This is a genomic window from Streptomyces sp. NPDC016851 (assembly GCF_055562795.1).
Window position 1 is genome coordinate 1 of sequence record NZ_JBVHEP010000036.1, and the last position, 56174, is coordinate 56174.

The 56174-nt window shown below is 71.9% G+C and carries 53 protein-coding genes (1 of these 53 running past the window's edge); 30 read left to right on the forward strand and 23 right to left on the reverse strand.

Features of this window, described 5'->3' with window-relative positions; genetic code table 11:
- The 5 genes from ACZ3I3_RS38095 to ACZ3I3_RS38115 all read right to left on the reverse strand — a co-directional run.
- A partial coding sequence (locus ACZ3I3_RS38095) for a hypothetical protein (protein WP_467372424.1) occupies window positions 1-144 on the reverse strand: 144 nt, incomplete at its 3' end.
- 118 nt (window positions 145-262) lie between these two features.
- Complete coding sequence (locus ACZ3I3_RS38100) at window positions 263-1417, reverse strand: substrate-binding domain-containing protein (protein ID WP_467372359.1); 1155 nt, start codon at window positions 1415-1417, stop codon at window positions 263-265.
- Between the two features lie 119 nt (window positions 1418-1536).
- Window positions 1537-2739 (reverse strand): ABC transporter permease, encoded by a 1203-nt coding sequence (locus ACZ3I3_RS38105; protein WP_467372360.1) that lies wholly within the window; start codon window positions 2737-2739, stop codon window positions 1537-1539.
- Window positions 2739-4307 (reverse strand): sugar ABC transporter ATP-binding protein, encoded by a 1569-nt coding sequence (locus ACZ3I3_RS38110; RefSeq protein WP_467372361.1) that lies wholly within the window; start codon window positions 4305-4307, stop codon window positions 2739-2741. Before ACZ3I3_RS38110 ends, ACZ3I3_RS38105 begins: the two co-directional genes overlap by 1 nt.
- A 202-nt stretch (window positions 4308-4509) precedes the next feature.
- The gene (locus ACZ3I3_RS38115; RefSeq protein WP_467372362.1) at window positions 4510-5304 is read right to left on the reverse strand and encodes an IclR family transcriptional regulator; all 795 of its coding nucleotides are present in this window, start codon (window positions 5302-5304) and stop codon (window positions 4510-4512) included.
- A 178-nt stretch (window positions 5305-5482) separates the two neighbouring features.
- On the opposite strand from ACZ3I3_RS38115, the gene ACZ3I3_RS38120 reads away from it, so the two are divergent.
- From ACZ3I3_RS38120 to ACZ3I3_RS38145, 6 genes are all read left to right on the forward strand, one after another.
- Complete coding sequence (locus ACZ3I3_RS38120) at window positions 5483-6436, forward strand: cyclase family protein (RefSeq protein WP_467372363.1); 954 nt, start codon at window positions 5483-5485, stop codon at window positions 6434-6436.
- A complete protein-coding gene (locus ACZ3I3_RS38125) occupies window positions 6436-7503 on the forward strand; it encodes an NAD(P)-dependent oxidoreductase (protein WP_467372364.1) in 1068 nt (355 codons plus the stop codon). The genes ACZ3I3_RS38120 and ACZ3I3_RS38125 overlap by 1 nt, the downstream gene beginning before the upstream one ends.
- Window positions 7500-8441 carry an NAD(P)-dependent oxidoreductase gene (locus ACZ3I3_RS38130; RefSeq protein ID WP_467372365.1) on the forward strand — a complete coding sequence of 314 codons (942 nt, stop codon included), beginning with the start codon at window positions 7500-7502 and terminating at the stop codon, window positions 8439-8441. Before ACZ3I3_RS38125 ends, ACZ3I3_RS38130 begins: the two co-directional genes overlap by 4 nt.
- A gap of 3 nt (window positions 8442-8444) precedes the next feature.
- Window positions 8445-9332, forward strand: a complete 888-nt coding sequence (gene gnd / locus ACZ3I3_RS38135) for a phosphogluconate dehydrogenase (NAD(+)-dependent, decarboxylating) (protein ID WP_467372366.1) — start codon at window positions 8445-8447, stop codon at window positions 9330-9332.
- 77 nt (window positions 9333-9409) lie between these two features.
- Window positions 9410-10858, forward strand: coding sequence for an MFS transporter (locus ACZ3I3_RS38140; protein ID WP_467372367.1), 1449 nt, complete (start codon window positions 9410-9412; stop codon window positions 10856-10858).
- 420 nt (window positions 10859-11278) lie between these two features.
- Complete coding sequence (locus ACZ3I3_RS38145) at window positions 11279-13033, forward strand: multicopper oxidase family protein (RefSeq protein WP_467372368.1); 1755 nt, start codon at window positions 11279-11281, stop codon at window positions 13031-13033.
- 181 nt (window positions 13034-13214) lie between these two features.
- Here the strand turns inward: ACZ3I3_RS38145 and ACZ3I3_RS38150 are convergent, their stop codons facing one another.
- Together ACZ3I3_RS38150 and ACZ3I3_RS38155 are read right to left on the reverse strand one after the other, a co-directional pair.
- Window positions 13215-14696 carry a gluconokinase gene (locus ACZ3I3_RS38150; RefSeq protein ID WP_467372369.1) on the reverse strand — a complete coding sequence of 494 codons (1482 nt, stop codon included), beginning with the start codon at window positions 14694-14696 and terminating at the stop codon, window positions 13215-13217.
- A gap of 186 nt (window positions 14697-14882) precedes the next feature.
- Window positions 14883-16226 carry an MFS transporter gene (locus ACZ3I3_RS38155; protein ID WP_467372370.1) on the reverse strand — a complete coding sequence of 448 codons (1344 nt, stop codon included), beginning with the start codon at window positions 16224-16226 and terminating at the stop codon, window positions 14883-14885.
- Between the two features lie 201 nt (window positions 16227-16427).
- Here ACZ3I3_RS38155 and ACZ3I3_RS38160 point away from each other — a divergent pair, with 201 nt between their 5' ends.
- The 4 genes from ACZ3I3_RS38160 (at window position 16428) to ACZ3I3_RS38175 (ending at window position 20318) form a co-directional block, all read left to right on the forward strand.
- Window positions 16428-17312, forward strand: a complete 885-nt coding sequence (locus ACZ3I3_RS38160; RefSeq protein WP_467372371.1) for an NAD(P)-dependent oxidoreductase — start codon at window positions 16428-16430, stop codon at window positions 17310-17312.
- Window positions 17309-18082, forward strand: a complete 774-nt coding sequence (locus tag ACZ3I3_RS38165; RefSeq protein WP_467372372.1) for an SDR family oxidoreductase — start codon at window positions 17309-17311, stop codon at window positions 18080-18082. Before ACZ3I3_RS38160 ends, ACZ3I3_RS38165 begins: the two co-directional genes overlap by 4 nt.
- Window positions 18083-18153: 71 nt before the next feature.
- A complete protein-coding gene (locus tag ACZ3I3_RS38170) occupies window positions 18154-19215 on the forward strand; it encodes an L-idonate 5-dehydrogenase (RefSeq protein WP_467372373.1) in 1062 nt (353 codons plus the stop codon).
- Window positions 19216-19316: 101 nt separating this feature from the next.
- Window positions 19317-20318: a 2-hydroxyacid dehydrogenase gene (locus ACZ3I3_RS38175; protein ID WP_467372374.1), complete on the forward strand. Its 1002-nt coding sequence runs from the start codon at window positions 19317-19319 to the stop codon at window positions 20316-20318.
- A 382-nt stretch (window positions 20319-20700) separates the two neighbouring features.
- Here ACZ3I3_RS38175 and ACZ3I3_RS38180 read toward each other — a convergent pair whose 3' ends face one another.
- Complete coding sequence (locus tag ACZ3I3_RS38180; RefSeq protein WP_467372375.1) at window positions 20701-22089, reverse strand: glycoside hydrolase family 43 protein; 1389 nt, start codon at window positions 22087-22089, stop codon at window positions 20701-20703.
- 239 nt (window positions 22090-22328) lie between these two features.
- Here ACZ3I3_RS38180 and ACZ3I3_RS38185 point away from each other — a divergent pair, with 239 nt between their 5' ends.
- Both ACZ3I3_RS38185 and ACZ3I3_RS38190 read left to right on the forward strand, forming a co-directional pair.
- Window positions 22329-23753, forward strand: a complete 1425-nt coding sequence (locus ACZ3I3_RS38185) for an amidase (protein WP_467372376.1) — start codon at window positions 22329-22331, stop codon at window positions 23751-23753.
- A 73-nt stretch (window positions 23754-23826) separates the two neighbouring features.
- Window positions 23827-24273 (forward strand): type II toxin-antitoxin system PemK/MazF family toxin, encoded by a 447-nt coding sequence (locus ACZ3I3_RS38190; protein ID WP_467372377.1) that lies wholly within the window; start codon window positions 23827-23829, stop codon window positions 24271-24273.
- On the opposite strand, the gene ACZ3I3_RS38195 is transcribed toward ACZ3I3_RS38190, so the two are convergent.
- Window positions 24236-25084 carry a TIGR02452 family protein gene (locus ACZ3I3_RS38195; protein ID WP_467372378.1) on the reverse strand — a complete coding sequence of 283 codons (849 nt, stop codon included), beginning with the start codon at window positions 25082-25084 and terminating at the stop codon, window positions 24236-24238. The two genes, ACZ3I3_RS38190 and ACZ3I3_RS38195, sit on opposite strands and share 38 nt — an antisense overlap.
- A gap of 291 nt (window positions 25085-25375) precedes the next feature.
- Between ACZ3I3_RS38195 and egtA the strand changes: the two genes are divergently transcribed.
- From egtA to ACZ3I3_RS38220, 5 genes are all read left to right on the forward strand, one after another.
- The gene (gene egtA / locus ACZ3I3_RS38200; RefSeq protein ID WP_467372379.1) at window positions 25376-26689 is read left to right on the forward strand and encodes an ergothioneine biosynthesis glutamate--cysteine ligase EgtA; all 1314 of its coding nucleotides are present in this window, start codon (window positions 25376-25378) and stop codon (window positions 26687-26689) included.
- The gene (egtB, locus tag ACZ3I3_RS38205) at window positions 26686-28041 is read left to right on the forward strand and encodes an ergothioneine biosynthesis protein EgtB (RefSeq protein ID WP_467372380.1); all 1356 of its coding nucleotides are present in this window, start codon (window positions 26686-26688) and stop codon (window positions 28039-28041) included. Before egtA ends, egtB begins: the two co-directional genes overlap by 4 nt.
- Complete coding sequence (egtC, locus tag ACZ3I3_RS38210) at window positions 28041-28832, forward strand: ergothioneine biosynthesis protein EgtC (RefSeq protein WP_467372381.1); 792 nt, start codon at window positions 28041-28043, stop codon at window positions 28830-28832. Before egtB ends, egtC begins: the two co-directional genes overlap by 1 nt.
- Window positions 28829-29791, forward strand: a complete 963-nt coding sequence (gene egtD, locus ACZ3I3_RS38215; RefSeq protein WP_467372382.1) for an L-histidine N(alpha)-methyltransferase — start codon at window positions 28829-28831, stop codon at window positions 29789-29791. Before egtC ends, egtD begins: the two co-directional genes overlap by 4 nt.
- A 115-nt stretch (window positions 29792-29906) precedes the next feature.
- Window positions 29907-30122, forward strand: a complete 216-nt coding sequence (locus ACZ3I3_RS38220; RefSeq protein ID WP_467372383.1) for a dodecin — start codon at window positions 29907-29909, stop codon at window positions 30120-30122.
- Between the two features lie 24 nt (window positions 30123-30146).
- On the opposite strand, the gene ACZ3I3_RS38225 is transcribed toward ACZ3I3_RS38220, so the two are convergent.
- Both ACZ3I3_RS38225 and ACZ3I3_RS38230 read right to left on the reverse strand, forming a co-directional pair.
- Complete coding sequence (locus tag ACZ3I3_RS38225) at window positions 30147-30392, reverse strand: hypothetical protein (RefSeq protein WP_467372384.1); 246 nt, start codon at window positions 30390-30392, stop codon at window positions 30147-30149.
- 82 nt (window positions 30393-30474) lie between these two features.
- Window positions 30475-30969, reverse strand: coding sequence for a phosphatase domain-containing protein (locus ACZ3I3_RS38230; RefSeq protein ID WP_467372385.1), 495 nt, complete (start codon window positions 30967-30969; stop codon window positions 30475-30477).
- 410 nt (window positions 30970-31379) lie between these two features.
- Between ACZ3I3_RS38230 and ACZ3I3_RS38235 the strand changes: the two genes are divergently transcribed.
- From ACZ3I3_RS38235 to ACZ3I3_RS38265, 7 genes are all read left to right on the forward strand, one after another.
- The gene (locus ACZ3I3_RS38235) at window positions 31380-32588 is read left to right on the forward strand and encodes a right-handed parallel beta-helix repeat-containing protein (RefSeq protein WP_467372386.1); all 1209 of its coding nucleotides are present in this window, start codon (window positions 31380-31382) and stop codon (window positions 32586-32588) included.
- 535 nt (window positions 32589-33123) lie between these two features.
- On the forward strand, window positions 33124-33429 hold the full coding sequence (locus ACZ3I3_RS38240; RefSeq protein WP_467372425.1) for a DUF485 domain-containing protein: 306 nt from the start codon (window positions 33124-33126) through the stop codon (window positions 33427-33429).
- Window positions 33423-35018 (forward strand): solute symporter family protein, encoded by a 1596-nt coding sequence (locus tag ACZ3I3_RS38245; protein ID WP_467372387.1) that lies wholly within the window; start codon window positions 33423-33425, stop codon window positions 35016-35018. The genes ACZ3I3_RS38240 and ACZ3I3_RS38245 overlap by 7 nt, the downstream gene beginning before the upstream one ends.
- 104 nt (window positions 35019-35122) lie before the next feature.
- Window positions 35123-35293 carry a 50S ribosomal protein L32 gene (gene rpmF / locus ACZ3I3_RS38250; RefSeq protein WP_086854406.1) on the forward strand — a complete coding sequence of 57 codons (171 nt, stop codon included), beginning with the start codon at window positions 35123-35125 and terminating at the stop codon, window positions 35291-35293.
- A gap of 4 nt (window positions 35294-35297) precedes the next feature.
- Window positions 35298-36458, forward strand: coding sequence for a GTP-binding protein (locus ACZ3I3_RS38255; RefSeq protein ID WP_467372388.1), 1161 nt, complete (start codon window positions 35298-35300; stop codon window positions 36456-36458).
- Between the two features lie 51 nt (window positions 36459-36509).
- Complete coding sequence (locus tag ACZ3I3_RS38260; protein WP_467372389.1) at window positions 36510-37508, forward strand: LLM class flavin-dependent oxidoreductase; 999 nt, start codon at window positions 36510-36512, stop codon at window positions 37506-37508.
- 11 nt (window positions 37509-37519) lie between these two features.
- Window positions 37520-39886 (forward strand): ATP-binding cassette domain-containing protein, encoded by a 2367-nt coding sequence (locus ACZ3I3_RS38265; RefSeq protein ID WP_467372390.1) that lies wholly within the window; start codon window positions 37520-37522, stop codon window positions 39884-39886.
- Between the two features lie 15 nt (window positions 39887-39901).
- On the opposite strand, the gene ACZ3I3_RS38270 is transcribed toward ACZ3I3_RS38265, so the two are convergent.
- The 5 genes from ACZ3I3_RS38270 to ACZ3I3_RS38290 all read right to left on the reverse strand — a co-directional run bounded on the left by ACZ3I3_RS38270 (window position 39902) and on the right by ACZ3I3_RS38290 (window position 45040).
- Window positions 39902-40717, reverse strand: coding sequence for a lysophospholipid acyltransferase family protein (locus ACZ3I3_RS38270; RefSeq protein WP_467372391.1), 816 nt, complete (start codon window positions 40715-40717; stop codon window positions 39902-39904).
- A complete protein-coding gene (locus tag ACZ3I3_RS38275; protein ID WP_467372392.1) occupies window positions 40717-41484 on the reverse strand; it encodes a GNAT family N-acetyltransferase in 768 nt (255 codons plus the stop codon). The genes ACZ3I3_RS38270 and ACZ3I3_RS38275 overlap by 1 nt, the downstream gene beginning before the upstream one ends.
- Window positions 41485-41673: 189 nt before the next feature.
- Window positions 41674-42423, reverse strand: a complete 750-nt coding sequence (locus ACZ3I3_RS38280; RefSeq protein WP_467372393.1) for a succinate dehydrogenase/fumarate reductase iron-sulfur subunit — start codon at window positions 42421-42423, stop codon at window positions 41674-41676.
- The gene (locus ACZ3I3_RS38285; protein ID WP_467372394.1) at window positions 42420-44369 is read right to left on the reverse strand and encodes a fumarate reductase/succinate dehydrogenase flavoprotein subunit; all 1950 of its coding nucleotides are present in this window, start codon (window positions 44367-44369) and stop codon (window positions 42420-42422) included. Before ACZ3I3_RS38285 ends, ACZ3I3_RS38280 begins: the two co-directional genes overlap by 4 nt.
- Before the next feature lie 2 nt (window positions 44370-44371).
- Complete coding sequence (locus ACZ3I3_RS38290) at window positions 44372-45040, reverse strand: succinate dehydrogenase (protein WP_467372395.1); 669 nt, start codon at window positions 45038-45040, stop codon at window positions 44372-44374.
- Between the two features lie 119 nt (window positions 45041-45159).
- Here ACZ3I3_RS38290 and ACZ3I3_RS38295 point away from each other — a divergent pair, with 119 nt between their 5' ends.
- Complete coding sequence (locus ACZ3I3_RS38295; RefSeq protein ID WP_467372396.1) at window positions 45160-46044, forward strand: LysR family transcriptional regulator; 885 nt, start codon at window positions 45160-45162, stop codon at window positions 46042-46044.
- A 19-nt stretch (window positions 46045-46063) separates the two neighbouring features.
- On the opposite strand, the gene ACZ3I3_RS38300 is transcribed toward ACZ3I3_RS38295, so the two are convergent.
- Entirely contained in the window at window positions 46064-46681 is a 618-nt protein-coding gene (locus tag ACZ3I3_RS38300) for a peroxiredoxin-like family protein (RefSeq protein WP_467372397.1), read from the reverse strand.
- A gap of 97 nt (window positions 46682-46778) precedes the next feature.
- Between ACZ3I3_RS38300 and ACZ3I3_RS38305 the strand changes: the two genes are divergently transcribed.
- Window positions 46779-47393, forward strand: coding sequence for a TetR/AcrR family transcriptional regulator (locus tag ACZ3I3_RS38305; RefSeq protein WP_467372398.1), 615 nt, complete (start codon window positions 46779-46781; stop codon window positions 47391-47393).
- A gap of 31 nt (window positions 47394-47424) precedes the next feature.
- On the opposite strand, the gene ACZ3I3_RS38310 is transcribed toward ACZ3I3_RS38305, so the two are convergent.
- The 4 genes from ACZ3I3_RS38310 to ACZ3I3_RS38325 form a co-directional block, all read right to left on the reverse strand.
- Window positions 47425-49569 carry a putative bifunctional diguanylate cyclase/phosphodiesterase gene (locus ACZ3I3_RS38310; protein WP_467372399.1) on the reverse strand — a complete coding sequence of 715 codons (2145 nt, stop codon included), beginning with the start codon at window positions 49567-49569 and terminating at the stop codon, window positions 47425-47427.
- Window positions 49566-50378: an SAM-dependent methyltransferase gene (locus ACZ3I3_RS38315; protein WP_467372400.1), complete on the reverse strand. Its 813-nt coding sequence runs from the start codon at window positions 50376-50378 to the stop codon at window positions 49566-49568. The genes ACZ3I3_RS38310 and ACZ3I3_RS38315 overlap by 4 nt, the downstream gene beginning before the upstream one ends.
- A gap of 267 nt (window positions 50379-50645) precedes the next feature.
- Window positions 50646-51638, reverse strand: coding sequence for an SCO0930 family lipoprotein (locus ACZ3I3_RS38320; protein ID WP_467372401.1), 993 nt, complete (start codon window positions 51636-51638; stop codon window positions 50646-50648).
- A 291-nt stretch (window positions 51639-51929) separates the two neighbouring features.
- Entirely contained in the window at window positions 51930-52244 is a 315-nt protein-coding gene (locus ACZ3I3_RS38325) for a hypothetical protein (RefSeq protein WP_467372402.1), read from the reverse strand.
- A 151-nt stretch (window positions 52245-52395) separates the two neighbouring features.
- Between ACZ3I3_RS38325 and ACZ3I3_RS38330 the strand changes: the two genes are divergently transcribed.
- The 3 genes from ACZ3I3_RS38330 to ACZ3I3_RS38340 all read left to right on the forward strand — a co-directional run bounded on the left by ACZ3I3_RS38330 (window position 52396) and on the right by ACZ3I3_RS38340 (window position 54080).
- Entirely contained in the window at window positions 52396-52524 is a 129-nt protein-coding gene (locus ACZ3I3_RS38330; protein ID WP_467372403.1) for a hypothetical protein, read from the forward strand.
- 24 nt (window positions 52525-52548) lie between these two features.
- Window positions 52549-53313, forward strand: coding sequence for a bestrophin-like domain (locus tag ACZ3I3_RS38335; RefSeq protein ID WP_467372404.1), 765 nt, complete (start codon window positions 52549-52551; stop codon window positions 53311-53313).
- Between the two features lie 224 nt (window positions 53314-53537).
- Entirely contained in the window at window positions 53538-54080 is a 543-nt protein-coding gene (locus tag ACZ3I3_RS38340; RefSeq protein ID WP_467372405.1) for a hypothetical protein, read from the forward strand.
- A gap of 178 nt (window positions 54081-54258) precedes the next feature.
- On the opposite strand, the gene ACZ3I3_RS38345 is transcribed toward ACZ3I3_RS38340, so the two are convergent.
- Window positions 54259-54747 (reverse strand): hypothetical protein, encoded by a 489-nt coding sequence (locus tag ACZ3I3_RS38345; RefSeq protein WP_467372406.1) that lies wholly within the window; start codon window positions 54745-54747, stop codon window positions 54259-54261.
- Between the two features lie 368 nt (window positions 54748-55115).
- On the opposite strand from ACZ3I3_RS38345, the gene ACZ3I3_RS38350 reads away from it, so the two are divergent.
- Window positions 55116-55784 (forward strand): class F sortase, encoded by a 669-nt coding sequence (locus ACZ3I3_RS38350; RefSeq protein ID WP_467372407.1) that lies wholly within the window; start codon window positions 55116-55118, stop codon window positions 55782-55784.
- A gap of 39 nt (window positions 55785-55823) precedes the next feature.
- On the opposite strand, the gene ACZ3I3_RS38355 is transcribed toward ACZ3I3_RS38350, so the two are convergent.
- Window positions 55824-56174, reverse strand: partial view of a polysaccharide deacetylase family protein gene (locus ACZ3I3_RS38355; RefSeq protein ID WP_467372408.1) — the end only. Its footprint extends 483 nt past the window's final position; 351 of the gene's 834 nt are visible here — the last part of the coding sequence; its start codon lies beyond the right edge, outside the window; it ends in the stop codon at window positions 55824-55826.

The following is a 56174-nucleotide window of genomic DNA, read 5'->3' on the forward strand; positions in this document are numbered from 1 at the left end:
ACTCATCGCCGTACCCGGATGGCCGTTACCGACCTTCTGTACGGCATCGGCGGCCAGGACACGCGCGGTGTCGACGGCCCGCTGGTCCAACTCGGACCATGAGAGGCGGCCGAAGGGCGCGGCGTCGGCAGCGTCCTGGGGCAGAAGCGGGTTCACGGGTGAGTCTCCGGAGTGGTGAAGGATGGCTGGGGCAGGGGGACGGAGGGAGCCCGGCGACCCCCTGTCGGGGGAAGTGGAAGGAGTGCCTGGCACTTGGCGCAGATCACTTCCCCCAGATCTCGCGGTATGCCGCGCGGTACCCCTTGGGGTCCCAGGAGGACTTGCCGCCGCTGTTGTCGGCCGTGGTGATGTGGGCCGGAGCGACGTAGCCGCTGGCGGGCTTGCCGGCGAAGGCGCGGTTGAACTCGTCGACGATCTGCCAGCCCTGCTCGGACAGCGGTTCGGGAACCGTCGCCGCCTGGAACTGCTTGCTGTTGATGCGCTGGAAGGCGGACGGGTCGCCGTCGCCCGCGCCGATGCTGAACGGTGCTCCGTTGCCCTGCTTGCCCGCGGCCCGCAGTGACGCGGCGGCGTCGGCGAAGTAGAGGTCGTTGATGGCAATGGAGTGCGTCCACTTGGTGCCGAAGCGGGACAGGAGAGCCGACACCTCCTGGGGGGTGCGGTTGCTGGCGTCGGCGATGGGGATGTTGGACGTCGTCAGAGTCTTGACGTCGGAGCAGGTGGCGAGTTCCTTCTCGATCAGGTCCGACTTGCCCTTGGCGAAGGGGATGGAGGCGTCGGTGAAGACCACCACGCCCGCCCGGCCGTTGGACTGGCTGATGACCCAGTCGGCGCTGATCTTCGCGACGTCCTGGACCTTCGTGGTGACGTTGGTGAAGAGCTTCGGGTTCTTGCTGGGGCCGGGAGCGTCCACGGCGTGCCAGCCGATGAGCGGGATGCCGGCCGCGTTGGCCTGGGCGACCTGCTGCGCGGTCGACTTGGGGTCGAAGCCGGACAGTACGATGCCGGCGGGCTTGACGGCGACGGCCTGGCTGAGGGCCGCCTGAATGCCGGCCGGGGTGCCCTGGCCATCGATGATCCGCATTTTCCAGCCAATGGCCTTGGCTGCTTCCTTGACTCCCTCGGCGGCCCCGGCGACCCCGGGGTTGGTCATGCTCTGGGCGACGTAGACGATGGTCTTGCCGGGGGTTGCCTTGGGGCCGGTGGTGGGGCCGTTCCAGGGGGCGTTGACGTCCTCGGCCGCCTCGACGGCCTTCTTGGCCTTGGCGAGGGTGGCGGGGCAGCCGGCCTTCCCGGAACCGACGGTGGTGGCGGCGCTGGTTTCCGAGCCACGGGTGCAGCCTACGGCGGAGGCGGTGACCAGGGCGAGAACGGCTATGGCTCTCAGGGAGGCCTTGCCTGCGAGGTGTCGGGACATGGACGAGCTCCTTGCTGACGTACGGGGAGGGGAAGGCGGCGAGGTGCGGTGCGGGGAGGCGGCCCGGTGCCTCGGTCTCGGGGGCACAACCTGGGGGGCGGGAGCCTCCGGTGGGCCGGTCAGGCCTGGTCCGCCGAGGCCGACGGCGGCCGGGGATCGGACCCACCGGCGGCGGGGGCCGACTCGGAAGACGCCGATGGCTGGGACAGGGACGTGCGGGTGGCGTTGGCCCCTGCGCGCAGCCTGCGGCGGGCGGAGTAACCGGCCAGGCCGACCGCGAGGAGGAGGGTGCCGCCGTTGAACAGGGACGTGGCCCAGAACTCGGCGCCGAGCTGCTGTATGCCGGCGAGGCCGATGGCGAGGATGGCGACGGCGACGACGGTGCCGGCGGCGTTGGCGCGGCCGGGCTTGATGGCGGTGGAGCCGAGGAGCGCGCCCACGAAGGCGGGGAGCAGGTAGTCCATGCCGACGCTGGGGTTGCCGATCTGCTGCTGGGCGGCGAGCAGCACACCCGCGCAGCCGACCACGATGCCGGAGCCGGCGAAGGCGTAGATGCCGTAGCGGCGGGTGGGGATGCCGACCAGGTCGGCGGCGCGGGCGTTGGAGCCGATGACGTACAGGTAGCGGCCGAGCGGCAGCCGTTCCAGCAGCAGCCAGAGGATGACGGCGAGGCCGAGGACGTAGAAGGCGGGTACCGGCAGGCCGAGGAACTGCGAGTCGTAGAGGTCGGTGAAGGCCGGGGGCAGGCCATGGGAGCCGGGGACGATCCGGGCGCCGTCGGTGATCCAGCCGGTGAAGGCGTACAGCACGCTGCCGGTGCCGAGGGTCGCGATGAAGGAGTCGATCCTGGCGAACTCGACCAGCAGGCCGTTGAAGACGCCGATGAGGCAGCCGCCGACGATGACGACGAGGCAGGCGAGCGGCCAGGGCCAGGCGTTGTTGACGATGAGCTGCATCGCCAGGACGTGGGCGAAGCCGAGTCCGTAGCCGACGGACAGGTCGAACTTACCGGTGACGATGGGGATCATCGCGCCGAGCGCGAGCATCGCCGGGATCGACTGGTTGGACAGGATCGACGAGGCGTTGGCCAGTGTCGGGAAGGTGTCCGGCAGGGCGACGGAGAAGGCGAGGAACAACAGGACGGTGAGGGTGAGCAGGCCGTGGGTGCCGATCAGGTGGCCGCGTACTCGGCCACCGGTGCCCGTGCCTCGGGACGGCTTGGCGGGACGGGTGCCGGTCGGGCGGGGAGTCGGCGACGTACTGCTGTCGCCCTCGGGCGTGGACCGCTGTGCGCCGCGGTTGGATTCTGTCTCGGTGGCCATCAGTGGGTGCCCGTTCCGGTCAGCGCCGGCATGGCCGACGCGGCGTGCGTGAGTTCGGTGACGGTGAGGGCTTCGCCGGACAGTTCCGCCGTCACTCCGCCCCGGACGAAGACCAGGGCGCGGTGGCAGACGTCGGCGACCTCTTCGAAGTCGGTGGAGATGAGCAGGACGGCGAGTCCTTCGGCGAGGGCGTCGTCGAGGAGCCGGTAGATCTCGGCCTTGGCGCCGACGTCGACGCCGGCGGTGGGCTCCTCGAGGATCACCACGCGGCGGCTCAGGCGCAGCCAGCGGCCGATCATGATCTTCTGCTGGTTGCCGCCGGAGAGGGTGGCGATCGGTGCCTCGGGGTCGGCGGGTCGTACTCCGAAGCGCGCGACGAGCGCTCTGGCTTCGGCGCGTTCGCGCGCCGGGCTGATCCAGTGCCAGGGGGAGCGGGCGTCCGCGCGGGGGTTGGCCAGGAAGTTCTCCCGCACGGTGAGTTCGAGGGCGCAGCCCTCCTCCTGGCGGTTGCTGGTGACGAAGCCGATGCCCGCGTCGACGGCGGCGGTGACCGATCCGGGGTGGTACGGGCTGCCGTCGAGCAGCACCTCGCCGTCGGTGAAGGGGCGGGCTCCGGCGAGGGCGCGGCCGAGGTCCATGTGGCCGGCTCCGGTGAGGCCGACCATGCCGAGGACCTCCCCGGCGCGCAGCTCCAGGTCGATCGGGCCGACGCCCTCGGTGGTGACGCCGTTCAGTCGCAGCACGGTGGGGGCAGGCGCGCCGGTGGTGCGGGGGGCGGGCGGCCGGTGGCTCTCCGGCTCGTGTCCGACGATGTCGTGCACGATGCGGTCGGGGCCGTGGTCGGCGAGGTGGCCCTGGCTGATGAGCTGCCCGTCGCGCAGCACGGCGAAGCGGTCGGCGACCTGGTAGACCTCGTCGAGGCGGTGGCTGACGTAGACGATGGCGTGGCCGCGGTCGCGCAGGGTGTGCAGGACCTCGAAGAGCCGGGCGCAGTCGGCGGCGGGCAGGCTGGCGGTCGGTTCGTCGAGGACGATCAGGCGGGCCCGGGTGGACAGCGCGCGGGCGATCGCGACGAGGGAGCGTTCCGCGCGGGTGAGATCGGCGACGGCCGCCTCGGGGTCGAGATGGCCGGCGACGATGTCCAGGGCCTCGACACAGCGCCGGCGTACCTGCCGCCAGGAGACGAGACCACCGCGGCGGGGGAAGCCGGTGCCCAGGGCGATGTTCTCGGCCACCGACATCCACTCCACGAGGCCGAGGTCCTGGTGGATGAAGGACATCTCGGTGGAGGCGGCCTCGGTGCCGAGCGGATGGCCGGCCACGGTGACCTGGCCTTCGTCGGCGCGGTAGACCCCGGCAAGGATCTTGATAAGTGTGGACTTTCCGGCACCGTTGTGCCCCAATAGGGCAAGGACGCTGCCTGCGTGAATGTCGAGGTCGACGTCGGCGAGGGCGAGGGTGCCACCGAACCGCTTGCGCAGTCCGCGGATGGTCACCAGCGGCTCCGTGGCCGCGTGGCTGTCGGACGGTGGGGCGCAGGATGCTGTGTCGTCGGGAGCGTCGTTCACGGACTTCTCTCCGGGGATCTACAGGCCGAGGACCGATCCATCGGCTCGCCCAGAATCCTGAACTGATCCCAGCATGCTGGTCAATACTTCCGTAGGCTTTTATTGCCCCAAAGTTACGGCGGCCGTACGGAAAGGATCCGTACGGCCGCCGTCGTTCCGGTCGGTGGGCGGGGTGCGTCCATGCTGACGTCCCCCCGCGGTGTCATCCGCCGTTCGTGGACGCCCCCTGCGGGATCATGGGGTTCTCCAGCCCCGCCGCGATGGTGCGCAGGTCCTTGAGCAGCGCCTCGCGGAACTCGTCGTCGAGCCGCGCCTTGAGCACGGTGACGCTGATCGCGAAGGGGGCGGAGTCGGTGCGGAAGCCCGTGACCGGAACGGCCAGGCAGAGGATGCCGGCCGTGGCCTCCTCGTCGTCGATCGCGTAGCCCCGCTCCCGGGTCGCCGCAAGGTCCTCCAGCAGTGCGGCCGGGGAGGTGAGGGACCGCTCGCTGAGCGCGGGCAGGGCACGGCCGCGCAGCCGGTCCTCGGCCACCGCCGGATCGAGGGTGGACAGGATGGCCTTCCCGGTCGCCGTGCAGTTGGCGGGGAAGCGGTCGCCGATGTTGGCGGTCAGCCGCAGCGGCTGGGTGCCGTCGTACCTGGCCAGGTAGAGCACGTCGAGGCCGTCCAGGACGGCGACCCGGGCGGTCTCCCTGGAGATGTGCACGCTGCGGCGGCACAGCTCGTAGAAGTCGCGCAATTGGTCCACGGTGGAGAGGTAGCGCCCACCCAGCTCCACCAGCTTGCGCCCCAGGCCGAAGCCCGTGCCGTTGCGCGTGATCATGCCCGCCGCCTCCAGGGAGGCGCAGAGATTGCCCGTCGAGGACTTCGGCAGGCCCAGGGCACGCGCGATCTCACTGACCGACAGCGGGCGGCCCTCCGCCTCACCGAGCGTGTCCAGGATCGCCACGGCCCGCGTCACCGCCGGGACAAGACTTCCCGGGTCGCTTGCGCTCACCGTCAACTCCACCCATCATTCTGTTCGTCGTTCAGCATGTTGTTATTGTCCCTCGTGTCGCCCCGAACGACAATGCCGTCGGCACGCTTTGCCGTCGAGTCTCCCAAGATTCCCGACCGTAGCGCGCCTTCCGGGCCGGCCGACGACTCCCTCCGAGCCTTGGAGCGCTGAGCACCACATGACCGATTCCCCGCCTCCCCCCTCCGAGCCCGCCAACGGGCCCCGTGTCTCGCGCGAGGAGTTCGACTCGCTCTTCCACACCCTCAAGACCTGGGGGCGCTGGACGCCCGCGGACCGGGGCGCCTGGAACCGGGTGACCGCCGAGCACGTCCAGCGAGCCACCGCACTCGTGCGCACCGGGACCGTCGTCCCGATGGCCCTGCCCTGGAACACGGTGCCCGGCCCTGACAACGGCAAGCCCGCCCTGCACTACATGTCCGAGCTGGGCGACATCGAGGCGCCCGAGCCCACCTGTCACAAGGACTTCATCGCCGTCGACTACCACGGCAAGGGCGTCAGCCACCTCGACGCGCTCTCCCACATCGCCTACCGGGGGCAGCTGTACGACGGCCGCACCGCCGCCGAGGTCGTCGACGCCAGGGGCGCGCACTTCGGCTCCGTCTCCTCGCTCGGTCCCCTGGTGACCAAGGGTGTACTGATCGACATGCCCGCCGTCCTCGGCACCGACTGGCTGGAGCCCGGCCGGGCCGTGCACGCCGACGACGTCCTCGCCGCCGAGAAGGCGCTCGGCGTGACGATCGGCGAGGGCGACGCGGTGCTGCTGCGCTCCGGCCACTTCCGCCGCCGCAGGGAGCTCGGCGCCTGGAACCCGGACAACGCCAGCGCCGGCCTCCATGTCGACGTCATGCCGCTGCTGGCCGAACGGGGAATCGCCCTGCTCGGCGGTGACGGCGACAGCGATGTGCGGCCCTCTCCCGTCGAAGGGGTGTCCTCCCCCGTGCACGCGCTCGCGATCACCGCGATGGGCGTGCCGCTGCTGGACAACCTCGACCTGGAAGCGCTCTCCGCGGCCTGCGCGGAAGCCGGCCGCCACGAGTTCCTGATGATCGTGACCCCGCTGAACGTCCCCGGCGGCACCGGCTCGCCCGTCAACCCGGTGGCGGTGCTGTGATGGGGCACCGTGACCTCCGCGTCGGCGTCAGCAGAGACTTCCTCGACACCGACGGACGCAACGTCTGGGGCGACATCCGACTCGGCGAACTCGACGCCGCCGGCGTCGACTGGCACTACTTGCCGCGTACCACCGGCGAACTCCTCGCCGCCGACGTCGACGGACTGGACGCCGTACTGTTCGCCGGGCCCGCCGTCACCGAGCGCACCTTCGCCGGGGCCACCCGGCCGCCCCTGCTCTTCGCCCGCTTCGGCGTCGGCTACGACACCGTCGACCTCGACGCCTGCACCCGGCACGGCGCCCTGGTCACCATCACCCCCGACGGCGCCCGCCGCCCCGTCGCCACCGCCGCGCTCGCCCTGCTGCTGGCCGTCCAGCACAACCTGGTCGCCAAGGACCGGCTGGTGCGCGAGGGACGCTGGGCCGAGAAGGAGCAGTGGATGGGCCAGGGCCTGACCGGCCGCCGCGTCGGTCTGCTCGGGCTCGGCAACACCGCCGGCGACCTGGTGGACCTGCTCCGCCCGTTCGGCGTCGAGATCATCGCCTACGACCCGTACTGCCCGCCGGCCACCGCGGAACGGCTCGGCGCCCGGCTGGCGGACGTCGACACGGTGATGGCCGAGGCCGACGCGGTGATCGTGATGTGCGCGCTGACCGAGGAGACCCGGCACCTCGTCGACGCCCGCCGGCTCGCCCTGATGAAGCCCTCGGCCGTCCTGCTCAACGTCGCCCGGGGCTCCATCGTCGACGAGGCCGCGCTGATCGAGGCCCTGCGCGTGGGCCGTATCCGGGCCGCGGGCCTCGACGTGTTCGAAAGCGAGCCGCCCGCGGCGGACAACCCGCTGCTGACCATGGACAACGTCATCCTGAGCCCGCATGCGCTGGCCTGGACGGACGAGATGTCGGCAGGTAACGGCGGCAGCGCCGTGCGGGCGATCCTCGACATCGCCGAAGGACGCGCCCCCCGTTTCGTCGTCAATCGCGACGCCGTCGACCTGGCCGCCGTCAAGGAACGGCTGGCGGCGCTGGCGGCCGGCGGCCCGGCCCCGCTGGGGGTCTCCTCGTGACGGTCGCGCCGGAGACGGTCGGCTTCCTGGGACTCGGCGCGATGGGCCTGCCGATGGCGGCCAACCTCGCCGGGGCCGGGTTCGACGTCATCGCCTGGAACCGCAGCCGCCCGGCACTGGAAACGGCCGGCGCCGCCGGCTGCCGTACCGCCGCCGACCCGGCGGAGGTGGCCGCCGCCGCGTCCGTGGTCATCACGATGCTGCCCGACCTCCCGCAGGTCGAGGCGCTGCTCCAGGCCGAGGACGGTCTCCTCGCCCCGCCCGAGCGGGCGATGGACACCCTGGTGGTGATGGGCACCGTCTCCCCCGTCCAAGTCCGGATCCTCGCCGACGGCCTCACCCCTCGCGGCGTCACGGTCGTCGACGCCCCAGTCAGCGGCGGTGTCACCGGCGCCGCGCAAGGCACCTTGTCGATCATGACGGGTGCCGGACCGGCCGCCTACGAGAGGGTTCTGCCCTACCTGACGGCCATGGGCGGGACGGTACGTCGCATGGGCGGAGTCGGCGCCGGTTCGCTCACCAAGGCGTGCAACCAGCTCGTCGTAGCGGGCACGCTCGTCTCCCTCGCCGAGGCGGTACTGCTCGCCGAGCGCGGCGGGCTGGACACCGATGCGGTGCTGGACGTGCTGGCAGGCGGTCTCGCCCGCTCGGAAGTGCTCGCCCAGAAGCACCACCATCTCACCGAAAGCGACTTCACCCCCTCCGGGCCCGCGCGCTACCTGCTGAAGGACCTCGGTTTTGTGCAGGACAGCGCCGCCGACGAGCGGGTCTCGCTCCCTCTCGCCGACACCGTCACCCGGCTGTACGCGGCCGTCGAGTCCCAGGGCCTGGGCGACTACGACAACAGCGTCGTCCTGAAGCTGCTGCGCACAGCCACCGACGCCACCGACACCACGGGTGCCCGCAAGAACCCGCATCCGTACAACGCGAAGGACTGAACCATGCAGGTAGGAATCGTCGGACTGGGCCGCATGGGCGGCAACATGGCGGCGCGCTGGCGCGACCGCGGGCACGAGGTGTTCGGCTACGCCCGCACCAATCCCGACCGCGACGTGGACACCCTCGAGGAACTCGTCTCGAAGCTGGCGGCCCCGCGTGTGGTGTGGCTGATGCTCCCGGCGGGCGACCCGACTCGTGACGCCCTGCGGCAGCTCGCGGGTCTGCTCTCTCCCGGCGACGTGGTCGTCGAGGGCGGCAACTCCCGCTTCAGCGACGACACCGAGCACGCCGCGCTGCTCGCCGAACACGGCATCGGCTACGTCGACTGCGGTGTCAGCGGCGGCGTCTGGGGCCGCGAGAACGGCTACGCGGTGATGTGCGGCGGCGCGGACGAGCACGTGGAGCGGGTCTGGCCCCTGCTTCAGTCGCTGGCCCCGGAGGAGGACGGCATCGTCCATGCCGGTCCGGTCGGGGCGGGCCACTACGCCAAGATGGTCCACAACGGCATCGAGTACGGCATGATGCAGGCCCTCGCCGAGGGCTACGAGCTGCTGGAGGCCAGCGAGTTCGTGCCCGACGTGCCGAAGGTGCTCGCCTCCTGGCGGCACGGCACGGTCGTGCGCTCCTGGCTGCTCGACCTGCAGGTGCGGGCCCTGGAGGCGGACCCGGAACTGGCCTCTCTGTCCGGACGGGTGGACGACTCCGGGGAGGGCCGGTGGACGGTCGAGGAGGCCGTGCGCCTCGCCGTCTCCGCGCCCGCCATGACCGCCGCGCTCTACGCCAGGTTCGCCTCACGCAAGCCGGACGCCGCCCAGCTGAAGGCACTCGCGGCGATGCGGCAGCAGTTCGGCGGGCACGCCGTCCACACGGCCGGCACCGGCAGTAACTGACGACCCAGCAGCCGGGTCCGGGTCCCGCGCCGACTGGGCCCGGGCCCGGCGTACACGCTCGCCGGAAGGATGCGCGGATGCGCGCAGGGAACAGCCGGGCAGCTGCCCTGCTGGTGGCCGGGGCCTTCTTCATGGAGTTCCTGGACGGCACGATCATCTCCACCGCTGCCCCGGACATGGCCGCCTCGCTGCACGTCCGCCCGGTCGACATCGGCGTCACCATGACCGCCTACCTCGTCACCGTCGCCGTCCTGATCCCCGTCAGCGGGTGGGCCGCGGACCGCTACGGCGCCCGCCGGGTCTTCACCTGGGCCATCGGCCTGTTCACCGTGGCCTCACTGCTGTGCGCCACCGCCACCAGCCTCCCGGAGCTGGTAGCCATGCGGGTACTGCAGGGCGCGGGCGGCGCGATGATGGTCCCCGTCGGCCGGCTCGTGGTGCTGCGCGGCACCGCCAAGCCGGACCTGCTGCGCGCGGTTGCCTACCTCACCTGGCCGGGGCTGATCGCCCCCGTGCTGGCGCCCGTGCTCGGCGGCCTGTTCACCACCTACGCCTCCTGGCGCTGGATCTTCCTGGTCAACGTGCCGCTCGGTGCGCTGGCCCTCGTACTCGCCCTGCGGCTCATCCCGGACGGACTGCGGGAGGCGGACCGCCCGCCGCTGGACCTGGTGGGCTTCGTGCTCGGCGGGTCGGGGGTCGCCGCGCTGGTCTACGGCATGGAACTCCTCGGCGCGCGGCCGCCCGAGTGGGCCGTCGCGGGCAGCGTGACAGCGGCAGGGGCGCTGCTGTGCGCGTTGGCCGCCCGTCATCTGCTGCGCGCCAGGCATCCGCTGATCGATCTGCGAACCCTGCGGGTGCGGACCTTCCTCGTCTCGAACGCGGGCGGGGCGCTGTTCCGCGCCGCGATCACCACGGTGCCGTTCCTGCTGCCGCTGATGTTCCAAGGCGCCTTCGGCTGGAGCGCCGCCGCGTCGGGCCTGGCGCTCATCGGCGTCTTCGCGGGCAACATCGCCGTCAAACCGTTCACCACGCCGCTGTTGCGACGTTTCGGCTTCCGGCGGGTGCTGGTGGTCAACGGGGCCGCGACGGCGGTCACTTTCGTCCTGTGCGGACTGATCGACGCCGGGACACCGATGGCGGCCGTGGTCGCCGCGTTGTTCATCGGCGGTGTGTGCCGATCCATCTCGCTGAGCGGCTACACCACGATCGCCTTCGCCGACATCGAACCGGACCGGACCAGTACCGCCAACGCCCTTTCCAGCACCGTCCAGCAGCTGGCGACCGGTATGGGCGTGGCCTTCGCGGCACTCGCCCTGCGGGCCGCCGGCCCGCTCTCCTCACTCGTCGGCCTGCGGGGGCCCGCGGCGCCGTACCAGATGGCGTTCATGCTGCTCGCGCTGCTCCCGCTGGCCGCCGTCGCCGAGGCCGTACGTCTGGCGCCCGACGCGGGATCGTCGGTCACCGGCTCCCCACCCGTCCACCCGGCCGGCCCTCCGCGCCGGGTGTCCGACCGCTCGGCACGCTGAGCCGCGTCCGCCGGGCCGCATCACCAGCACATCACCGCAACCGTCGCCTTCACAACCTCGGGAGGTTGTATGTCCACGCACGAAGGTCAGACAGGTCAGCCGGGTCAGAGAGGTCACAGACGCCGGATCGACGACACGGACGACACCGCAGCCTCCTCACCACCTCCGGCGCTTCGGCGCCGGACGTTGCTCACCGCGGCCGCCGGTGTCACGGTGGCCACCACCGCGGGCTCTGCGTCCGACCCCGGCGCGTCCGCCGCGGGAAGCGGCGTTCCGGAAGGGGCCGCCGCATCGAGTACCGCCGTATCGGCCACCGTCGCGGCCCCCGCTGCGGCCTTCACCTCCGACGCTTCGAGCCCGGCGCACCCAGGGGGCGGCGCGCCGAGCCCCGTCAGGGAACTGACGCCCTTCCTGGACCCGTTGACCATCCCGCCGACCGCCCGCCCGACGCGCGGGGCCAACGGCGTCCACCACCTCACGGTGGAGATGCGCACGGCGACGGTCTCCCTGCACTCGCAGCTCCCGCCCACGGCGGTGTGGGCGTACGAGGGACATGCCCCGGGACCGACCATCGACGTCCGACGGGGCGAGCGGCTGCGCGTCGCCTGGGTGAACAGACTGACCGGCACGATACCGCTGACGGCGGTGCAGGTGCCGAACGTCAAGCAGACCCCGCCCGTGTGGGACCGGCCGGGGCGCGGCGGCGTCGCGCCCATGGAAGAGGTGCAGCAACTGCGTCCGTGGCCCGTGACGCACCTGCACGGTGCCCTCACCGGCAGCGGCAACGACGGCTGGCCGGAGAACGTCCTGGAGCCGGGTGCCGCCCAGTTGGCGGAGTACCTCAACGACCAGCCGGCGTCAGCGCTCTTCTACCACGACCACGCCATGGCGGTCACCGCGTGGAACGTGATGGCCGGGCTGCAGGGGATGTACGTCATCCGCGACGACGAGGAGGACGCCCTGGGACTGCCGAGCGGCCCGTACGAGGTGCCTCTGCTGCTGGCGGACCGCAATCTGGAGACCGACGCCGACGGCAACCTCACCGGCCGCCTGCTGCACAAGACCGCGGTCATCCAGAGCGAACCCCTGCTGTGGCTGCGTGGATTCACCGGCCCGTTCACCATGGTCAACGGCACCATCTGGCCGCACCTGGATGTGAAGCCGCGCTGGTACCGCTTCCGGGTCGTCAACGGCGCCAACACCCGGCAGTACCGGCTCGCACTCGTCGACGAGGACGGAAAGCCCGTGCCGACCGGCAGCGTCCACCAGATCGGCACGGACGGCGGGCTACTGCCGCGGCCGGTCCCCGTCGACGACGGCGTCACCCTGGGCGCCGCTGAGCGCGCGGACCTGCTGATCGACTTCTCCGCCTTCCGGGGCCGGCGGCTGCGTCTGGTGAACACCAACGGCAACCCGGATCCGGGACCGTGGCCGCAGGTGATGGAGTTCCGGGTGTCCTCCGCCCGGGTGAGTGACCCGTTCGTGCTGCCCAAACAGCTTTCGGGCGGCTACAAGCGGCTCACCGAGAGCAACCTCCCGGAGCACACCGACCGCCTCGTGGTCCTGACGCCGCAGGGTCCGGGCCAGGCGCTGTGCTGGGAGATGGAGAAGACCGAGGACGTCCCCGACACGCTGCCGGCCGACGGCGTCGTGCAGGTGAAGGAGAGGGACGGCGGCGTCACCACCTACCGCCGCACCGCTTCGGACTTCTACGACCCCGTACGCTTCTTCGTCCGGGCCCGCAGCTGGGAGCGGTGGCGCTTCCTGCACGTGGCGCCCTCCGGCTGGGCGCACCCGATGCACATCCACACGACCAGCTTCCAGATCCTGGAGCGGCAGACCTACGACGTCAGCGGCTTCAAGATCTTCACCATGGACGACGGGAGCCTCGGCTGCGGCACCGCCACTCCGGTGGTGTGGACCGGCGCCGGCACCGTCTCATCCGCCGAGGAGGGCTGGAAGGACACCGTGCGGGCGAACGCCGGCGAACTGGTCACCGTCGCCGGGTACTTCGGCGACACCTCGGGCAAATACGTCTACCACTGCCACATGCTCGAGCACGAGGACATGGGGATGATGCGGCAGTTCGTCGTGCTGCCGGGGCAGATCCACCACGTCATGGCGTGCATGACGCAGACGGGCGCGGGCTCGTCGGGCGGCATGGATCACCATTAGGGCGTGTCCGTAGAGTCCCGTCGCCCGCCGCGGGGCAGGCGGGACTTTGCGGACACGCCCTCTCTGCGGAGCACAGCGACACGGGAAACGCGACGAAGGCCGTCAGGCCCACGGGGCCTGACGGCGGCGGCAGGGGAAACGCCGAGGTGCCGTACGTCCAACGGTGCCCCACGTAGGGACGCTACGCGGGGAACTCCCGCAGCACCGCGTACAGTTGCTCGACCCGAGGCCGGGCATCGGCCATCCGCCGGACGGCCACCGGGTTCGGCGAGACGGTGCGGTGGGGACGGGACCAGACGCCGGCGGGCAGGGCGGACAGGTCGGGCACGGCGCCCAGCGCACGCCAGCCGAGGAGCGCGGCGCCGAATCCCGAACCCGCGGTGTCGTCCGTGATTCCCAGAGGCATGTCGAGGGCCGCCGCGACGATCTCCGCCCACAGCGACGACCGCAGTGCTCCGCCCGTGGCCCGCACGGAGGCGACCGGCGCCCCGGCCGCGACCACCGAGTCCCGGACCAGGGCCAGTTGCTGCCCGACGCCCTCGATCATCGCCCGGGTCACATGGGCCCTGTCGTGCACGTGCCGCAGTCCGATGAGGGCACCGCGGGCGTCGGGGTCCCACCAGGGGGCCCGTTCGCCGAGGAGGTGCGGCAGCGCGACGAGGCCCTCGGAACCGGGCGCGACCTCCGCCGCTTCCTTCAAGAGGTCGGCCACGTCGATGCCGCCGAAGGACTCGGCCGCCCACTGAGCGACGACTCCGGCGTTGCTGACCGCTCCGCCGAGCACCCACAGCCCGTCGGCGAGGTGGTAGCAGAAGACGCGGCACCTCTCGTCCACGCCCGGTCGGTCGCGTACGACGCGGAGCGCGCCGCTGGTGCCCAGCGACAGCGCGGCCGTACCGGGGGTGATGGCGCCGACCGCGAGATTGGCGAGCGGCCCGTCTCCGGCGCCCGCGACCACCGGCAGCCCGGCGGGCAGACCCAGTTCTGCGGCCGGCTCGGGCAGCAGCGGGAACGCGGCCGTCGGCGGCACGAGTTCGGGCAGCCGTCCGACGGACACTCCGGCGGTTTCCAGCGCGGGCCCGTGCCAGTCGGTGGTACGGAGGTCCCACAGCCCGGTGGCGGAGGCACAGGAGTGGTCGGTGACGCGTCGGCCGGTGAACCGCGACAGGACGTAGTCCTTCATCCCGCACCACACGGCCGCACGCCGGAGAACGTCCGGCTCGTAGGTGGCGAACCAGATGAGCTTGGTGAACGGAGCCATGGGGTGCACCGGGGTGCCGGTCGCCCGGTGAAGTTCGTCCGCGTCCCCGGCCCGCAGTCGTCGGGCGATGTCGGCCGCACGAGTGTCGGCCCAGCTCAAGGCGGGGGTGAGGGGTTCGCCGGAGGAGTCGAGGGCGAGCAGGGTGTGCAGGGCCGCGCTGAAGGACAGGCCCCGGACGGTCAGCCCCAGGTGCGCGCAGTGCTCGGCGGTCTCCCGCACCGCGTCGATCACCCCGGCCAGCACGGTGACGGGGTCGTGAACGGCTTCGCCGTTCCCTCCGGTGTGCAGGGGGGCGGGGCGTTCGACGGTCGACACCGGGCGGTAATCGGCGTCCACGGCGACCACCTTGGTGGCGGTTGTGCCCAGGTCGATGCCGAGCACCACCTCGCCGGCGTCGTTCATCGCGGTCTCCGTTTCGGCTTGTCCGGGCACACCCCGGGTGGCTCTTGCGTGGGATGGCGTGGCTCTTGCATGGCTGGCTGGAGTGCCCGCCCGAAGGGCGGACGGCCGGATGACCGGCCTTGGGTGCCCGCCCCGCGTCCCGGCAGCGGGATCAAGAGCGCGGGGCGGGCAGTTCGAGGGGGGAGGTCAGCGGGCGTCAGCGGGGTCGGTGAGGTCCCGTCCGCGGGTCTCCGGTGTGGCGAAGGTCGTCAGGAAGGTGATGAGGGAGAGCACGATCACGTAGCCGGCGAGCGGCCACCAGGAGTCGTTGAAGGCGAGCAGGAGCGCCGCGCCCAGCAGCGGTGCCACACCACCGGCGATGATCGCGCTGAACTCCCGGCCGATGGCCACGCCTGTGTAGCGGTGCCGCGCGCCGAACAGCTCGGCCAGCAGGGCGCACTGGGAGCCGAGCATGCCGTTCACGCCCACGCCGATTCCGACGGTGATCACGACGCAGATCAGCACCGTGCTGCCGGTGCTCATCAACGCGAAGGCGGGGATGGCGAACAGGGCCTGGAAAAGCGCTGCCCAGCGGTACAGCGGCACACGGCCGATCCGGTCGGACAGCATGCCGAACAGCGGAATGGTGACGATGCCGGCGAGCGAGGCGCAGGCCACCGCGAGCGGGCCGACGGACGAGGAGACGCCGACCACGGCGGTGACGTAGCTGATGCTGAAGGTGGAGTACAGGTAGGAGGTGCCGTTCTCGGCCATCCGCAGCCCGAAGGTGATGAACAGATTGCGGCGGCTCTTGACCATGAGGTCGCGCAACGGGCGCTTGCTGACCTCTCCGGTTTCCTCCAGTTGTGCGAAGGCGGGGCTCTCCTCCAGCTTCAGCCGGATGTAGACAGCGACCAGGATCAGCACCGCGCTCAACAGGAAGGGCACCCGCCACACCCAGCCGAACAGGACGTCCTCGTCGAGCTGCGCCAGGGGGATGAACAGGGCGGTGGCGAGCAGCATGCCGACCTGGATGCCGACGAAGGGAAGAGCGGCGTAATAACCTCGTCGGCTCGGCGGGGCGTACTCGGCCATCAGGGTGGAGGCGCCCGCCTGTTCGGCTCCGGCGCCGAAGCCCTGCAACAGCCGCAGCACCATCAGCAGGACCGGGCTCCATATGCCTGCGGTGTGGTAGGTGGGCAGGAGCCCGATGGCGAAGGACGACCCGCCCATCAGCGCGACGGTGACGACCAGCACCGTCTTGCGGCCGTGCCGGTCGCCGAGCGAGCCGAAGAAGAGACCGCCGAGGGGACGGGCGACGAAGCCGACCGCATAGGTGGCGAAGATGGCGACGAGCCCGACGGCTTCGCCGAGCCCCGGGAAGAAGAGGTGCTTGAACACCAGCGCCGAGGCGATGCCGTAGATGGCGAAGTCGTAGTACTCGAGGGCGCTGCCCACCGAACTCGTGAAAAGGGCACGGCGCAATCCCGGGGTCGTGTGGGTGCCGTCGCCTTCGGCGGGCGGGGAGGAGGTCGTCGTGGGCACCGTCATGGATGCCGCCCTTCCGTCTTACGGACGTGTCACACGCCGTTCATCTGGGGACGACGGGGACCGTAACAGCATGCGGCACCGATGCCAATATGCTGTCCACAACTGACGGTCAGCCCCCTCTTTACGTCACTGAGGTTGCTCACCCATACTTCACACGTCCAATATGTTGTCCTCATGACAGCATTCGGTTCAGGAGGTCGGGTGTCAGTACATACAGACGTAGCCATCGCCGGGCTGGGAGTCATGGGCTCCGCGATCGCCCGCCGACTGCTCAGGCGCGAGCGCGCGGTGCGCGTCTACGACATTCGGCCGCCAGCGGTCGCCGACCTCGCCCAGGACGGGGCCCTCACCGCCGAGTCGCCGGCCCTGCTCGCCGGCTCCGGAGTGGTGATCCTCTCCCTCAACACCGCCGACATCGTGGAGCAGGTGGTCTTCGGGCCGGACGGGGTACTGAGCGCGGCACCGGACGGTGTCCTCGTGATCGACATGTCGAGCATCGACCCGGAACGCACCCGCGAGTTCGCCGAACGCGCCGCCAAGCTGGGCGCCGGCTGGGTCGACGCCCCGCTGTCCGGCGGCGCGCCAGGCGCCGAAAGCGGTGAGCTGACCCTGATGCTCGGCGGGGAGGAGGAGCATGTCGAGCGCGCGCTGCCGGTCCTCGGTGCGGTGGCATCCCGGTTGACGCATCTCGGCCCGGCCGGCTCCGGTCAGCTGGTGAAGTCCGTGAACCAGGTGCTTGTCGGCGTCGGTTTCGCCGCTCTCGCCGAGGCGACCGCCTTGGTGCGGGCTGCCGGACTGTCGCCCCGGCAGGTGCTCGCCGCGCTCAGCGGAGGCAGGGCCGACTCGGCGCTGCTGCAGGAGTTCTTCGTCAAGTTCGCGGAGGCCGACCTCTCACCCACCGGACGGGTCAGCAACATGGTCAAGGACCTGGAGGCCGCCCGCGACTACGCGCGCTCGGCCGGTGTGCCGCTCCCCGTCACCACCGCCGTCGCCGAACTGCACCGCTGGCTCGCCGCGGCCGGGCACGGCGCCGCCGACAACGCCGCGCTGATGCACTACTACGCTCCCCTGGAGGTACGGCCGTGAAGGCTTCCGCCCTGTTCGACCTCACGGGCCGCCGCGCCCTGATCACCGGCTCCAGCAAGGGCATCGGGGCCGCCCTGGCCACCGGACTGGCCGAAGCGGGCGCCGAAGTCATCCTCAACGGCCGCGACACCGCGGCACTGGAGCGCGCCCGGGAGGAGCTGGCCGAGCGCACCGGGGCCAAGGTGCACGCGGCGGCCTTCGACGTCACCGACGAGGCGGCCGTACGACACGCCGTCCGGGAGATCGAGGACGGTATCGGCCCGCTGGACATCCTCGTCAACAACACCGGTGTGCAGCACCGTGAGCCGCTGCTGGAGGTCTCGGCGGAGAACTTCGAGCGGGTGCTGCACACCAACCTGACCAGCGCCTTCCTCGTCGGCCGCGCGGTCGCCGCCGGGATGGTCGAACGCGGTTACGGCAAGATCGTCAACATCTGCTCCGTCCAGACGTGGCTGGCCCGGCCCGGCATCGCCGCCTACGCGGCCTCCAAGGGCGGCCTGGCGATGCTGACCCGCGGTATGTGCGCGGAGTGGGCCGGATCGGGGATCACCGTCAACGCGCTCGCCCCCGGCTATGTGGTGACCGAGCTGACCCGCCCACTGGTGGAGGACCCCGCCTTCGACTCGTGGATCCGGGGCCGTACCCCGGCCGGTCGCTGGGCCTCGGTGGAGGACCTGGCCGGCACGCTGGTGTGGCTCGCGGCGCCGGCGTCGGACTTCGTCAACGGCCAGGTGATCGCCGTCGACGGCGGACTGACCGCGGTCGTCTGATCCACACCCCCACCCATCGCACGCAGCCAATCGAAGCAGCCGAGCCGTTCGGCAGAGAGCGGGACGAGGACATGAACGACAGGGAATCGGCGACCATGCGGGCCGTGGTGGCGCACGGCGCGGGCGACCTGCGCCTGGAGGAGCGGCCGGTCCCGGCACCGGGTCCGGGCGAGGTGGCGGTCGACATCCGGTACGGCGGCATCTGCGGCTCCGACCTGCACTACTGGCGCCACGGAGCGGTCGGGGAGTTCCGGCTGCGCGAACCACTGGTCCTGGGCCACGAGATAGTGGGCCGGGTCCGCGAGGCAGGCCCCGGCACCCAGGCGCCACCGCCGGGCACGCCGGTGGCCGTGCACCCGCTGGCGTCCTGCGGCCGGTGCCGGCAGTGCCTCGCCGGCCGGCGCAACACCTGCCTGGACACCGGCTACCTCGGCAGCGCCGCCCGCAACCCCCACGTCCAGGGCGGCTTCGCCGACGTCCTCGTCGTGCCCGCCGAGCGGGTGCTCGCGCTTCCCGAGGGCCTGGACCTGCGACTGGCCGCGGTGGCCGAGCCGGCCGCGGTCGCCTGGCACGCCGTACGCCAGGCCGGAGACGTACGCGGCAAGCGGGTACTGGTCACCGGCGCCGGCCCCATCGGCTGCCTGGTGGTCGCGGCGCTGCGGGCCGCCGGTGCCGCCGAGATCACCGTGACCGATGTTCATGAGGCTCCTCTGGCCGTCGCCAAGCAGGTGGGCGCCACCTCGGCTGTACGGGTCGGCGCCGGCGACGGACTGGACGAACTCGCCGCGGACCTGGCGATCGAGTCCTCCGGCAACCCGGCCGGACTGCGCACCTGCGTGTACGGCGTCGACCGGGGCGGCCTCGTCGTGGGCCTTGGCCTGCTGCCGCCCGGGGACACTCCGGTGGCCGCGAACGCGCTGATCACGCGCGAACTGCGGCTCGTCGGCTCCTTCCGCTTCGACACCGAACTCGCCGAGGTTCTCCCCGCTTTGGCCGACGGTCGCCTCCCGGCCGAGCCGGTGGTCACCTCCGTACTGCCGGTGGCCCACCTGCAGGAGGCGTTCGAGCTCGCGGCCGACCCCGCCCGCTCCTGCAAGGTACTGCTCGACTTCGGTGAGCCGGGAGTGGCCTGACGCGGCGCCCCGGCCCCCGCCACCACATGCACGCCCGGGCGTGCGGACTGGGCGGACCTGTCCCCCGGTCGCCTCATTCCCCGTGTAGTCAGGAGTTCACGATGTCCGGCACTTCCGTTCGCCGCCCCCGCGTGGCGGTCAGCCGCACCGCCCTTCCGGGAGCCGGCGTCGGGCACCTCGCCACCCGCTTCGACGTCACCGCGTGGACGGGCCCGCAGCCTCCGACACCGGCTGAGCTGGCCGGAGTCGTACGCGGCTGCGAGGGCCTGCTCGTCCTCGGCAGCGACCGCGTCGACGCCTCGCTGCTCGACGCGGCCGGACCGGATCTGCGGGTCGTGGCCCTGGCGTCGATGGGCTACGACGGCGTGGACGTCGCGGCCGCCGCCGAACGCGGCATCGTCGTCACCCACACCCCCGACGTGCTGGCGGACACCACCGCCGACGTGGCCATGGCCCTGATCCTGATGGCCCGGCGCCGCCTCCCGGCCGGCATGGACGCGCTGCGCCGCGGCGCATGGGGCGCCTTCCGCATGGACGCCTTCCTCGGCCTCGACGTGCACGGCGCCACCCTGGGGCTGATCGGCTACGGCCAGATCGCCCGCGCCGTCGCCCGCAGGGCCGCCGGCTTCGGCATACGCGTACAGCACCACCACCCGCGGCGCAAGGAGGACGACGAGCTGTCCCACTGGGTGCCGTTCGAAGAACTGCTGCGCACCAGCGACGTGGTATCGGTGCACACGCCGCTGACGGATGAGACCAAGGGCATGATCGGCAAGGCCGAACTCGCCCTGATGAAACCGACCGCGACCCTCGTCAACACCGGCCGCGGAGGGGTCGTGGACGAGGAAGCCCTCCTCACGGCGCTGCGCGGCGGGGATCTGCACTCGGCGGGACTGGACGTCATGACCGACGAGCCGCGTACGGACCCGTCCGACCCCCTGCTCAACGAACCGCACCTCGTGGTGCTGCCCCACGTGGGCTCGGCGACCGAGGCGACCCGCGCGGGCATGGTGGAACTCGCCGCCCGCAACATCGAAGCGGTCCTGGACGGCCACCCCGCACTCACCCCACTGCCCGGCACCCCGAGCCTGCCCGAGCAGTGAGCCCTGTCCGACGAGTCACGCCTTCTCGCAAGCGGACATGAACCTCGGTGTGCGGATCTGGTCGATGGTGTGCATGCCGTCCTTGACGATGCCAAGCAGGAGCAGTACCGACGGCCAGCAGGACGACCGCATACAGCAGGAATTCAGCAGCGGGTCGTGCGACCCATCCTCGTCGAACACCGTGCAGAGCGGCACCGCCCCGGGCCCAGCGCCGTGGCTTCTCCCGGTCGACCCAGTGGACGCCGTGCAGGTCGCCTCGTCGCCGTGGCATCGCGGCAAGCGCATCACCAAGATCCACTTTCGATCGACGGCAGCGACGCCTACTGCCAGGGAAGTACTCCGCAACCCCAAGCGCAATTGCCCAGGTCAGCACGGGTGCAGGTCAAGCCCAGGCAGCCACCGGCACGAACGAGCTGTCCTGGCGGAACAGGTCCGTCCCGTCGGCGCGTTCCACGCGGAGCTGGTAGGCGTAGTGGCGCAGGTAGCGCCCGGGGTAGTTGTACGACTCGAAGCGGACGGCGCCCGATGCCGTGCCGGTCCGGAGGATGAACGTGGCGTCCTTGGCGAAGGTGCTCGTGCCGTCGTTCGGGTCGAAACGGGCGCGGAAGTCCCAGTGACGCAGGTAGTTGCCGGCCGCGTCGCGGAAGGAGTAGCCGCTCGCGTCGGCCAGGCCGGCGACGACCGTGAAGGTGGCGGCCTGCTTCTCGGCGGTGGTGCCGGCGCCGCTGACCACGGGCAGGTTGAGGAGTGCGGACTGCTGCTGCCAGTAGCGGGTCGAGTAGTTGGCCGACCGGAAGGAGCGGGTGGTGTTGCGGGCGAGGCTCGGGCCGCCGGAGACCGTCTCCTTGACGACCGTGAAGTGCCGGGCCGTGCCGGAGATGCCGGGGAGCGCGGCCGGTGCCGTCCAGGTGGCGAAGGTGTCGTAGCTGTCGGAGTAGTAGTAGCTGTGGTCGCCGTAGCCGTCGAAGAAGATGCGCCAGCCGCCGTTGTCGAGCCGCACCAGCGCCGGGCCCTCGCGGTAACTGCCCCAGCCCGCCCAGTCGCCCGTCCTGCGGATCGTGTACGGGCCGGTGAGGTTCGAGGCGGTGGCGTACTCGATGTATTTCGTCGTCTCGTTCTTCGGGAAGGCGTGGTACGTCGAGCCGATCTTCACGATGAACGTGTCGATGTGGTTGGCGCCGATGCCCGCGAGCGCCACGGGTGAACTCCACGCCGTCAGGGCGGAGTTCGTGGCGCGCAGCAGATACGGCGTGAAGATCCACTCGTCGTTCGTGGTGGAGCAGGACACGATGACGCTGACGCTGCCGTCACTGTCGACGAACCACTCGGGCGCCCAGGCGCGGGAGAGGTTCGCGACGGGGACGGTGTAGTCGTACAGGAACGTCCAGTTGACGCGGTCGGAGCTGCGGGCGAAGCCGATGGTCCTGCTGGTGTCCTGCCAGGTGTGCGTGGTGTAGGTGACGTAGTAGTAGCCGTCGGTGTGTCTGATGACGCTCGCGTCGCGGATCCGGTTCGCGGGTGGTGTGTAGGCGGAGGAGCGCAGCAGCCGGAAGTCGGTGGCGTCGTCCGACTGGTAGACGTTGACCGTGCCGTCGTTGCTGTCGAGGAACGGCACGATCGTGTAGCGCGTGGCCGAGCCGTTGGGGGGCGCCGCGGCCAGGGCGCTGCCGAGCAGTCCGGGCGTCTCGCCCAGGAGCACCGCCGAGGCGGGCAGGGCGGCCAGGGCGCGCAGGAGCGTGCGACGGGACGGGGCGGCGGGGTGTGAGGTCACGGGCGGCTCTCCCTGAGACACAGGGATCGATATACCGAACAAGGTTCGGCAACTCGATCAGACGTGGGGGAACAGAAAGTAAGGGCGAGGCAGGGAGGCGTCAATGGTTTGAACAGGAGCGGATGAGCCCAGTGAGGTAGATGTGGCCGGTGGGTGGATTTCCACTCCCGCGTCGGCGTTCCGCTGCCGGCCATCGGACGTTACCGTTCGGTAGAGAGGTCGCTTCCGGAGGTGTCCGTATGACGCTCGACCGTCCCGCAGGCCTGGCGGAGACCGCCCGCGCGCTGGCCGCCGGGGATGTGACGTCCCGGGCGCTGGTCGAGCGGACGCTGGCGCGGATCGAGGCGACGCAGGGCAGCATCAACGCCTTCCGGATCGTCCGGGCTCAGGCGGCTCTCGCCGAGGCCGAGGCCGCCGACCGGGAGCTCGCCGCGGGTGTGCGGCGGCCGCTGCTCGGGGTGCCCGTCGCCGTGAAGGACGACATGGATGTGGCCGGGGAGCCGACCGCCTTCGGCTGCTGCGGGGAGTTCCCGCCGGTCGCCGAGGACGGCGAGGCCGTGCGGCGGCTGCGCGCGGCCGGGGCCGTGATCGTCGGCAAGACCAACACCTGCGAGTTCGGGCAGTGGCCCTTCACAGAGGGGCCGGCCTTCGGCGCCACGCGCAATCCGTGGAGCACGGCCCATACGCCGGGTGGCTCCTCGGGCGGCTCGGCCGCCGCGGTCGCCGCCGGTCTGGTGCCCGCCGCGCTCGGCTCGGACGGGGCCGGGTCGGTGCGGATCCCGGCCGCGTGGACCCATCTGGTCGGCATCAAGCCGCAGCGCGGCCGCGTCTCCACCTGGCCGCGCGGCGAGTCCTTCCAGGGCATCACCGTCAACGGCACCCTGGCCCGTACGGTCGCCGACGCGGCCCTGCTGCTGGACGCGGCGAGCGGCAACCACGCGCTGGACCCGCACCGGCCCCCGGCCGTCGACGCCTCGGCCGCCGTCGGCCGCGACCCCGGGCGGCTGCGCATCGCCCTCGCCCTCAAGCCGCCGTTCACGGCGGTTCCCGCCCGGCTCCTGCCTCAGGTGCGGACCCGGGTCGTTGAACTCGCCGAGCGGCTGGCGGCGTTGGGCCACACGGTCGAGGAGGCGGACCCGCCGTACGGGCAGATCGGGCTGACCTTCGTGCCGCGCGCGACGGCCGGGATCGCCGAGCGGGTGGCCGAGGCGCCCTTCCCGGCACTGCTGGACCGGCGCACGCTGGGAGCGGCCCGGCTGGGGCGGCTGCTCGGCGGGGCACCGCTGCGGGCGGCCCGGCGGGCCGAGGCCGTCCTGCACGGCCGTATCGGCGGGTTCTTCACCTCGTACGACGTCGTCCTCGCGCCGACCACCGCCGCTCCCCCGCCCCGGATCGGCGCCCTGCTGGAGCTCAGCGGCTTCGCCACCGACCGGGCGATGATCGCCGCCTGCCCGTACGCCTGGCCGTGGAACGTGCTGGGCTGGCCCGGCGTCAACGTGCCCGCCGGTTTCACGGCGGACGGGCTGCCCGTCGGGGCCCAGTTGCTGGGCCCGGCGAACAGCGAACCGCTGCTGGTGCAGGTGGCCGCGCAGTTGGAGGCGGAGCTGCGCTGGCACGAGAAGTGGCCTGCGCCGCCGGTCGCCGAACGTTCGGCCGCCGCCTGAGCGACCCTGCGGGGTTTCGCCGGGCGGACCGGGCGGTGGCCGGGCGCACGGGAGCAACGTCTAGGGTGCCCGCGTGACCGCGATTACCGATGAGAACGTCCCGGGCCGCTCCGGCCCCTCCGCCACCACTCAGGCCGATCCGCGCGAGGTGGGCCGGGTGCGCACCGAGTACTCGCCCGCGCACGACGGCGACCCCGACCCCGGCGAGATCGTCTGGACGTGGGTGCCCTTCGAGGAGAACGACGGGCGCGGCAAGGACCGCCCGGTGCTCGTGGTCGCCCGCGAGCCGGCGGGGACGTTCCTCGCCGTGCAGTTGTCCAGCAAGCGGCATGACGGCGATCGGGAGTGGGTGCCGATCGGCAGCGGACCGTGGGACCGGTCGGGCCGCGAGTCGTGGGTCGACGTGGACCGGGTCCTGCGTCTGCACGAGGACGGCATGCGCCGGGAGGCCTGCGCCCTGGACCGTATGCGGTTCAACCTCGTCAGGCACCGGCTGCGGGAGCGCTACGGCTGGAACTGAAAGCCTGTTCGAAAGCGCCCCGCACCGCGGCGCCGGGCGTCCGGTCCAGCACCCCGAACACCACGTGCTCGAAGGCCCCCGCGAAGCGCCCGCCGGGTTCCAGCAGCGTCCGGAACGCCCCGGCGACCTGCGCCGGGTCGTTGCGGAAGACGCCGCATCCCCAGGCGCCCAGCACCAGGCGCCGGTAGCCGTGGGCGGCGGCCGTCTCCAGGACCCGTTCGGCGCGGACGGCCAGGGCCCGCGGCAGTTCCGGGGCCCGCTCGGGTGCCGTGCGGTGCACCACGCCCGCGTTGGGCGCCGCCGCGGTCAGGAAGCCGGCGCTGTACGGCTCGTCCAGCAGGCGGCCCCGGTCGTCGCGGAAGACGGGCACGCCGGGTGAGTGGATGACACGGTCCGTGTAGAACGGGTCGCGGTGGGCGCGGTGGTGGTCGTAGAACGCGCGGGCCCGCAGCAGGCAGGTGTACAGCGCGGAGGCCCGGCACAGGGCCTCTTCCTGGGCCTGGGCGCCGTTGAGGTAACCGCCGCCGGGATTGCGGGCCGAGGCGAAGTTCAGTACGGCCACATGTCCGCCGAGCCGGCGGGCGGCCTCCAGGCTGCTCTCGCCCGTGACCTCGACCAGCATCCGGGTCACCTGAACGGAGGGCCCGGACACCGGCACGGGCACCGGTTCCGGACCGTACATGCGCGTGCCCTCGCGGGCCGCCCGGAGTTCGGCCGCGAGGGACACCTCGCGCCCGTCCGGCGCCCGGTAGGCGCCCGCCGCCACGATCTGTTCGGTCTGCTGCGCGACACCGCGCAGGCGCGCGCTCACGGCGCCACCCCCGTGTGCGCCGTGACCGCGTGCCGCGCGGTCGGTCTTGTCGTGCTCACGCAGGCATGGTGGGTGATGCCGGACGTGCGGTGCAACGGAGTTTTCGCCATGGGAGAACACCCGGGGAAGCGCCGGGAAACGCCCGGTCGGCCCGGATGACCGCGCCGGAACGCCCTGGTTCGCCCCCTTGTGCCGAGCGACACGAGGGACTTGGGTGGGACGAGTGATCCCGGCCCGGGCCGCCGAAGTGCCCGAACCGGTGGCATGGTGGAATCTCAGGAGGATCCCGACATGTCCGATGCGCCCACTGCCCCGGCGGGTGGCTGTACCCAGCCGCACACCGCCCTGTCCGAAGCCGAGGTCGAAGCTCTGGTCCGCGGCATCTGCTTCAAGACCGGCCCACCGCGCCGCCTCGGCGTCGAGGTGGAATGGCTCGTCCACGAGCTGCGCGCACCGCAGCTCCCCGTCACACCCGAACGACTCGACGCGGCCTACGCCGCACTGCGGCCCCTGTCCCTGAGGTCGGCGCTCACCGTGGAGCCCGGCGGCCAGCTGGAGCTGAGCTCGCCCCCCGCCGACTCGCTGACAGAAGTCATCGCCACCGTCTCCGCCGACCTCGACGCCGTCCGCGCGGTCCTGCGCGAGAACGGCCTCACGCTGGTCGGCCTCGGCCACGATCCCTGGCACGAACCCCGCCGGTTCCTGCGCGAACCGCGCTACGACGCCATGGAGGCCTGCCTCGACCGCAACGGCCCCTCCGGCCGCGCCATGATGTGCGCCTCTGCCTCCGTGCAGGTGTGCGTGGACGCCGGCCACGAGGAGCCCGGACCCCTCGGTCATGTGCGGCGCTGGTGGCTGGCCCATCACCTGGGCCCGGTCCTGGTGGCCGCGTTCGCCAACTCCCCGCTCGCCGGTCACCGGCCGACCGGCTGGCTGTCCACCCGGCAGCTGGTGTGGACCCGGATCGGCGCCGGCCGGGCGGGCGGACCGCCCCTGGACGCCGACCCGCGCGGCGCCTGGGCCCGGCACGTGCTGGACTCCCCGGTGATGTGCGTACGGCGCGACGGCGGGCCCTGGGACGTCCCGGAGGGGCTCACCTTCCGCGAGTGGATCCGCACGGGCGTCCCCCGGCCGCCCACGCGGGAGGACCTCGACTACCACGTCACGACGCTGTTCCCGCCGGTCAGGCCGCGCGGCCACCTCGAACTGCGCATGATCGACGCGCAGCCCGGTGACGACGGCTGGATCGTGCCGCTGGCCGTGACGGCGGCGCTGTTCGACGACCCGGAGGCCGCCGAGACCGCCTACCGGGCCGTGAAGCCGCTGGCCGAGCGCACTCTCGGACTGCCCGCGCCGCACAACCCGCTGTGGGTCGACGCGGCCCGCAACGGGCTGGCCGACGCCGAACTGCGCGAGGTGGCCGTCACGTGCTTCACGGCCGCGCTGGACGCCCTGCCCCGGATCGGCGCCGGGCCCGAGGTCGTCGAGGCCGTCACGGCCTATCTGGACCGCCATGTCGTCCTGGGCCGCTGCCCCGCCGACGACCTGCTCGACCGACAGCGCGGCACGGACGGTCGCGCCCACGGGAAGGACCCGCGCTCATGACCGACACCAGCCCGGCCGTCGACCCCGGCACCACCGACCCCGAGGTTCTGCGCGACCCCGAGGTCCTGCGCGAGCGGGCGGTCGCCTCGCTGGTTCTCGCCCGCGACCGCACCACCCTGCTGACGAGCTGCGTCGAGGACCCGGACCTGACCGCGCAGCACTCGCCGCTGATGTCGCCCCTCGTGTGGGACCTGGCGCACATCGGCAACCAGGAGGAGCAGTGGCTGCTGCGGGCCGTCGCCGGGCACGAGGCGATACGGCCCGAGATCGACGGCCTCTACGACGCCTTCGAGCATCCGCGGGCCGAGCGGCCCAAGCTGCCCCTGCTGTCGCCGGCCGAGGCACGCACGTACGCGGCCGATGTCCGCGGCCGCGCCCTGGACGTGCTGGAGCAGGCCGCGTTCCACGGGACGCGGCTGACGGAGGCCGGGTTCGCCTTCGGGATGATCGCGCAGCACGAACAGCAGCACGACGAGACCATGCTGATCACGCATCAGCTGCGCCGGGGGCCGCAGGCGCTGACCGCTCCCGACCCGGAGCCGGTGCCGCTGTTCACCGGCCCGTCCGAAGTCCTCGTCCCGGGCGGCCCGTTCACGATGGGCACCTCCGACGAGCCGTGGGCCCTGGACAACGAACGCCCCGCGCACCGGCGTGAGGTGGCGCCCTTCCGGATCGACACCACACCGGTGACGAACGGCGCCTACCAGGCGTTCATCGAGGACGGCGGCTACGACGACCCGCGCTGGTGGACGGCGGACGGCTGGGCCCACATCCGCCGGAACTCCATCTCGGCCCCGCTGTTCTGGCGGCGGGACGGCAGGCAATGGATGCGGCGGCGGTTCGGCGTCACCGAGGTCGTACCGCCGGACGAGCCGGTGCTGCACGTGTGCTGGTACGAGGCCGACGCCTACGCCCGCTGGGCGGGACGCCGGCTGCCCACGGAGGCCGAGTGGGAGAAGGCCGCCCGGTACGACCCGGCCGGCGACCGCTCCATGCGCTACCCGTGGGGCGACGCCGACCCGGGGCCCGAGCACGCCAACCTCGGCCAGCGGCATCTGCGTCCGGCGCCCGCCGGGAGCTACCCGGCCGGCGAGTCACCGCTCGGCGTACGGCAGTTGATCGGCGACGTGTGGGAGTGGACGGCGAGCGACTTCCTGCCCTATCCGGGGTTCAGGGCGTTCCCGTACAAGGAGTACTCGGAGGTCTTCTTCGGGTCCGACTACAAGGTGCTGCGCGGCGGTTCGTTCGCCGTGGACGCGGTGGCCTGCCGGGGCACGTTCCGCAACTGGGACCACCCGATCCGGCGGCAGATCTTCTCCGGGTTCCGCACGGCCCGCTCGGAGGACGTCTGATGTGCCGTCACGTAGCGTACGTGGGACCGGCGGAGCCGCTCGGCCGGTTCCTCGTGGAGCCCCCGCACGGCCTGTACCGGCAGTCGTGGGCGCCCCGGCGGCAGCGGTACGGGACGGTCAACGCCGACGGTTTTGGCGTCGGTTGGTACGCCGAGGGCGATCCGGTGCCGGCGCGCTACCGGCGGGCCGGGCCGATCTGGGCGGACCTGTCGTTCGCCGATCTCGCCCGGGTCGTACGGTCCACGGCGCTGCTCGCCGCGGTGCGGGACGCGACCCTGTCGGGTGCGGACGCGGAGGCCGCGGCGGCACCGTTCGCGGCGGGGACCTGGCTGTTCAGCCACAACGGGGCGGTCAAGGGCTGGCCCGGCTCGCTGGCGCCCGTGTCCCGCACGCTGCCGCCGGAGGACCTGCTGTCGCTGGAGGCCCGCAACGACTCGGCGCTCGTGTGGGCCCTGGTCCTGGCCCGGCTCAGGAGCGGCGACGAGCAGGGCCAGGCGCTGGCCGACACGGTCCTGGAGGTCGCCGCCGCGGCCCCCGGCTCCCGGCTCAACCTCCTGCTCACCGACGGCGACACCGTCACCGCGACCGCCTGGGGCGACACCCTCTGGTACCTCACCCGGCCCGGCGGCGGCACCGTCGTGGCCTCGGAGCCCTACGACGACGATCCGCACTGGCAGGAGGTGCCCGACCGCACGCTGCTCGCGGCGAGCCGCACGGACGTGCTGCTCACGCCGCTGAAGGAGCCGGCCGACACCTTCGTGCCCGCCTCACCCAAGGAGCCCCGTACGTGAGCCCGTTCCACCTCACCCGCACCCTGCCCGAGGACGCCACGGACGCCGCGCTGCGCGCCGACGTCCACCGGGGTCTGACCGGCCGTCCCAAGACGCTGCCGCCGAAGTGGTTCTACGACGCGCACGGCAGCGACCTCTTCGAGAAGATCACCGAACTGCCCGAGTACTACCCGACACGCGCCGAACGGGAGATCCTCGTCGCGCGGTCGGGCGACATCGCCGCGGCGACCCGGGCCCGCACCCTGGTCGAGCTCGGCTCCGGCTCCTCGGAGAAGACGCGGCATCTGCTCGACGCCCTGACGGACCTGCACACCTACGTCCCCGTGGACGTCAGCGAGAGCGCCCTCACCCAGGCGGGGCAGGCGCTCGCCGCCGAGCGGCCGGGGCTCGACGTGCACGCGCTGATCGCCGACTTCACCGCGGAACTGACGTTGCCGGAGACGCCGGGGCCCCGGCTGGTGGCGTTCCTCGGCGGCACGATCGGCAACCTGCTGCCGACCGAGCGCGCCGCGTTCCTGGCGTCCGTGCGGGCCCTGCTCGCCCCGGGCGACGCCCTGCTGCTGGGCACGGACCTGGTCAAGGACGAGGAGGTGCTGGTCCGGGCGTACGACGACGCGGCCGGGGTGACGGCCGCGTTCAACAAGAACGTGCTCACTGTGATCAACCGCGAGCTGGGCGCCGACTTCGAGCCCGCCGCGTTCGACCACCTGGCCCTGTGGGACGCCGAGCACGAGTGGATCGAGATGAGGCTGCGCTCCCGAACGGCGCAGACCGTGAAGGTGCCGGCGCTCGGCCTCGCCGTCGACTTCGCGGCGGGAGAGGCGCTGCGCACCGAGGTGTCGGCGAAGTTCCGGCAGGAGGGTGTGCGGGGTGAACTGTTCGCGGCGGGGCTGGACCTGGCCCACTGGTGGACGGACGAGGCGGGCCGGTTCGCGCTGTCGCTGAGCGTGGTGCGCTGACACCACCGGCCCCCTGGACGGCGGCGGGCGGGAGACGACGTCTCGCGCTTCGCCGCTGTTTGGGGCACGGTGGAGTGACGCGCGGCACATCCGTCACAGAATCAGGAGCAGCGGCATGTCGAACCACACCTACCGGGTCACGGAGATCGTCGGCACCTCCCCCGACGGCGTCGACGAGGCCATCCGCAACGGCATCGGCCGGGCCTCCCAGACGCTGCGCAACCTGGACTGGTTCGAGGTGACGCAGGTGCGCGGGCAGCTCGAGGACGGGCAGATCGCGCACTGGCAGGTGGGACTGAAGGTGGGCTTCCGGCTGGAGGAGTCCGAGTAGTCCGCCGCGCTGCGAACGGCCGGCTCAGTCCGGCAGGGGTGCCGAGGTGGAGCGGCCCGGCTGCCTGCCCTCCGGCGGGTAGTCGCAGTCGATGCTGCTCACCTCCCGGTCGCCGTCCTCGGAGTCGACGATCGCCACACCCGTGCAGGCCCGGCCGTGTTCGTCGGTCCAGGTGACGATCTCGCTCCGGTCGGGCTTCGCGCAGCCCGTGAGCAGCACGGCGCCGACAAGCGCGGCAGCCGCGAGCGTGCCCCTACGACTTCCCTTCATGGCATCCCCCGTAAGTCTGCTGTCCGCTGTCTCTCAGCCCGGAGATACCCGGCGGAGGTGAACACTCCGCCAACGCGTGCTCTCAGGTGCGCCCTTCCCGCTCCTGCGCCACCTTCATCTCGGCGGACCTGGCCGCCCAGTCGGCCCGTACGACGGTGAAGCCGGCGCGCCGGGCGTCCTCACAGACCAGCTCGTCGTCGTCCACGAGGACACGGATCTCACGCGTGCGGGCGAGCCGTCGCAGGATCTCCAGCTTGGTGAACCGGGCGGGCCGGCGGTCGGCGTCGCGCCGCATGTACACCCGCCCCTCGGGCAGTTCCTGCGCGGCGAGCCAGTCGAGAGTGTCCCGCCGGCAGCGCTCGGGCCGTCCGGTCAGGTAGACGATCTCGCACTCCCGCGCGCTCTCCTTGACCAGCGCGATGCCCTCCGTGAGCGGCGGGTCCTGGGGCGCCGCCGAGAAGAACCCGTCCCAGTCCCGCGGCCTGCGCTCCAGGAACCGCTGCCGGTGCGCGGTGTCGGCGAGGGTGTTGTCCAGGTCGAACACGGCCAGCGGGGCCACACGGCGATCGTCACTCACGCTGCCCACCCTAGGCCGTCCGGCGGTTCTCGTCGTCCGTCCCTGGTGGCCGACCGTGTGCGGCGGGCGCGGCGACGGGCCCACCGCCCGGGCCCGTAGGCGGCATAGCCCGGGCCGCGCCCGCAGCCGGCGCGTGGCCCGGCCCGTGCCGGCAGGCTCCCCGGCCCGGGAACGGGCTGTGCGCTGCCGGGCAGGCCGCTGCCCGGCAGCCAGCTCTGCGGAACACGAGACCGCGACTGGAGCCCGTCCCCCGCCCAGCCCGCAGCCCGCAGGAACGGGAACCCCGTCCGCGACCGACACGAACACCCGCCGGACCCTCGCTCGCGGCCGCCCCCCCGTACCCCGGCAACCTTCACCCCCCGGGCGGCCACTGCTCTGCGACACCCACGCAGGTACAGGCAGGAGGCCGTATGCGCAACGCGAGGATCTGGTCGGTGGCGGTGGCGGGGGCCGTGGTGGCCATGGCTCTGGGCGGGCCGGTGGGGACGGCGGCCGCGGCGGGGACGACCCTGGTCGTGGCGCCCGGCGGGGACGACTCCGGGCCGGGCACGCTCGACCGGCCGCTGAGGACGATTCAGCGGGCGGTGGACCTGGCGAGGCCCGGCGACACCATCAGCGTGCGCGGCGGGACGTACGCCCTCACCGACAACATCACCATCACCACCTCGGGCACCGCGTCCCAGCCCATCACCCTCGCGCCCCACCAGGGCGAGCGCGTGGTCGTCGACGGGGAGAAGCTGCCCGCAAGCCACACCCCGGTCGGCGGCAGCATCCCGCGTGCCGAGCGCGGAGCGGTCCACATGGAGGCGTCGCACTGGCGGATCTCGGGCCTGGAGATCGTCAACGGCCCGTACGGCGTCTACTGCGACGGCTGCAACGGCAATGTCTTCGCGCGCCTGAGCACCCACGACAACTACGAGTCCGGCTTCCAGCTCCAGGGCGCCTCCAGTGACAACCAGATCCTGAACCTGGACAGTTACGGCAACCGCGACCCCCGCAAGAACGGCGAGAGCGCCGACGGCCTCGCCATCAAGGAGGGCAGCGGTTCGGGCAACGTCGTGCGCGGCGGCCGGCTGTGGAACAACGTCGACGACGGTTTCGACGCCTGGAAGTTCGCCTCCCCGGTCACGATCGAGGACACGGTGGCGTACGGCAACGGCTTCAACCGCTGGAACTTCCCCGACTTCGCGGGCGACGGGAACGGCTTCAAGCTCGGCGGCGGCAGCCCGGCCCCGGCCGTGGCCCACACCGTCCGGGGCAGCGTCGCGTTCAAGAACGCCAAGCACGGATTCACCGACAACGGCAACCCGGGCTCCCTCGCCCTGAGCCGCAACTCCACGTTCGCCAACGCCGGTACGGGCTTCGACGCCGACATCCCGGGCGGGACCGCCAGGCTCACGGGCAACCTCTCCGTCGCGGACCAGCGCCCGGCGGCCGTCGGGCCCGGGACGGTCGCCAGCGGCAACTCCTGGAACATCGGCGGGACGTGGAACGCCTCCTCGGTCCTGAGCACCGATCCGGCCCCGCTCACCGGCCCCCGCGCGGCGGACGGCTCGCTGCCGAAGGCACCGGCGTTCCTCGTCCCCCGGTCCGGCACCGCCGTCGGCGCCCGCTTCTGACCAGCCCGGTCGGAGAAATGGTCCGTACTATTTCCAAGCCGGCCTTTCCCCGGCAGGCCGACGCGGTACCGCCCACCTTCGACCGTGGCGTGAACGAGCCATGAACAGCTGTCAATTGCCCCTCACAGTTGATGGCTCAAGCGTCGCACTGACATACTCCGCATTCAGCCTCGCCCCCACCCGTGGGCGGGGCTGGCCGGGGATCTCCACACAGAACCCCGAGGCAGTCCGCGTGAATCCGAACCGCGATTTTCTCGGTTTCACGAGACCCCCACAGAGCCCGCACCCCCGCAGTGCGCCCGGCGTCCCTCCACCCTGCTCGAAAGCCGGACGAGACCACTGACTCGAAGGGGTCGAGTGCGGGGCACGAAGCAGCGAAGAAGGTGCGCCTGTGCCCGAATTTCCACCGCGGCGGGATGACACTCCCACATTCCCGCTTCCGCACATCGAACACGCTCCGCCGTCTCGTATATCCGATCATCCCGAATTTCACTCTCTGCGTCGCGCGCAGCGCCGGTTCGGCACCCGGGCGACGATCCTGTCCGTCGGCGGATTCCTGCTGTATGTGCTGTTGTCGAGTTTTGTGCCCGCGGTGATGAACCAGCCGTTGTTCGGCCACCTCACGATCGGACTCACCCTCGGCCTCGGCCAGTTCGTCATCATGGGCGTGACCGCGTGGTGCTACGTCCGGCACATGCGCACCCGCGTCGATCCGCTCGCCCGCGGCCTGAGGGCCCGGCAGCACGAGAACGACAGCCGCCGCGCCCGCTCGGCGGCGGCGCCCCCTCGAGAGACCGGGCAGCCCGTCCAGCACGGCACGAGGGGGTTCCGCACGTGGTGACGCTCGCCGCCATCGACGACAGCAGCCTCCAGCTGACGTTCGTCCTTTTCCTGACCGTGGTCGTGATCACCCTGTTCACGGCATTGCTGACGGCGCCTCAGCGCGACGAGATCAGCGAGTTCTACCTCGGCAACCGCACCATGTCGCCCCTGCGCAACGGCCTCGCCATGTGCGGCGACTACCTGTCCGCCGCCACGCTGCTGGGCAGCACCGGACTGGTCGCCCTCACCGGGTACGACGGGCTGATGTACCTCGGCGGCACGACCGTCGCCTGGATGATGGTGCTGCTGCTCATCGCCGAACCCCTGCAACGCACCGGGAAGTTCACCCTGGGCGACACGGTGGCGTTGCGCCTGCCCCGGCAGCAGCGGCCGGTGCGGGTGGCGCTGGCCGTCTGCATCCTGGCCATCACAACCCTCTACCTGGTGGCCCAACTGGTGGGCAGTGTCGCCCTGCTGACCCAGTTCACCGGCGCGCCGAGCGCCACCACCCGCACCCTGTGCGTGGCCGTGATCGGTACGTTCGTGATCCTGTACGCCTCCCTCGGGGGCATGCCCGGGGCGACGGTCATCCAGATCATCAAGGCCGTGATGCTGATCGCGGGCGTGCTGTTCACCGCGGGCTGGGTGCTGTACCACTTCGACTGGAACCCCAACGCCCTGCTCGAAAGGGCGGCCGACCGCAGCGGAACGGGCCTGAGCTTCCTCGAACCCGGGCTGCGCTACGGCGGCACCGTCAGCAACAAGCTGGACTTCCTCAGCCTCGAACTGGCCATCGTCCTCGGCCTCGCCGCCCTGCCGCACGTGCTGATGCGCCTGCTCGCCCCGCGCAGCAGCAGCGTCCTGCGCCGCTCCGTGGTGTGGGCCATCGGCCTCGTCGGCGCGGTCTGCTTCGGGGCCGGCATCCTCGGCCTCGGCGCCACCGCGCTCCTCGGCCGGGACGCCATCGAGAGCACGGACCGCACGGGCAACGCCTCCGTCCTGCTGCTCGCGCACGAGTTGGGCGGCAGCGTCCTGACCGCGCTGCTGACCTGCCTGGCGTATCTGACCCTGCTCGCCGTGGCGGTGGGCCTCACCCTGGCCGCGGCCTCGTCCCTCGCGCACGACCTGTACAGCGAGGTGATCCGCAAGGGCCGGGCGAGCGAGACGGAGGAGCTGACCGTCGCCCGGCTGTCCGGCGCGGTCATCGGCATCCTCGGCATCCTGCTCGCTCTCGTCGCCTGGGGGGCGAACACCGCGACGCTCGCGTTCCTCGCCTTCGCCATCGCGGCGTCCGCGATCCTGCCGACGATCATCTACACCCTCTTCTGGCGCCGCTTCACGGCGAAGGGAGCACTGCTCAGCCTCTACGGCGGCCTGCTCTGCTCCGTCCTGCTCGCCGTGTTCTCCCCCGTCGTCTCCTCCGCCCCGGCCTCGTTCTACCCCGAGGTCGACTTCGCCTGGTTCCCGCTCCAGAACCCCGGCATCGTCTCCATCCCCGTGGGCTTCCTGCTGGGCTGGCTCGGGACGGTGCTGGACAAGGGACCGGCCGAGGAGAGCACCGCGCACGAGGAGTTCGAGGTGCGGATGCTCGTGGGCGCCGACGACTGACGCACCGGACAGGCCGTCGGTGGCCGGGCACCGAGGACGCCAATTGTTAATGGGATCCATTTTCATGTAGCGTTCTCGGTGCCTGCCCACCGAGGAGGAGTCCCATGGCTGTCCCGAAGCGGAAGATGTCCCGCAGCAACACCCGTCACCGCCGCGCCCAGTGGAAGGCCGCCACGCCGACGCTGGTCCCGGTCACCGTCGACGGCGTCCGTCACCTCGTACCGCAGAACCTGGTCAAGGCCTACGAGCGCGGCCTGCTGCGCCCCCAGGGCTGACACCATGTCGTACGAACGTCTGCCCGTCACCGTGCTCTCCGGATTCCTCGGGGCGGGCAAGACCACCCTGCTCAACCACGTCCTGGCCAATCGCGAAGGTCTGCGCGTCGCCGTCATCGTCAACGACATGAGCGAGGTCAACATCGACGCGGCCCTGGTGCGCGGCGGCGAGGCCGCCCTGTCGCGGACCGAGGAACGCCTGGTCGAGATGACCAACGGCTGCATCTGCTGCACGCTCCGCGACGACCTGCTGGACGAGGTGGACCGGCTGGCCCGCGAGGGCCGGTTCGACCATCTCCTCATCGAGTCGTCCGGGATCTCCGAGCCGATGCCCGTCGCGGCCACCTTCGCCTTCGCCCGTGACGACGGCGCCACCCTCGACGACGTGGCCCTGCTGGACACCATGGTCACGGTCGTCGACGCGGCCAACTTCCTCACCGAGCTGGACAGCGGCGACGACCTCGCCGAGCGGGGTCTCGCCCCGTACGAGGACGACGAGCGCACGGTCAGCGATCTGCTGGTCGACCAGGTCGAGTTCGCCGACGTCCTCGTCCTCAACAAGCTCGACCTGGTCGACGGGGACGCGGCGGCCCGGCTGCGGGCGGCCCTGACCCGGCTGAACCCGCTCGCCCGGCTGGTCCCGGCGACGCACGGCCGGGTGGAGCTCCGCCAGGTGCTCGGCACCCGCCTGTTCGACCTGGAACGCGCCCAGCAGGCACCGGGCTGGGTCCGGGAACTCAACGGCGACCACGTCCCCGAGACCGAGGAGTACGGCATCTCCTCCACCGTCTTCCGCTCCGAACTCCCCTTCCACCCTGGGCGGTTGTGGACGTTCGTCACGGAGGAACTGGACACCGGTGCCTACGGTCGGATCCTGCGTTCCAAGGGCTTCTTCACCCTGGCAAGCCGCCCGCACGTGACGGGCCTGTGGTCACAGGCCGGCTCCGTCGCCCGCTTCGAACCGTCAGCGGCCCGCGACACCGGCACCCCGCACGCGCAGGAGCTGGTGTTCATCGGGACGGGCCTGGACACCAAGGCCCTGCACACCGCCCTGACCGGCTGCCTCGCGGCACCCGGCGAAGCAGCCCCTTCGGCCGACGATCCGTTCCCCACCTGGGACACGTACGGCATCGACGAGGCGTGCGACCACGAGCACGCGGCGTAGCGGCGGGCGCGGTGCCGGGAATGCCACGGCCTCGCACGCGTTGAATCCCGTGTGAGCTCCCTGATCGCCTCGACCCGTTTCTCCGTCCTCGACCGCTCCCGCACCCGCGACGGGCACACGCACCCCGAGGCGCTGCGTGACACCGTGCGGCTGGCCGGGGAGCTGGAGGGGCTCGGGTACCACCGGCTGTGGGTCTCTGAGCATCACGGCGTTCCCGGGGTCGCCGGGTCCGCGCCGACCGTGCTGGCGGCGGCCGTCGCGGCCGCGACACGGACGATTCGGGTCGGCACCGGCGGAGTGATGCTGCCCAACCACCGGCCACTGGTCGTGGCCGAGCAGTTCGGGGTGCTGGAGTCACTGTTCCCCGGGCGGATCGACATGGGGCTGGGACGGTCCGTCGGCTTCACCGACGGGGTGCGCAGGGCCCTGGGCCGTGACAAGGAGGACGCCGAGGACTTCGAGGCGCAGCTGCGGGAGCTGCTCGGCTGGTTCCGGGGCACCTCGCCCACCGGGGTGCACGCCCGGCCCGCCGAGGGACTGGCCGTGCCGCCGTTCGTCCTGGCCATGGGCGAGGGCGCCGGCATCGCGGCCCGCCTCGGTCTGCCCATGGTGATCGGCGACCTGAGGAACCGGGACAAAATGCGGCGCGGCATCGACCACTACCGCGACGCTTTCCGCCCCTCGGCCTGGGCGAGCGAGCCCTATGTCGTCATCTCCGGCACGATCGCCGTGGCCGCCAGACCCGAGGAGGCCCGGCGGCTGCTGATCCCCGAGGCCTGGTCCATGGCGTACTCCCGCACCCACGGCACCTTCCCGCCGCTGCCGCCCGCGGAGCGTGTCGAGGCGCTCACGATGACCGCCAAGGAGCGCGGCTTCTACGAGTCCGGGCTGACCGGGCACATCGCCGGCACCGAGGAGCAGGTCGCGCACGAACTGGAGACGGTGCTGAAGGAGACGGGAGCACAGGAGGTCCTGGTCACCACCAGCACGTACGACCGGGAGGCGCTGCTGGACTCCTACCGGCGGCTGGCCGCGATCGCCTCCGGTTAGAGTCGTTGCCCATGCACGACCCCCATGGCCCCCACGATCCCCACAGCCCCCACGACCCGTACGTCCGTGTCCGCGGTGCCCGCGAGCACAACCTCAAGGGCGTCGACGTCGACATTCCCCGGGACGTGCTGGCCGTGTTCACCGGCGTGTCCGGCTCGGGCAAGTCGTCGCTGGCGTTCGGCACGATCTACGCGGAGGCGCAGCGGCGTTACTTCGAGTCGGTCGCGCCGTACGCGCGCCGGCTGATCCACCAGGTCGGGGCGCCGAAGGTCGGGGAGATCACCGGTCTGCCGCCGGCCGTCTCGCTCCAACAGCGCCGGGCGGCTCCCACCTCGCGCTCCTCGGTCGGCACCGTCACCAACCTCTCGAACTCGCTGCGCATGCTGTTCTCCCGGGCCGGCACCTACCCGCCCGGCGCCGGGCGCCTCGACTCCGACGCCTTCTCGCCCAACACGGCGGCCGGGGCCTGCCCGGAGTGCCACGGGCTCGGCCGGGTGCACCGTACGAGCGAGGAGCTGCTGGTCCCCGATCCGTCGCTGTCGATCCGCGAGGGCGCGATCGCCGCGTGGCCGGGCGCCTGGCAGGGCAAGAATCTGCGGGACGTCCTCGACGCGCTCGGGTACGACGTGGACCGGCCGTGGCGGGAGCTGCCGGCCGACGCGCGTGAGTGGATCCTGTTCACGGACGAGCAGCCGGTGGTCACCGTGCACCCGGTGCGGGACGCGGGCCGGATCCAGCGGCCGTACCAGGGCACGTACATGAGCGCCCGGCGGTACGTGATGAAGACCTTCTCCGACTCCAAGAGCCCGGCCCTGCGGGCGAAGGCCGAGCGGTTCCTCACCAGCGCGCCCTGCCCGGCCTGTGGCGGCAGCAGGCTGCGGCCCGAGGCGCTGGCGGTGACGTTCGGCGGCCGGAGCATCGCCGAGCTGGCGGCGCTGCCGCTGGTGGAGCTGGCCGCCGCCCTCGACGCGACTTCCGAGACGGCCCGGGTCCTCACCGGCGACCTCACCTCGCGCATCGCACCGGTCGTCGAACTCGGCCTCGGCTACCTCAGCCTGGACCGGTCCACCCCCACCCTCTCCGCGGGCGAGCTGCAACGCCTTCGCCTGGCCACGCAGTTGCGCTCCGGCCTGTTCGGTGTCGTCTACGTCCTCGACGAGCCGTCGGCCGGGCTGCACCCGGCGGACACCGAGGCGCTGCTCGTCGTGCTGGAGCGGCTGAAGGCGGCCGGGAACTCGGTGTTCGTGGTCGAGCACCACCTCGATGTCGTGCGCGGTGCCGACTGGCTGGTGGACGTGGGTCCGCACGCGGGCGAGCACGGCGGGCGGGTGCTGCACAGCGGCCCGGTCGCCGGGCTGGCGTCCGTCGAGGAGTCGGCGACGGCCCGCTACCTGTTCGACGACTCCCCCGTCCCGGCGCGCGAGGTCCGCGAACCGAGCGGATGGCTGAAGACCGGGCCGGTCACCCGGCACAACCTGCGCGGTGTGTCCGCCGAGTTCCCGCTCGGCGTGTTCACCGCGGTCACCGGGGTGTCCGGCTCCGGCAAGTCCACGCTCATCGGGGAGATCACGCAGGACACGGCCGGGGTGGGCCGGCTGGTCTCGGTCGACCAGAAGCCGATCGGACGCACCCCGCGCTCGAACCTCGCGACGTACACCGGTCTCTTCGACGTCGTGCGCAAGGTGTTCGCCGCCACCGACGGGGCGCTGGAACGGGGCTTCGGCGTCGGCCGGTTCTCCTTCAACGTGGCGGGCGGACGCTGCGAGACCTGCCAGGGCGAGGGGTTCGTCAGCGTGGAGCTGCTGTTCCTGCCGAGCACGTACGCGCCCTGCCCGGACTGCGGCGGGGCCCGGTACAACCCTCAGACGCTGGAGGTGACGTACCGGGGGCGGAACATCGCTCAGGTACTGGATCTGACGGTGGAGAGCGCGGCGGAGTTCTTCGCCGACACCCCGGCCGTCGCCCGCAGCCTGGGCACCCTGCTGGACGTGGGCCTCGGCTACCTGCGCCTCGGCCAGCCCGCGACCGAGCTCTCCGGCGGCGAGGCCCAGCGCATCAAACTGGCGAACGAACTGCAGCGCGGCCGGCGCGGGCACACGCTCTACCTCCTCGACGAGCCCACGACCGGCCTCCACCCGGCCGATGTGGACGTCCTGATGCGCCAGCTGCACGGCCTCGTCGACGCCGGGCACACCGTGATCGTCGTCGAACACGACATGTCCGTCGTCGCGCGCGCGGACTGGGTCGTCGACCTCGGCCCGGGCGGCGGCGACGCGGGCGGCCGGATCGTGGCGGCGGGACCGCCGGCGGAGGTGGCAGGCGCGGAGCAGAGCAGGACGGCGCCGTATCTGGCACGCGTCCTGTCCGGCTCCCGCTGAAGCCGTGCGGGGCTGCTACGCGACCAGCACCGTGTGCGTCCACGCCGGCATCGCCGTGTGCTGTGGCTGTGCGGAGCGGGCGAGAGACCGGCGGTCGGGGCAGGTGCCCGGGGGGATGGGGGCGCGGACCTCGACCTCCGCGACCAGGCCGCGGGCCGTCGCCACCCGCCACAGGGAGGCGAGCAGGGTGTCGTCGCCGACGAACGCGGGGGCGGTGGCGATGGTTCCGCCGGTGAGCCGGTAGCGGATCCGGACCGGCTGGACCGGCACCCCGGCGTCCAGAGCGGCCTGGAAGACGGCCCGGCGGAAGGTGCCCTGGGCCCGGCCGCACCAGGTGCTGCCTTCGGGGAAGGCCGCGACGGCGGCGCCCTCCCGCAGGGCCCGGGTGATCCGGGCGACGGTGTCCGGGAGAGACCGCAGCCGGTCCCGGTCGATGAACAGGGTGCCGCCCCGGGCGGCCAGCGGCCCGGCGACGGGCCACCGCCGTACCTCGGTCTTGGCCAGCATCCGGGCGGGGCGTACGGCGGCGAGCAGCGGGATGTCCAGCCAGGAGATGTGGTTGGCGACCAGCAGCAGTCCGCCGGTGGGGACGGCGGCGCCGGTGACGCGGACCCGGACCCCCGCGGCCCACACGATCCACCGGCACCACCGCCGGATCAGGGACGCCGGTATCCGGGCGCCGAGCGGCGACACCGCGATCCCCGTGATCAGCAGCAGGACGACCCCGGTGAGCCGCAGCACGGCACGCGGCACGGCCCGCGCCGGCACCCCCGCCCGCGCCTCGACACAGGCTTGCGGTGTGCAGGGCGCGGTGGGCAGCCAGGCACTCATCAGGCGGGCACGAGGGACAGGAAGTGCCGCAGGTAGCGCGCGTTGACCCGGCTCATCGGCAGCAGCACGTACAGGTCGGCGACCCCGAAGTCCGGGTCGTGCGCCGGTTCGCCGCACACCCAGGCGCCGAGGCGCAGGTAGCCGCGCAGCAGGGCGGGCAGTTCGACGCGGGCGGCGGGCGCGGGGCCCGGGACCCACGGCAGCAGCGGCCGGACGCGGTACTCCTGCGGCGACAGGTGCTTGGCGCTCACCCGGTCCCAGGTGGCGGAGGCCAGGGCGCCGCCGTCGGCGAGCGGGACGGAGCAGCAGCCGGCGAGCCACTCGTGGCCCCGGTCGACCATGTAGCGGGCGATCCCGGCCCAGATGAGGCTGATGACCGCGCCGTCGCGGTGGTCGGGGTGCACGCAGGAGCGGCCGACCTCGACGAGCTCGGGCCTGATCCCGGCGAGGGAGCTCAGGTCGAACTCGCTCTCGGAGTACAGCCGCCCGGCGACCGCCGCGCGCTCCGGCGGCAGCAGCCGGTAGGTGCCGACGACCTGGCCGGTCGTCTCCTCGCGGACGAGCAGGTGGTCGCAGTACGCGTCGAACGGGTCGACGTCCAGCCCCGGTTGGGAGCCGGCCAGCAGGGCGCCCAGCTCCCCGGCGAAGACGTCGTGCCGCAGCCGCTGCGCGGCACGCACGTCCTCCTCGGTCCGGGCGAGGGCGACGGTGTAGCGGGTGGGGGCCGTGGGCTGCGCGGGGCGGTCGACGGTCAGTACGCCGGTCATGGCTCTCTCCTGGTCACGGGCCGGGGGCGGCGAGCGGTGCCGCCCCCACTGTTGTGCCCATGCCGACTGACCACCGCGTGACCACTGCCAGGAGCGCGGATGCCGAAACGCTGAATGCCAGAGGTTCGTCGCCCTCAAAGGGGCGCGGGGAACTGCGCGACCAGCCCCCACACACCCGCACCCGGCGTACTACCGCTTACCCACCCGCCGAGTAGCCCGCAGCCACTCCTTGTTCATGCTCGTAATGGACATCAGCGGAATCCCCTTGGGGCAGGCCGTGGCGCACTCCCCGGCGAGCGTGCACCCCCCGAACCCCTCCTCGTCCATCTGCGCCACCATGTCCAGCACCCGCGTCTCCCGCTCGGGCGCCCCCTGCGGCAGCACGTTCAGGTGGTTGACCTTGGCGGACGTGAAGAGCATCGCCGCGCCGTTCGGGCACGCCGCGACACACGCCCCGCACCCGATGCACTCGGCGTGTTCGAAGGCGAAGTCGGCATCCGGCTTGGGCACCGGCGTGGCATGTGCCTCGGGAGCCGCACCGGTCGGTGCGGTGATGTACCCGCCGGCCTGGATGATCCGGTCGAACGCCGATCGGTCGACGACCAGGTCCTTGATCACCGGGAAGGCGGACGCCCGCCACGGCTCGATGTCGATCGTGTCGCCGTCCTGGAACGACCTCATGTGCAGCTGGCAGGTGGTCGTCCGCTCGGGCCCGTGCGCGTCGCCGTTGATGACGAGCGAGCACGCGCCGCAGATGCCCTCGCGGCAGTCGTGGTCGAAGGCGACCGGGTCCTCACCCTTGAGGATGAGCTCCTCGTTGAGGGTGTCGAGCATCTCCAGGAAGGACATGTCGGGGGAGATCCCGTCCACCTCGTACGTGGACATGGTGCCGTCGGCGTCGGCGTTCTTCTGGCGCCAGACGCGCAGGGTGAGCTTCATGCGTAGCTCCGCTGGGTGGGGTGGACGTACTCGAAGACCAGGTCTTCCTTGTGCAGGGTCGGAGCCTCGCCGGTGCCGTTGAACTCCCAGGCGGCCGCGTACGCGAACTCGTCGTCCTTCCGGGCGGCTTCGCCGTCGGGGGTCTGGGACTCCTCGCGGAAGTGGCCGCCGCAGGACTCGCTGCGGTGCAGCGCGTCGAGGCACATCAGCTCGGCCAGCTCCAGGTAGTCGACGACGCGGTTGGCCTTCTCCAGCGACTGGTTGAACTCCTCGCCGGTGCCGGGCACCTTGATGCGCCGCCAGAACTCCTCACGGATCTGAGGGATGCGCTCCAGCGCCTTGCGCAGCCCCGAGTCGGTGCGGGCCATGCCGCAGAACTCCCACATGAGTTCGCCGACCTCGCGGTGGAAGGAGTCGGGCGTGCGGTCCCCGTCGACGGACAGCAGCAGGTTGAGCCGGTCCTCGGTCTCGGCCAGCACCTCCTGGACGACCGGGTGGCCGGCGTCGACCCGGTCCCCCAGCGGGTGGCGGGCGAGGTAGTCGTTGATGGTCGCCGGGAGCACGAAGTAGCCGTCGGCCAGTCCCTGCATCAGCGCGGAGGCGCCGAGCCGGTTGGCCCCGTGGTCGGAGAAGTTGGCCTCGCCGATCGCGAACAGGCCGGGGATGGTGGTCTGCAGGTCGTAGTCGACCCACAGGCCGCCCATCGTGTAGTGCACGGCGGGGTAGATCCGCATGGGGACCCGGTACGGATCCTCGTCGGTGATCCGCTGGTACATGTCGAAGAGGTTGCCGTACTTGGCCTCGACGGCCTTCCGGCCCATGCGCTCGATGGCGTCGGCGAAGTCGAGGTAGACGCCCTGCCCGCCGGGCCCGACGCCCCTGCCCTCGTCGCAGACGTTCTTCGCGGCCCGGGAGGCGATGTCACGGGGCACCAGGTTGCCGAAGGACGGGTAGATGCGCTCCAGGTAGTAGTCGCGCTCGTCCTCGGGGATCTCGTTCGGCGGGCGGTCGTCGCCCTTGGCCTTCGGCACCCAGATGCGGCCGTCGTTGCGCAGCGACTCGCTCATCAGCGTCAGCTTGGACTGGTGCTCGCCGGTGCGCGGGATGCAGGTGGGGTGGATCTGCGTGAAGCAGGGGTTGGCGAAGTACGCGCCGCGCCGGTGCGCCCGCCAGATCGCGGTCGCGTTGGAATTCATGGCGTTCGTCGACAGGTAGAAGACGTTGCCGTAACCGCCGCTGGCGAGGACGACGGCGTCCGCGAAGTACGTGTCGATCCTGCCGGTGATGAGATCCCGCGCGACGATCCCGCGCGCCCGCCCGTCGACGACGATCAGGTCGAGCATCTCGGTGCGCGGGTGCATCTCGACGTTCCCCGCGGCGATCTGCCGGCTGAGGGCCTGGTAGGCGCCGAGCAGCAGCTGCTGTCCCGTCTGGCCGCGCGCGTAGAAGGTCCGCGAGACCTGGACGCCGCCGAAGGAGCGGGTGTCGAGCAGGCCGCCGTACTCGCGGGCGAAGGGCACACCCTGGGCCACGCACTGGTCGATGATCTCGACGGAGATCTGCGCGAGGCGGTGCACGTTGGACTCGCGGGCCCGGAAGTCGCCGCCCTTGACGGTGTCGTAGAACAGCCGGTGGACGGAGTCGCCGTCGTTGCGGTAGTTCTTCGCGGCGTTGATGCCGCCCTGAGCGGCGATGGAATGGGCGCGGCGCGGGGAGTCCTGGTAGCAGAACTGGACGACGTGGTAGCCCTGTTCGGCGAGGGTGGCCCCGGCGGAACCGCCGGCGAGGCCGGTACCGACGACGATGACGGTGTGCTTGCGCCGATTGGCGGGGTTGACCAGCTTGGCCTCGAAGCGGCGCTTGTCCCACCGTTCGTTGATGGGCCCGGACGGGGCCTTGGCGTCGACGACCGGCTCACCGGTCGCGTAGTCGGCGTAGGAAGTCATCTTCAGCTCACCACTCCGGTCATGACGCCCACGGGTACAGCGATGAAACCGGCCGTGAGCAGCAGCGCGAGGACGTTTGCGACGGTCTTCAGGGCGCGGTCGCGGGTGCGGCTGCCGGCGCCGAGGGTCTGGGCGGCGCTCCAGAAGCCGTGCCGGATGTGCAGGCCGAGCGCGAGCATCGCGACGATGTAGATGACGTTGCCGTACCAGGTGGAGAAGGTGTCCACGACGTTCTGGTACGGGTGGCCGGGCCGGAAGCCGGGGTGCACGGTGCCGGTCGTGAGGTCCAGGACGTGCCAGACGATGAACAGCCCGAGGATGACCCCGCCCCACCGCATGGTCCGCGTCGCGTAGCTCGCCCGCGGCCTCTTGTGGACGTACTTGCTGGGCCGCGCCCTGATGTCGCGGCGGCTGAGCTGGTACGCGGAGACGGCGTGCGCGACGACGGCGACCACCAGCACGACGCGGATCAGCCACAGCGTCCACTCGTAGTGCATGAACGGCTCGCCGACGGTGCGCAGCCAGTGTCCGTACGCGTTGAACTCGCCGGCCCCGAAGTAGATCTTCAGGTTTCCGATCATGTGGGCGACCAGGTACAGCAGCATGATCAGGCCGCTGACCGCCATCACGGTCTTCTTGCCGAGGGTGGAGTCCCACACGGTGCGTGCCATGGACGGCCGTCGTTCCGTCCGCGTTGCCAGAGCCATGTCACAGCACGCTACGGACGCGGAGCCGATCGGTCCAAGACATGGTGCGGCTTGATTCCATAGGCTGGGGCTATCGTACGAGCATGCAGTTCCACCAGCTCCAGTACTTCGTGGCCGTCGCCGAGACCCGGCACTTCACCCGGGCCGCCGATCTCGTCCATGTCGCGCAGCCGTCGCTGTCACAGCAGATCAAGGCGCTGGAGCGGGAGCTGGGCGCGGACCTGTTCCTGCGGGCCCGGGGCAACATCTCGCTCACGGACGCCGGGGAGGCCCTCCTCCCCCTGGCCCGGCGCATCCTGGCGGACGCGGACACGGCCCGGCACGAGGTGCTGGAGCTGGTGCAGCTGCGCCGGGGGCGGGTGCGGCTCGGCGCCACGCCCAGTCTGTGCACGGGCCTGCTGCCGGACGTGCTGCGCGCCTTCCACGACCGCTACCCGGGCATCCGGCTGCTGATCGAGGAGGGCGGGTCGCACGACCTGGTGCGGGAGCTGGCACGCGGCGCGCTGGATCTCGCCCTGGTGGTGCTGCCCCTGCCGACGCCGTCCCCGGCGCTGACCACGGTGGAGCTGCTGCGGGAGGATCTGGTCGTGGTCTCCTCCCCCGACGCGCCGAAGCCCGGCCGGGGGCGGCGTACCGTGCGCGTCGCCGACCTGGAGGGCGAGCGGCTGGTGATGTTCCGTCACGGCTACGACCTGCGCGAACTGACCGTGGCGGCTTGCCGCGCGGAGGGGTTCGAGCCGGATTTCGCGGTGGAGGGCGGGGAGATGGACGCGGTGCTGGGGTTCGTGCGGGCAGGGCTGGGAGTGGCCGTCGTGCCCCGGATGGTGGCCGCGCGCTCCGGCCGTGGACTGAGGGTGACGCCCCTGGACCGTCCCGGTCTGCACCGGACCATCGCCCTGGCGCACCGCAGCGATGTGGCTCCGCCGCGGGCGGCCCGGGAGTTGCAGCGGATGCTGCTGGAGCGGTGAGGCGTCCGCGGGTCCCGGCCTACGGCTGCGGCTGCCGCGCCGGAGGGTGGCCGCCGGCCTGCCGGTGGGAGGACGCCAGGCGCAGGAGCTCGTCGACCGGCCACTGGTCGTAGACGTGCTCGCCGTACTTGGCGGCGAGGACCCGGCCCTCGGGGCCGATGAGGAAGTCGGCGGGCAGGCCGAGCCTGCCGCCGGGCTGGCTGGTCGCGGGGAGCCGTTCCCGGCCGCGCAGGACTTCCCACCCGCCGCGCAGCACCGCCCTGGCGACCGGTCCCCAGGCGCGCGGGCTGAGCAGGGCACGGGGAGCCGACTCGACGCCGAACTCGACGTACAGCCGCTTGCCGGGGTCGGCGACGACCGCGAAGGGCAGGTCGGCGGTGTACCGGCGCAGCTCCTCGGCAGGCGAGTGGAAGACCACGACCTCACGGATGCCGGCGGCCTCGATCTCCGCGTGCCTGCGGACCACCGACCGCAGGTGCAGATGGCACACCGGGCAGCCGGCGAACCGCCGGAACTGGAGGTGGACCAAGCGCTCGGGATCGGGGACGGCGACGGGGTCGCCGGAGACGGTGGCCAGCCGGCGTCCGGTGACGGTGGAGCCGGACTCCACCGGCCGGGTGGGCCTGCGCATGAGCATGAGTGCCCCTTCGTAGGTGTACGACGTACTCCTACCGAGTGTAGGCGTAAGCCGTACGCCTAACAAGGTTGGCGTATGGCGTACGCTGAACGTCGTCATGCCACGCCCCCGCTCACTCAGCCATGCCCGGCTGGCCTCGGCCGCCCTCGCCGTGATCGACCGCGACGGGCTCACCGGGCTGTCCATGCGCTCGGTCGCGAAGGAACTCGGGATGAGCACGATGGCGCTCTACCGGTACGTGGACGACAGGCAGGAGCTGGAACGGCTCGTCGTCGACCTCGTGCTCGGCACCGTGGACACCGAGCCGCCCGGCCCCGAGGCGTCCTGGCAGGAGCGCGTCGAGGTGATGGTGCGTCGGCTGCGCGACGCCGTGGCCGCCCATCCTGAGATCGTGCCCCTGACCGTCGCCCACCGGCACCGGTCCCTCGCCGGGCTGCGCTGGTCGGAGTCCGTGCTCGGCGTGCTCACGGAGGCGGGGTTCGACGGCGAACAGCGGGTGGTCGCGCTGCGGGGCCTGCTCGGGTACGTCATCGGCGCCATCCAGCTGGAGCACCTCGGGCCCCTGGCCGGCGAGGGCACGGTCGCCCTCACCGAGCTGCCGCCCGACGCCTTCCCGCACATGACCGAGACCGCCCGCAACGCCCGGAAGGTCAGTGCCGACCGGGAGTTCCTGGGCGGTCTCGCGCTGCTGCTGCGCGGGCTGGGCACCTGACCCGGCACCGCGCAGCGGTCCACCGGTGGGGTCAGCCCGCCGCGTCCACCAACGCCAGTTCGTGCAGCCGCTCCGGGGGGCCCGGACGGGCGTAGTACCAGCCTTGTGCCGTATCGCACCCCAGGATCCGCAACTGCTCGGCCTGCGCACCCGTCTCGACGCCCTCGACCGTCACCGCGAGGTCCAGGCTGTGGGCCAGCGAGACGATCCCCTCGACGATCTTCAGGTCGACGGGGTCGGCCGGGAACTGCTGCATGCTCTGTGTGAAGGAACGGTCCAGTTTCAGGATGCTGACCGGCAGGCGGCGCAGATTGGCGAGGTTGGAGTAGCCGGTGCCGAAGTCGTCCAGGGCGATGTCGACGCCCATCTCCGCCAGGCGGCGCAACGGCTTCAGCAGATCGTCGTCCGCACCGATCAGCGCCGACTCCGTGACCTCCAGGCAGAGGGCGTCCGGTTCCATGCCCGTGCGTTCCAGGATGTCGACGGTGTCCTGGACCAGACCGGGATGGGTCAACTGGCAGGGCGAGAGATTGACGTTGATCCGCAGCGGGCCCACGGCCTCGGCCCCACCGTGCAGTTCCCGCCACTCGCGGGCCTGCCGCACCGACTGTTCCAGGACCCACCGGCCCAACGGCACGATCAGCCCGGTGTGTTCGGCGAGCGGGATGAACCGGTCCGGGCCGAGCACCCCGTGCTGCGGATGCAGCCAGCGCACCAGGGCTTCCGCACCGCGCACACTGCCGTCGCCGAGATGGACCAGCGGCTGGTACTCGATGAAGAACTCGCCCCGCTCCAGGGCCGTCGGCAGCGCCGTGGTCAGCCCGTGCCGGGTGATGGCGCGGGCGTCCGCCTCCGGGTCGGCGATTTCGAAGCGGTTGCCGCCCGCCGACTTGGCCCGGTACATGGTGATGTCGGCGCTGCGCAGCACCTCGGCCGGGCTGCGCTCGCCGGCCGGGCCCTCGACGATGCCGATGCTGCCGCGCACGGTCAGCTCCCGGCCGTCGACGCTGATCGGGGCGAGCAGCGCGTTCATGATGCGCGTGGCGAGCTCGTCGACCTCGCGCTGGGTGTCGGGGCCCGTGGTCAGGGCCACGAACTCGTCACCGCCGAGCCGGGCGACCATCTCACCGGGTGCGGTGGCGCAGGACTGGAGCCGGTCGGCGACCTCCACCAGCAGCCGGTCGCCGGCCGCGTGGCCGAGGCTGTCGTTGACGGTCTTGAAGCCGTCGAGGTCGAGGTAGCACAGGCCGAACCGCTGACCCTCGCCGGCGCTCAGTGCCTTCTCCAGGCGCTCGAAGAAGAAGGTGCGGTTCGGCAGCCCGGTCAGCGCGTCGTGCGTGGCCTCGTAGCGCAGCCTCAGGTTGAGCAGCCGCCGCTCGGTGGTGTCCTCCATGAGCGCGAGCTGGTACTGCGGAGAGCCGTCGGCGTCCCGCAGCAGGGAGACCGTCAGATTGGTCCACAGGACCGTTCCGTCAGGGCGGTAGAACGCCTTCTCCACGTGGTAGTGCTCGCGCTCGCCGCGCACGAGTTCGTCGTAGAGCCGCCAGGTCTGCGGCGCGTCGTCGGGGTGGGTCCACTCCATGACGTTGCGGCTGCGCATCGTCTGCTCGGAGACCCCGAACATGCGCAGCAGCGCGCCGTTGACCTGGAGGATGTTGCCGTCGAGGTCGGCCATGCCGATGCCTATGGCCGCACCCTCGAAGACCGCGCGGAAGCGGGCCTCGGTCGCGTGCAGGGCCTGTGCCACCACGCCCTGCGCCCGGAGGGCGGCCTGGGCGATGGCCTCCTGTTCGGCCAGGGTCCGTTCGCGCAGCGCCTGCGCGAAGCCCGCGGCCATCGCGTGCTGGAGGCGTGCGGAGCGCGCCCGCAGGTCCTCCTGGTCGCCGTCACCGCCGCAGTACAGGACCAGGTAGGCGTCCACGCAGTCCAGCGTGCGGCTGAGCGCCTCCGGGTCGGTGCAGTGCGCGTCCACGAGGGCGGCGCCCACCGCCCTGCCCTCGTCGGCGTCGAAGGCGCGGGCCAGCAGCGCCCGGCTCAACCGCCGGGCCAGCGGCAGCAGTTCTTCCTCGAACTCGGGCCGGGTCGACGACGTCGAGGTGACCGGGAAGACGGCCCGGCTCCAGATCGTCGCGAACCGGCGCAGTCTGTCCTCCGGCCCGTCCGGTTCCGCGATCACGCCGTACGCCCCACGCCCGCGAACCCGGAGAACGCATACGGATCCTCGTCCTCCGGTGCGGTGTCGGGCCGCCAGCGCGGCATCGCCACCAGTCCGGGTTCCACCATGTCGTACCCCTTGAAGAACCGCGCGATCTCCTCGCGCGAGCGCATGATCAGCGGGTTGCGGATGTCCTGGTACACGTTCACCGCGCCCCCGGCCCGCTCCGGCGGCAGCGGGATCCCCTCGTACGAGGCATGGCTGAGCACGAGCAGGCTGCCGGGCGCGAGCGCATCGCTCAGCTCGGCCACCGCCCCGTACGGGTCGTCCTCGTCTTCCACGAAGTGCAGTATGGCAACGAGGAGCAGCGCCACTGGCTGATTCAGGTCGATCAGCCGCTCCACCTCGGGGCTGCGCAGGATCTCCTGGGGCTTGAGCAGGTCCGCGGCGACGACGGCCGCGTCGTCGTTGCCCTCCAGGACCGCCTCACTGTGCGCCACGGCCACCGGGTCGTGGTCGACGTACACCACGCGCGCGCCGGGGCGGGCGGCCTGGGCCACCTCGTGCACGTTGCCGAAGGTGGGTATGCCGGAGCCGATGTCCAGGAACTGGCCGATGCCCTGGCCGGCCGCGTACCGGACGGCGCGGCGCATGAACGCCCGGTTCGCCTGCATGATCTTGGGGAGCCCCGGCATGAACTCCATGGCCCTGCGGGCCGCTTCCCGGTCGACCTCGAAGTTGTGCGATCCGCCCAGGTAGTAGTCGTACATCCGGGAGACGCTGGGCACCGAGATGTCGATGCTCCGTGGGGCCCAGGCGGGACGCTCCATCTATCTCTCCAAGGCGTAGGCGATCCGGTGTTCGAGCAGAGGCTACTGATCGCCCGCCAATGGAGCGACCCGAAACGGAAATTGACCATCCGTTCCCGGTCACTGCCTGCGGCACGTGCCGAATTGATACCCGCACGCACACCCTTCGAACATATGACGAACAGTGTTCGAGCACGTCAAAACGGTCCGCCCCTCCGTGAGTCACGGAGGGGCGGACCGGGTCGGCTCCGTCGGGTGGAGGAGATGATCAACCCTGGGGAGGTTTCTCTACTTCTCCGACGCGCCGACCAGCTTGCCGTCGGGCCGCACGGCGTACCAGGTGCCACCGACACCCTGGCCGTTGGTGTCGCCGGGAGCCTTGTCACCGGCGAAGGTGTAGATCGGCGAGCAGTTGATCGTCTGCTGCTTGCCCTTGCCGTCGGTCCGGTCGAAGATCATGTAGCCCTTCTCCTGGATGCCCTTGGTGTCGGCGTAGTCGACGGGCTCCACGAGCGGCCACTTCTCCAGGCACTCGCCGGTGCAGTTGGAGACGGGCTTGGGCCAGGCCTCGTCCTTCTTGAAGCGGTAGACGGTCATGCCGTTCTTGTCGACGACGATCTCGCCGAGCTTGGGGTCGTTGCGGGTGGACAGCCCGGGCTGCGCCCCGGCCTCCTCACCGCCGGCCTCCTCGCCGCCGCCGGCCCCGCCGCCCTGCGCCTTCTTGCCGTCGGGGGCCAGTGCGTACCACTTGCCGCCCACGCCCTGGCCCTTGACGTCACCGGCGTTGACGTCCTTGGCGTAGCGGTAGGCCGGCCAGCCGGCGACGGTGAGCTGCTTGGTGCCGTCGGCGCGGGTGACCGAGCCGAGCAGCGACTTGTCGATACCCTCGCCGGCCTCGGCGTCGTCCGCGGGCACCGGCGGCCAGGTCTTGGCGCAGTCGCCGTCGCAGTTCGACTTGGGCGGCTGCTCGGTGTCCTGGTCGAACCGGTACAGAGTGAGGCCCAGGCTGTCGGTCACCACCTTGCCGACCTCCTCGGCGGTGGCGACGGAGAGCTTGCCCGCGGGGTTGGACGGACTGGAAGGGCTCGGCGCGGCCTGCTGGCCGCCCGGGGTGCCGGCGACCCCGTTCCCGGTGCCGATGCTTCCGTAGTCCCCGGGCGCCGCCGAGGCGCCCACGTTCTGGCTGGCCGCCGGAGGGCTGTCCTGACCACACGCCGTCGTCAGCGCCAGGACCGCCGCGGCGCTCGCCACGAGTGAGGCGCTCCGCCAGGAGGTCTTCATCGTCAACTCCCCATAATCGCAAGGGTGTTGCAGCGCCCTGCTGCGCCGCCGCACGGTCATGAGTACGCATGGCGGGCGTGATTGTGTTCAACCACCGGCCAAATTTCTTTCAAGAACCTGTGACGGCGCCGCCCGCCACCGCACACGGGTACGGGCTGAAAGGCCCCCGGGCGACCGCCCGGCAAACCGGCGGCGCCCGGATATCCCTCTTTCGGGGCAATCCCCTTGCGCTCCGGCACGTCCCGGCGGCAGAAGGTTCATGATCTTCGTCGTGCATGGACCCGTATCGACTCAATCCGCCCTCGCCGCAAAGGCCTTGGCGGTGGCGACGCTGACGTGGGCGCTCGTCGGCGCGCCGTCCGGAGTGGCGGTGGCCGACGCCTGCGCGTACGCCTCGACGGGGCCGGACGGCACGGAGGCGGTGTCGGTCGCCGGAAGCAGGACCTGGCCCAAGCCGCCGTGCCCGACACCCACACCGACCCCCACGCCCACCCCGACGCCCACTCCGACGCCCCCGCCACCGAAGCCGACTCCGAAACCTCCGCCGCCGAAGCCGACTCCGAAGCCGCCGCCACCTTCGCCCCCGCCCCCGAAACCGGCCCCCACGGTCAGACCGGAGCCGCCGCCCCCGCCTCCGCCGCCCCCGCCACGCCCGGCACCACCGCCCCGGCCGGCTCCCCGTCCGGTCCCTCCCCCGCCCCCCGCCCCGGCACCGAAGCCGTCGGCGAAGCCCACCCCGCGTCCGTCCGCGTCGCCCGTGCACTACCCGCGGTACCGGGCCGCGCCGCGGCCACGACCGGTGAGCCGCGCCATGTCGCCGCTCACCTTCGTCCTGCTCGTCACGGTGCCCGCGGTGGTCGCCGTCGCCGCGCTGCGCGCGCGCTGATCCCTGAAGCTCTGGAGGCATCTCTTGCCGGAATGGCTTGTTCTCACCCTCGCGATGCTGGCCGCCGGTGTCGTGGTGGTCGTCGTCACCCTCGTACGCCACCGCACGGCGTCCGACGACGAGGACCCCAGCGAGACCCCGGACGTCATCGAGTACATGACGATGTGGATCGGCGTGGTGTACGCCATCGTCCTGGGTCTGGCGATCGCCGGTGTGTGGGAGGGGCGCAGCGCCGCCCAGGACCACGTCCAGGCGGAGGCCACCGCACTGCACGAGATCTCGGAGCGGGTCCGGGTCTACCCGGCCGACGTGCGCGACCGCATCCGGGACGACATCCATACGTACGTGAGCCACGTCGTCACCACCGAGTGGGACACCATGGCCGACCAGAACCAGGTCACCGAGCGCGGCGGTGAACTCTTCGAGCGCGTCCGCCAGGACGTCACCGACTACCAACCGAAGACCGACTTCCAGGCGCAGGCCTACCAGCCGCTCGTCGACCAGGTGACCGCGGCCAGCCAGGCCCGGATCGCCCGGTCGGAGTCGACCGGGGAGACCATGCCGGGCGTGGTGTGGTTCGGGCTGATCGCCGGAGCCGTCGTCACCATCGGGATGATCTTCGTCCTCCAGATCCGCAGAACGACGCGCGAACTGATCCTCGCCGGGCTGTTCTCGGCGCTGATCGCCTTCCTGCTGTTCCTGATCTGGGACTTCGACTCGCCCTACAGCAGGGGCGTGACCGCGTCGGCGGAACCCTTCCTCAACCTGTTCCCGGGGGTCGGCGACTGACGGCACCCGCATCACGGAACTCGGCCGGGGGGCGCGCGACACACCGTCGCCGTCCCCCGTTCGCGTCAACGGGATTCCCTCGGGCGGCCCACACGTGTGCCCCATTCGCACGACTGCGATCGCGCCGTCACGCACACGTTCTTAGCGTTTCGGGCATCGAGGTGCATTCCTGACGTGAGCGGAACAGGTCCGCGGTTGCTCCTCGGGGACCCGGAGGATTCACCATGCGCGCGATATGCGTCGCCTCGGCCTCGGCCGTACTGCTGGGCGCCGGCGCCCTCACCTCCTGCGTGCCGGCCGCCGACGCGGCCATCAAGACCGACTTCGGCTTCAGCGTCGAGCCCTCCACCGTCGCGGCGGGCGGCGAGGTCACACTGCGGGTGGAGCGCAACGAAGCGTGCGAGGGGGAGGCGGCGGTCTCCTCACCGGTCTTCGACGTGGTCGTCATCCCGCCCGAGGAGTCGTCGGCGACGGCCCGGGTCGACCGGGACGCCAAGCCCGGCGCCGTGTACGACGTGGAGTTCGTCTGCGACGAGTCGAGCGGAACCGCACGCCTGACCATCGCCGGCGGCCGTCCGACGCACCACCCCACGCATCACCCGACGCACCACCCCCGCCACCCGTCGAAGGGCGTGCACGCCGGGGAGGGCGGCACCCTCGGCGGTTTCGACCTCAAGGAGATCGGCCTCGGCGCCGCGCTGATCGCGGGCGCGCTGGGCACGGCCTACCACCTCGCCCGCCGCCGCACCGACGAGGACGCAGGCTGACCGGCCCCGCACACCGCAGGTCACGCACCGCACAGCGCGTCACGCACCGCAGCGTCACGCACCGCACAGGTCTGCACCGCACAGGTCTTCGCCCCGGATCCGTCGAGGGATCCGGGGCGAAGACCGTTCACGTGCGAGACGGCTCGTCGAAGGAGTCCAAGGAGCGTGGAGCGAGGCGTCAGACGCGCCGCTCGGCGCGGCGGCGCATCCAGAACACCCCGCCGCCGACGACCGCGGCGGCCACGAGGCCACCGCCGATGGCCATGTCGGTCGGGGTCGCACCGGTGGTGCTGCTGCCGCCGAGACCGCCGCGGACACCGCCGATGACGGTGAAGGCGTGGGGCTTGGTCAGGCTCTTGCCGTTGCACGTGACCGTGATGTCGTACGGCCCCGGGCGGGCGTTGTTCCTGATGGTGGCGGTGCCCTTCGCCGTCTCCCGGGCGCCGGAGACGGGCGAGAGCGTCGCCGGCCTCGTGAACGCGTTGGAGGTGGCCGTGCCACCGTGGCGGCAGCCGTCGACCGTGATGGTCAGCTGGCCGCCGCGGGCGATCACACTGGGCAGGGCGACGATGTTGCTGGGTGTGTCCCACGCGACGGCCGCGGGGGCGGAGAAGCCGAGGGCGGCGACCGCGGCGCCGGCGACCGCCAGGGCACGAGTGTTACGCATGTGAACCTCCGCGGAAGACGCCCCGGGACCCGTCCCCGGTCGATCGGCGAGAAAGCGCCTCCCAGAAAGACAGTCAGTTGCCTTGCCCACACCCGCATTTCGGGAATGGGCCGTCCTGGTGAGAGAAGGCACCGCGGGAGAACCGCGCAATCGGATATCGCCGCAGGTCACGGACCGTCAGAAATTTCCTCGCGGCGGCAACTCGGATGGCGCACCTCATGGCTGCGAAGCCCCCGGACGGCCCGTGACCGCCCCGGAAGCCGCCACCACCCGTTCGCTCCCGCCCCGTCGCCGGTTTCGCGCGCGGCACTTAGCGTTCTGATATGCGCGAACGACACGGCGACGGCCGCGTCGAGAGGGGATGGCCCATGTCTGCGTCCGAGCTGGCCGAGGCGGAAGAGGAGGCGCGGCCGAAGAAGCGCGCCCCGTGGGGCGTGATAGCGCTGGTTCTGCTGACCGGCCTCGCGCTCATCCGGAATGGTTCGGGGGAATTCGACGAGGGCCCACCGCAGCCGGCGACCGCGGCCGCGGCGGACAGCCGCCTGCCCGCGGCCACGTTCGCCGGGTCCGTCAAGCCCCTCCCCTACGCCCTCCCGGACCGGGTCCGGATCCCGGCGATCCAGGTCGACGCGCCGATGATTCCCGTGGGCCTGGACGCGGACGGCTGGGTCGGCGCGCCACCCCCGGAGGACCCGAACCTGGCCGGCTGGTTCACCGGTGCCGTCACCCCCGGCGAGAAGGGCACCGCGGTCGTCGTCGGCCATGTCGACAACCAGCAGGGCCCCGCCGTGTTCTACGGGCTCGGGGCCCTGAAGAAGGGAAACCGCGTCGAGGTCGCCCGGCAGGACGCGAAGACCGCCGTGTTCGAGATCTACGGCATCGAGGTCTTCGAGAAGAACAACTTCCCCGGCGACCGTGTCTACGCCTCCAAGGGGGCGGCGGAACTGCGGGTCATCACCTGCGGCGGCGGTTTCTCCCAGCAGAACGGCTACGAGGGCAACGTCGTCGCCTTCGCCCGCCTGGTCGAGGTGCGCTGAGCGTCCCCCGGCCCGGCGGGCGAAGGCCCCACGGCGGTCTCAGGCGTAGTGCCGCCGCGGCACGGTGACGCGGTAGCCGGAGTCCAGCAGTTCGGGCAGGTAGCGCCGCAGGGCCCGTACGCTCTGCGTGCGGTCGCCCCCGGCGTCGTGCGCGAGCACCACGACACCGGGGGCGGCGCCGTTCTCGACCCGGTTGACGATGGACCGGGTGCCCGGGGTGGTCCAGTCGAGGGTGTCGAGCGTCCAGGCGAGGGGTTCCATGCCGAGTTCGGCGCCGAGTTGGAAGGTGGCGCGGTTCCAGGCGCCGTAGGGGGCGCGGAACCACTCGGGGCGCTCGCCGTAGGCCTCCTCGATGACGTCGCAGGTGCGTTCCAGCTGGGAGCGGATCTG

What these genes read in the sequence shown, in the direction of transcription:
- ACZ3I3_RS38100 (WP_467372359.1), bottom strand. Translation starts at nt 1,417, where the DNA reads ATGTCCCGACACCTCGCAGGCAAGGCCTCCCTGAGAGCCATAGCCGTT.
- ACZ3I3_RS38105 (WP_467372360.1), bottom strand. Translation starts at nt 2,739, where the DNA reads ATGGCCACCGAGACAGAATCCAACCGCGGCGCACAGCGGTCCACGCCC.
- ACZ3I3_RS38120 (WP_467372363.1), top strand. Translation starts at nt 5,483, where the DNA reads ATGACCGATTCCCCGCCTCCCCCCTCCGAGCCCGCCAACGGGCCCCGT.
- ACZ3I3_RS38125 (WP_467372364.1), top strand. Translation starts at nt 6,436, where the DNA reads ATGGGGCACCGTGACCTCCGCGTCGGCGTCAGCAGAGACTTCCTCGAC.
- gnd (WP_467372366.1), top strand. Translation starts at nt 8,445, where the DNA reads ATGCAGGTAGGAATCGTCGGACTGGGCCGCATGGGCGGCAACATGGCG.
- ACZ3I3_RS38140 (WP_467372367.1), top strand. Translation starts at nt 9,410, where the DNA reads ATGCGCGCAGGGAACAGCCGGGCAGCTGCCCTGCTGGTGGCCGGGGCC.
- ACZ3I3_RS38150 (WP_467372369.1), bottom strand. Translation starts at nt 14,696, where the DNA reads ATGAACGACGCCGGCGAGGTGGTGCTCGGCATCGACCTGGGCACAACC.
- ACZ3I3_RS38155 (WP_467372370.1), bottom strand. Translation starts at nt 16,226, where the DNA reads ATGACGGTGCCCACGACGACCTCCTCCCCGCCCGCCGAAGGCGACGGC.
- ACZ3I3_RS38170 (WP_467372373.1), top strand. Translation starts at nt 18,154, where the DNA reads ATGAACGACAGGGAATCGGCGACCATGCGGGCCGTGGTGGCGCACGGC.
- ACZ3I3_RS38175 (WP_467372374.1), top strand. Translation starts at nt 19,317, where the DNA reads ATGTCCGGCACTTCCGTTCGCCGCCCCCGCGTGGCGGTCAGCCGCACC.
- ACZ3I3_RS38185 (WP_467372376.1), top strand. Translation starts at nt 22,329, where the DNA reads ATGACGCTCGACCGTCCCGCAGGCCTGGCGGAGACCGCCCGCGCGCTG.
- egtA (WP_467372379.1), top strand. Translation starts at nt 25,376, where the DNA reads ATGTCCGATGCGCCCACTGCCCCGGCGGGTGGCTGTACCCAGCCGCAC.
- egtB (WP_467372380.1), top strand. Translation starts at nt 26,686, where the DNA reads ATGACCGACACCAGCCCGGCCGTCGACCCCGGCACCACCGACCCCGAG.
- egtC (WP_467372381.1), top strand. Translation starts at nt 28,041, where the DNA reads ATGTGCCGTCACGTAGCGTACGTGGGACCGGCGGAGCCGCTCGGCCGG.
- ACZ3I3_RS38220 (WP_467372383.1), top strand. Translation starts at nt 29,907, where the DNA reads ATGTCGAACCACACCTACCGGGTCACGGAGATCGTCGGCACCTCCCCC.
- ACZ3I3_RS38225 (WP_467372384.1), bottom strand. Translation starts at nt 30,392, where the DNA reads ATGAAGGGAAGTCGTAGGGGCACGCTCGCGGCTGCCGCGCTTGTCGGC.
- ACZ3I3_RS38235 (WP_467372386.1), top strand. Translation starts at nt 31,380, where the DNA reads ATGCGCAACGCGAGGATCTGGTCGGTGGCGGTGGCGGGGGCCGTGGTG.
- rpmF (WP_086854406.1), top strand. Translation starts at nt 35,123, where the DNA reads ATGGCTGTCCCGAAGCGGAAGATGTCCCGCAGCAACACCCGTCACCGC.
- ACZ3I3_RS38255 (WP_467372388.1), top strand. Translation starts at nt 35,298, where the DNA reads ATGTCGTACGAACGTCTGCCCGTCACCGTGCTCTCCGGATTCCTCGGG.
- ACZ3I3_RS38265 (WP_467372390.1), top strand. Translation starts at nt 37,520, where the DNA reads ATGCACGACCCCCATGGCCCCCACGATCCCCACAGCCCCCACGACCCG.
- ACZ3I3_RS38270 (WP_467372391.1), bottom strand. Translation starts at nt 40,717, where the DNA reads ATGAGTGCCTGGCTGCCCACCGCGCCCTGCACACCGCAAGCCTGTGTC.
- ACZ3I3_RS38275 (WP_467372392.1), bottom strand. Translation starts at nt 41,484, where the DNA reads ATGACCGGCGTACTGACCGTCGACCGCCCCGCGCAGCCCACGGCCCCC.
- ACZ3I3_RS38280 (WP_467372393.1), bottom strand. Translation starts at nt 42,423, where the DNA reads ATGAAGCTCACCCTGCGCGTCTGGCGCCAGAAGAACGCCGACGCCGAC.
- ACZ3I3_RS38285 (WP_467372394.1), bottom strand. Translation starts at nt 44,369, where the DNA reads ATGACTTCCTACGCCGACTACGCGACCGGTGAGCCGGTCGTCGACGCC.
- ACZ3I3_RS38290 (WP_467372395.1), bottom strand. Translation starts at nt 45,040, where the DNA reads ATGGCACGCACCGTGTGGGACTCCACCCTCGGCAAGAAGACCGTGATG.
- ACZ3I3_RS38295 (WP_467372396.1), top strand. Translation starts at nt 45,160, where the DNA reads ATGCAGTTCCACCAGCTCCAGTACTTCGTGGCCGTCGCCGAGACCCGG.
- ACZ3I3_RS38300 (WP_467372397.1), bottom strand. Translation starts at nt 46,681, where the DNA reads ATGCTCATGCGCAGGCCCACCCGGCCGGTGGAGTCCGGCTCCACCGTC.
- ACZ3I3_RS38305 (WP_467372398.1), top strand. Translation starts at nt 46,779, where the DNA reads ATGCCACGCCCCCGCTCACTCAGCCATGCCCGGCTGGCCTCGGCCGCC.
- ACZ3I3_RS38315 (WP_467372400.1), bottom strand. Translation starts at nt 50,378, where the DNA reads ATGGAGCGTCCCGCCTGGGCCCCACGGAGCATCGACATCTCGGTGCCC.
- ACZ3I3_RS38320 (WP_467372401.1), bottom strand. Translation starts at nt 51,638, where the DNA reads ATGAAGACCTCCTGGCGGAGCGCCTCACTCGTGGCGAGCGCCGCGGCG.
- ACZ3I3_RS38340 (WP_467372405.1), top strand. Translation starts at nt 53,538, where the DNA reads ATGCGCGCGATATGCGTCGCCTCGGCCTCGGCCGTACTGCTGGGCGCC.
- ACZ3I3_RS38345 (WP_467372406.1), bottom strand. Translation starts at nt 54,747, where the DNA reads ATGCGTAACACTCGTGCCCTGGCGGTCGCCGGCGCCGCGGTCGCCGCC.
- ACZ3I3_RS38350 (WP_467372407.1), top strand. Translation starts at nt 55,116, where the DNA reads ATGTCTGCGTCCGAGCTGGCCGAGGCGGAAGAGGAGGCGCGGCCGAAG.